Raw genomic sequence first — 54,055 nt, 5'->3', positions numbered from 1 at the left:
CGCTGCTGGGCCTTGCCACGGCTCCATGGTCGCTGCTCCCCGGTTTTACCGCCCAGCGCAGTCTGGCTGTGCTGATCCAGATGGTCAGCCTGCTGCTGTTGCTGCGCTGGCAAAGCACCTGGCCGCAACGCTGGCGCTGGACCATGGTCCTGACCGCCGGCCTCAGTGCCACCGGCATTGCCACCCTGACCTATCTGGATTTTAGCCTTGGTTCCCCGATAGCCCGCCTGCTGCATGGTGATGCCCATTACATCATCGAGGGCGGATCGCTGTCCCGTGGGGCGGCTTTGCACGGTTTTCTGGTCCTGCCCTCCAGCTATGCCGCCCTGTGCCTGTGGCGCAGCAAACGCGGATGGCTGCTGGCTGCAACCCTGCTCATCCTCAATATTGCCTTGCTGGCACGGAACGCGAACGATACCGCCTATTTTGCCCTGCTGATTGGTGGCATTTTATGGCTGCTGGTTGGTATCCTGCCGCAGATCCGCTGGGTGGTGCCAATTCTGGCTGCCACCCTGATCCTGGCCATGCCGCTGCTGGTTGCCCCCTTGCAACAGGCGACCTATTGCACGCTGATCCACAAGGCCCCATCACTGGCCCATCGTTTGGGGATCTGGAATACCGTTGCCCCCCTGATTGCCGAACATCCACTATTCGGATGGGGACTTGATAATGCCCGCGCGGCTCCCGGTGGCAAAGTTTCACTGGAATTGCGGGCCTGTGACGCCAACGGCCAGCCGACGGGAAAGATTGAAGTCATCGGGGAAAGCATTCCTCTACACCCGCATAACGGTGCCCTTGACCTGTGGTTCTGTCTGGGAGCCGCCGGGGCCATCAGCGCAGCCGGAGCCGTTGCCCTGGCCCTGACCCATCGCCTGCGACAGCTCCGCGGCCAACGCTGGCCGAGCGCCATCACCGTTGCCGTCAGCGCCCAACTGGGATTGACCGCCCTGATCAGCTATGGCCTGTGGCAAGCGTGGTTCATCTCGGCCCTCAGCTTTAGCTGTATGAGCATTGCGGCAATTACCGAGCCCTCTCCGGTCGGGGAAACGCGGCGCTAATCCCTGCACAGGACACGACAGTTGGTGGGATCCGTGCGGGCTACCGCCCGCACCCGTTTGGGAGCGATGCCCCCAAACCCCCATTTTCTTTAGAAATCAAGTCAATGGGGTCCGGGGCCTCAAGGCCCCGGCGAGGTGTGGAGCAGCGCTCCACGTTACTGTCGTGTACTGTGATCTGACGCAGGCAGGCTGATCTAACCTTTTGTTCCGTCGCATTGTTTTTGCGAAAACCGGTTCCCACTTTTCGCACAATGCTCTAGACAGCCTCGGCGTTTTCCCACGAGACTTTTTTGCGATAAATGGTCGACGGGCTGATTTCCAGCAACGCCGCAGCCTTGGGGATATTCCCGCTGCACAACGAAATCGCCCGTTCGATGGTTTCCTTTTCCACCTGCCACAACGGGCGAATGGTGGTGTCATCGCTGACTATCCCACGGCCCCCATCGGTGGCAGGGGCGGCAACCGGAACGCCCCCGGCCAGCATGGCGCCAGCCTTTGGACTGAAGGTATTGAGCGGCGGCGGCAGCATCGCCAGCGTCAGTTCGTCACCATCATGCAACACCACCGCGTTGCGCAGGCAGTTTTCCAGTTGGCGCACGTTCCCCGGCCACGGATAGGCCGAGATCACCACTTCGGCATCCTTGGCGAAGTGGGAGAAGCTCTTTTCTTCTTCCTTGACCATCCGCCCCAACAGGGTGCGGGCGATTTCCAGTGCATCCCCTGGCCGCTCGCGCAGCGGCGGCAACTGGATCGGGATCACATGCAGGCGATAATACAGGTCTTCGCGGAAGCGACCTTCCTCGACCTCGACCAGTGGATCACGGTTGGTAGCGCACACCACCCGGATATCAACCTTTTCCGGCCCGTCGCCACCGACCTTCTGCACCGTTCCGGTCTGCAGGAAGCGCAGCAGCTTGCTTTGCAGGTTGATGTCCATTTCACAGATTTCGTCAAGGAACAGCGTCCCGCCATGCGCCCGCGAGGCTGCACCGTCACGGGTGCCGGTGGCACCGGTAAAAGCGCCTTTGACATGGCCGAACAGCTCGCTTTCCATCAGGTCCTGCGGAATGGCGGCACAGTTGACCGCCACGAACGGCCCCTTGGCGCGCGGGCTGGCCCGGTGGATGGCTTCGGCGCACAATTCCTTGCCGGTGCCGCTTTCGCCGGTGATGAACACCGTTGCCTTCGACGGAGCAGCGGCTTCGATGGTGCGATAAACCCCGCGCATGATCGGCGAGCCACCGGTAAAGCCAAAGAAGCCGACCGCCCCGGTGGTCACCCCCAGCTCCTGCGTCAGTTGCTGAACCTGACGACTGAGACGCTGGTTTTCCAGAATGTTGCGCACGGTAACCAGCAGCCGTTCGGCGGTGAACGGCTTGACCAGAAAGTCATTGGCCCCGGCCTGCATGGCCTCGACCGCCATGTTCACCGACCCGTGCGAGGTGACAATGATCACGCTGGACGGGATGCCATCGGCCCGCAGGCGGCGCAGGACATCCAGCCCGTTCATGTCCGGCAGGCGGACATCCAGCACCACCAGATCGGGAAGAAACGATGCCACCACCGACAAGGCTTCGGCACCAGCCGACGCCACGCGCAGGTCAAATCCATCCAGATCCATGGCATAGCGTTCTGCCTGAATCGGGTCATCTTCGACGATCAACACGCGTGCTGTTGTCATGGGACCATACTCGATAAAGCTGCAACGCTCTTAAGGTTTAAGGGACAATCTCATATGGGGCAAGCCCCTGACGAGGGGAAATACGCGGAAAACGCGTTTTACCCCGCGATGAATTCAGCCTGACGATACCCTTGCGCAAACAACAGCGCGGTCTGGTCACCATGATCAACGCGGAACCGGGCGGCTTCGCGCACCAGCGGCTTGGCGTGATAGGCCACGCCCAGTCCTGCCGCCTGCAGCATCGCCAGATCGTTGGCCCCGTCGCCCACCGCCAGCGTACGGGTCAGTGGCAGACGCAATTTTCCCGCTTCCTCGACCAGCGTCTTCACCTTGGCTTCCCGACCAAGAATCGGCTCTCCGACCGTGCCGACCAGCACGCCGTTTTCCACATGCAGGGTGTTGGCCCGGTGATCATGAAAGCCCAGCCAGGCCGCCACCCGCCCGGTAAAGGCGGTAAAGCCCCCCGACACCAGCAGGCAGGTCGCCCCGTTGGCGCGCATGGTCTGCACCAACGCCTTGGCCCCCGGCATATAGACGATGTCGGCAAAGGTCTCGTCCAGCGCACTGGCCGCCAGACCTTTCAGCATTCCGACCCGCTCGCGCAGGGCGCTTTCAAAATCCAGCTCGCCGCGCATCGCCCGCTCGGTGATCGCCGCAATCCTGTCCTTCAGCCCGGCATGGGCGGCAAGGTCGTCCAGTGTCTCGCTGGTGACCATCGTCGAGTCCATGTCGGCCACCATCAACATCTTGCGCCGGTCGCCGGTGTTGGGCTGAACAAACACGTCCACGGGCTGGTCGGCCAGCACCTGCCGCACCACGGCCTCGGCCACATCGGCCAGACAGCCCTCAAAGGCGATATCACAGGCGATACCGTCGGCCAGCCAGTCGGTGGGCGACAGGCTGGCATGAGCGTCCTTCAGCGCCGACCGCACCACGGCCACCGTCCCGGCAGGCAAGCCCTGTTCGGCCGGAGCCACCAGCGTTAAAACCGTATCGTTCGACTGGACCATCGGAAGCACTCTCCGGACAGGGGCAACGGGAAGAAAACAGGCCTTTCCTATAGGCGTCCACAGGCTGGCCTGCAAGGCGAATTCGTCCGGTCCGGCACGGGAAAACCACCTGCGCGGAAGGCTCTGTACGGGGAAAGGCGGTTGGCGATAAACTGCATGATCCTGTTATCCTTCAGCGGAGCGCCCCGCCCCCATGTCCACGCCCCTGCCTCCCCCGATCATCGTCGTTGCCGGACCGACCGCCAGCGGCAAATCGGCCCTTGCCCTTGACGTGGCGCGCGAGTTTGGCGGGTGCGTGATCAATGCCGACAGCATGCAGATTTACAGCGAGCTGCACGTCCTGACCGCCCGCCCGTCGGCGCAGGACATGGCCCAGGCCCCTCACCGGCTGTATGGCATCCTCAGCGCGCACGATGTCTGCTCGGCAGAACGCTGGGCCAGACTGGCCGCTGCCGAGATTGCCGACTGCCGTGCCCATGGCCTGATCCCGGTGGTCACCGGCGGCACCGGCCTGTATCTGCGCGCCCTGATCGACGGCCTGTCGCCGATGCCCGCGATCCCCGACGATGTGCGCCTGCGCACCCGTGCCCTGCTGGCCGAGGTTGGCAACGAGCGTTTCCATGCCCTGCTGGCCGAACGGGACCCGGCGATTGCCTCCCATCTGAATGTCGGGGACAGCCAGCGGCTGGCGCGGGCCTTTGAAGTGTTCGAGGCGTCGGGGCAGTCGATCCTGTACTGGCAGGCCCGGCCAGCCAACCGGGTGGTTGAAGGCAGCTTTCTGACCATCGTCATCGAGCCACCGCGCCCGCTGCTGTACGAGGGCATCGAGCGGCGGTTTGACGTGATGATGAGCTGCGGTGCGCTGGCCGAAGTCCGTGGCCTGCTGGCCACCCGTCCGCCCGCCGATGCCCCCTTGATGAAAGCCCTCGGAGTCCCCGAACTGGCGGCGCATTTGCGGGGAGACATCAGCCTCGACGAAGCCGTTACAAAAGCGAAACAAATGACACGAAATTTCGCGAAGCGACAGGGCACATGGTTCAGAGGACAGATTATTTCAAATAAATTAGTAGATACGCAATATTCAGAAAGTTTGCGTCATGAAATCTTTGCACTTGTTCGTCAGTTTTTGTTGACCACGGCGCATTAACGCTCTAGGTTGCCACTCTTCCCACAGTGCACGGCACCCGCCTGCCCGCACTGGGAACCCACTTCCCCCGCCGTTCCGGCTGGCACCGGACGGCCCACTGTGTCGTTTTGATAAAAAAAGGTAAGGATCATGGCCCAGGAACCTATGTTGGGAGCAAAGATCGTCCTCAAGGCTCTGGTTGATCAGGGCGTGGACGTAATCTTCGGCTATCCTGGCGGTGCCGTCCTCCCCATCTACGACGAACTGTTCCAGCAGAACCACATCAAGCATGTGCTGGTTCGCCACGAACAGGCCGCCGTGCATGCGGCAGAAGGCTACGCCCGGTCAACTGGCAAGGTGGGCGTGGTTCTTGTAACCTCTGGCCCGGGTGCCACCAACGCCGTTACCGGCCTGACCGACGCGATGCTGGATTCCGTTCCGGTGGTCTGCCTGACCGGTCAGGTCCCGACCCATCTGATCGGCACCGACGGTTTCCAGGAAGCCGACACCACCGGCATCACCCGCCAGTGCACCAAGCACAACTATCTGGTCAAGTCGCCCAATGATCTGGCGCGCGTGATGCACGAGGCATTCTATGTCGCCTCGACCGGTCGTCCCGGCCCGGTGGTCATTGACCTGCCCAAGGACGTGCTGATGACCAAGGGCGAATACATGCCGCCCACCCGCATCAAGCACAAGTCCTACAAGCCGCAGGTCAAGGGCGACCTGAAGCGGATCGAAGAGGCCGTTGCCCTGCTGGCCAACGCCAAAAAGCCGATCATCTATGCCGGTGGTGGCGTGGTCAACTCCGGCCCGGCCGCCTGCCAGTTGCTGACCAACTTCGCCCGCATGAGCGGCTTCCCGGTGACCCTGACCCTGATGGGTCTGGGGGCCTATCCGGGCAACGACAAGCAGTTCCTCGGCATGCTGGGGATGCACGGCACCTATGAAGCCAACATGGCGATGCACGATTGCGACGTCATGCTGTGCATCGGCGCACGCTTTGATGACCGCGTGACCGGCCTGCTGTCGGCGTTCTCGCCGAATTCCAAAAAGATCCACATCGACATTGATCCGTCGTCGATCAACAAGAACGTGGCGGTCGACGTGGCGGTTGTCGGTGACGTCGCCCACGTCATCGAAGACATGACCAAGGTGTGGAAGTCGGCCCAGATCCGCCCCGATCAGGACGCACTGGCCGCCTGGTGGGCACAGATCACCGAATGGCGGGCCGTCGAGTGCCTGAAGTTCGTGCAGGACGGCGACGTGATCAAGCCGCAATACGCCATTCAGCGTCTGTACGAGCTGACCAAGGACCGCGAGACCTACATCACCACCGAAGTCGGCCAGCACCAGATGTGGGCTGCCCAGCACTACCGCTTTGACAAGCCGAACCACTGGATGACCTCGGGCGGTCTGGGAACCATGGGCTATGGCTTCCCGTCGGCGGTCGGCGTGCAGATGGCCCATCCCGATGCGCTGGTGGTCGATATTTCGGGCGAAGCCAGCTTCATGATGAACATGCAGGAGCTGGCCACCGCCGTGCAGTACCGCCTGCCGGTCAAGATCTTCATCCTCAACAACCGGTACATGGGGATGGTCCGCCAGTGGCAGGAACTGCTGCATGGCAGCCGCTATTCGGAAAGCTATTCCGAGGCGCTGCCGGACTTCGTCAAGCTGGCCGAAGCCTTTGGTGCCGTCGGGATGCGGGTCGAAAAAGCCGATCAGCTGGATGATGCCATCCGCGCCGCCATCGCCACCAACGGCCCGGTGCTGATGGACATCTGCGTGTCGCAGACCGAAAACTGCTATCCGATGATCCCGTCGGGCAAGCCGCATAACGAAATGCTGCTCGGCCCGGTGGCAGACGGCGAGCAGGCGATCGACGCCGAAGGCCAGATTCTGGTGTAAGCCGCCGCCCGCCGGCAGCCTTCACCTTACCGATAATCCCAGGCCCGCCCATGGTGGCGGGCCGCCATGGGGAGGCCCCCTTGCGGGGGACGCAGACACGATGACAACCGACATCAACACCCACACCATTTCGGTTCTGGTTGACAACGAATCGGGCGTTCTGGCCCGCGTGATCGGCCTGTTTTCCGGCCGTGGCTATAACATCGAAAGCCTGACCGTTGCCGAAGTCGACCCGGCTGAAAAGCTGTCGCGCATTACGCTGGTGACCTCGGGCACCCCGATGGTGATCGAACAGATCAAGGCCCAGCTGGGCCGTCTGGTGCCGGTGCGCCGCGTGCATGACCTGACCGTCGAAGGCCCGCATGTCAGCCGCGAGCTGGCACTGGTCAAGGTGGTCGGCACCGGCGAAAAGCGCGTCGAAGCCCTGCGGATTGCTGACATTTTCCGCGCCAATGTGGTCGATAGCAGCAACGAATCGTTCGTTTTTGAAATCGTCGGCAAGACCGACAAACTGAACGCCTTTATCAACCTGATGGAGCCGCTGGGGCTGGTTGATGTGGCGCGCACCGGGGCGGCGGCGATTGCCCGTGGCTCGGAGTCCATCTGAGGTTTATCCCTCTCCCACTTTCCGTGACCTGACCGAAATTCTCTGGTCAGAAACCCGGAATGGAGGCTAGTCTGCCCGCCATCTGGTCATCCCTCTGGCACGGCGGGCAGGCAAGCCCCTTCCCACCTGACTGAACATAAGGAACAAGTGAAATGCGCGTTTACTACGACCGCGACGCCGATGTGAACCTGATTAAAGGCAAGAAGGTCGCCGTGGTGGGCTATGGCTCGCAAGGCCACGCCCATGTGCTGAACCTGCGCGACTCTGGCGTTGCGGAAGTCTGCGTCGCCCTGCGCGCCGGCTCGTCCACCCGCAAGAAGGCCGAAGGCGAAGGCCTGCTGGTCAAGACCCCGGCCGAAGCCGCGGCCTGGGCCGACGTGGTGATGATCCTCACCCCCGACGAACTGCAGGCTGACCTGTACTACGCCGATCTGCACGACAACATGAAGCAGGGCGCCGCCCTGGCCTTCGCCCATGGCCTGAACGTGCACTTCAGCCTGATCGAGCCGCGCAAGGACCTGGACGTGTTCATGGTTGCCCCCAAGGGCCCGGGCCACACCGTCCGTTCCGAATACAAGCGTGGCGGCGGCGTGCCCTGCCTGGTGGCCGTGGCGCAGGATGCCTCGGGCAACGCCAAGGAAATCGCCCTGTCCTACGCCTCTGCCATTGGCGGCGGTCGTTCGGGCATCATCGAAACCAACTTCCGTGAAGAGTGCGAAACCGACCTGTTCGGCGAACAGGCCGTGCTGTGCGGTGGTCTGACCGAGCTGATCAAGGCCGGTTTCGAAACCCTGGTCGAAGCCGGTTATGCTCCGGAAATGGCCTACTTCGAATGCCTGCACGAAGTGAAGCTGATCGTCGACCTGATGTACGAAGGCGGCATGGCCAACATGCGCTATTCGATCTCCAACACCGCGGAATACGGCGACTATGTCACCGGCCCGCGTGTTGTGACCTCGGAAACCAAGGCCGAAATGAAGCGCGTTCTGGATGATATCCAGTCCGGCCGTTTCGTCCGCGACTGGATGCTGGAATGCAAGGCCGGTCAGCCGTCCTTCAAGGCCACCCGTCGTCGCAACGCCGAGCACCCGATCGAAGAAGTCGGTGCCCGTCTGCGCGCCATGATGCCGTGGATTGCCGCCAACAAGCTGGTGGACAAGGAAAAGAACTAACACAAACCGCGTGCCGGGGATGACAAAACTCTCTGGCGCGCTGATGTGTGCTGGTCTTGACCAAAGAAAAAGCCGTGAGCCTTCCCGCTCACGGCTTTTTCTTTGACTATCAAATTAATGGGGTCCGGGGCCTCCCGGCCCCGGCGAGGTATGGAGCAGCGCTCCATGACCCTGTTTTCTGTGTGTCGTGTCCTGCGGAGGCTTACAGTGCCTCGCCGTCGCGTTCACCGGTGCGGATGCGAACCGCGCCCTGTAAATCAAACACAAAGATCTTGCCGTCACCGATCTGGTCGGTGCGGGCGGTGGCGGTGATGGTTTCGACCACCTGATCAACGATGCTGTCATCAACAGCAATCTCGATCTTCACTTTCGGCAGGAAGCTGACCAGATACTCGGCCCCACGATAGATTTCCTTCTGGCCCTTTTGGCGGCCAAATCCCTTGACCTCGGACACCGTTAATCCCTGCACTCCCAGCGGGGTCAGGGCTTCACGCACGGCATCGAGTTTGAATGGCTTGATCACGGCGACGATATATTTCATCGGTGACGTCTCCTACCCCATGTTTGGTGTGCCTGAGCAGGGTCTGTCATCGCAGGACACCGACACCCGCCCGAAAGGCACTGTATCGCAACAGCATAACAGCTTTGTAATCTGCGCACTGTGAATAAAAGTGTGTCAAAAGCCTTATGGCTTGTCGGCCTGCGCGCAATCGCCCCGGCACTTTTGCAACTCGGGGAATGACATCGGCGGCAGGGCCACCTTGTCACGGGTCAGACCAGCGCGCAGCAAACGCTCCAGACTTTCCGGGCTGGCGGCAGGTGGCGTGCCATCGCTCAAGGCCGCCACCAGCGTTTGCAGGCCCTTTTGCAAGGTGGCCGGACGAACCTGCGACTGATTCGGGATCAGCTTGTAACTGGCGACCGCCTCGGCAAGCGGGGCAATGCCGACGGTGGCCGTTTCACTGGCCCGGTCCTGATAGCTGACGCGGGCACTGGTCACCCCGACCACCAGAAACTGCCCGTTTTGATAAGCAATCAGCGGCGACCCGGAACTGCCATGGACCACTTGACAATCATTCAGCAACATTGCCCCCTGATGCATCTCGCGGGTGATCCGGCAGGGGCTTTGCAGGCTGAGGGCATGGGCACGGTCTTCGCGGTAAGCCACCAGAAACAGCGGCGGTGCCGCTGCGGGCGTTTCCGTCTGGGCTTTTTTCAACGTCGCGGCCAGATCCAGTCCCAGGCCCAGCCAGCCAACATCATTGCCGATCGAGCGGTCCAGTTCGACCAACGCCCAGTCATTGGGCACCGACGCCCCATCAGGAGCCTTGTTTTCTTTGGTCAGAGGAGACAGATAGCGCACACCCTGCCCATGGGCGATAAAGCTGGATCGCTGATAGCCCGCAACGAAATGGATATCATTGGCGGGCCGCCACGTCTTGCGCTTGGCGTCCCACAGGCAGTGCCCGGCGGTCAGGATCACCCGTGCGCTGATCAGCGTTGCCGAGCAAAAAATCTGCCCGGCCGCCTGCAACCGGCCCACCGCCGAAAAGGGATAATAGGTGGCATCGACCACCAGCCGGGGCCGCATGTCCGCCGGTTTTCCAGCTGTTGCCTTTGCAGGATCAGCAGCATCACTGTTGCCCGCCGTCCCCAGCAAGGCAACCAGCATCAGAGCCAGAACGCCCCCGGCACGCCTGCCCCTCTGCCTGTATTGCCCCATCTCTATCCCCGCTGGCTTGGCACCAAAGTCCATGAGCCATCATTCTGCAGGCAGACCGTCCCCTGCACAACCCGCTGGCGATCGCCGTCGGGGATTGTCTTGTGGAAGGTTCGGCAATCCCCCGGTTTGGCAGGCGTTGCCACCACCACCGGCCTGTTGGCCGAACCGCCCCCGAACAGCGCCAGCACGCCAACCGCCACCACTCCGGCCAGGGCTCCCAACAGAATGGGAACACCCCGCGTGCGCAGGAACGAGACAGAAAAGACAGCAGATCGCATCATATCCTCAGGACGCCCTCAACCGCATGACCGCTTGCAAGCCAATCGGCGAGAAAATCTTGTATCCCGGATGCAGGGCCTCAAGCTTTTGTTGTAGATCGGGCGGCACGTGCTGTTCGTACTCGCAGCTCAGATCGCCGGTAAAGGGAGAGGCTGCGAAATAGCGGGCATAGTCTTCGACGAACAAGCGATTGATCAACGACGAATGATACATGTAGTAGACAATCTGACCGGCGGTCTGGCTGTCGGTTTGCTGCAACAGCCATGCATATAATTGGGGTGGTCGCATCCGCAAATGGATCCACGGAGGCAAGGAGTCGTTTTTGAACGAAAACACCTGCCCGCTTGAATCCGTGATCTCGGGCAAATGATGCCCCCGGAACGAGGACCAAATCGGAGCAAAAAAACTGAATAACCGCCCGTCGGGGGTCAAGGCCGCCGCCATTTTTTCGAGGGCCAGGCCGAATTTGTGGATGTGTTCAAAGGCAGCAACAGAGAACACCACATCGAACGCACCATACAGCGCGGGCGGCAAGTCTTCGATCGAACCGAGCACGACCGCATAGTCACCCAAGGCTGCCGGGTCCTGCACATCGCTCAACGCTCCCCAGGCTCTGGCCTTGCCCCCCGGAACACCGGCATTGAATACCTGATAGTATTCTTCCTGCTCGATACAGACCCACTGGCTGACACCATAGTAGTCCTTGACCAGCTCGCGCGGCAGGCTGCCGCCAACTTCCAGCACCCGCTTGCCGGACAAACCCACTTTGGCCTGTGCCTGTTCACAGGCATCCAACTGGTATGACAGATTGTATGCTGTCCCATAATATGACAAAGGCTTCGCAGACTGGTCCGGCATGATTCCCCCCTGTTTACGGCATCCTGCGCGTTATTGCGCGCGTGGAGCTTCCCCAACCCACGGCATCACCGGCACCGAAGAAATCGAATTCTTTGGCGAGCCGTCAACCAGCTTGTCAGAGTAGACCAGATAAACCAGCACGTTGCGCTTGTCGTCATAAAACCGCACAACCTGCATTTTCTTGAACAGGATCGACCGGCGTTCGCTGAACACCGTCTCGCCATCGCGCTTTTTCAGCCCTTTGGGCAGGCTGATCGGGCCGACCTGTCGGCAGGCGATCGAGGCATCAGAGGTATCCTCGGCCAGCCCCAGCGCCCCCGAAATGCCGCCGGTGCGCGAACTGGCCACATGGCAGGCCACACCGGGGATCAGCGGATCATCAAAACCATCAATAACGATCTTGTGGTTTGGCCCCAACAGCTTGAACACCGTATCGACCGAGCCGATTTCATCGGCCAGCGCCACGCTGGCGGGGGCCATGCCCACCGCCAGCAGCGCCCCGACCATCAACGTCCGCCAGCGCCGTCCGGCAAAGAGTCCGCTCATCAATTCCCTCCCAGCGTTTTACCGCAGCCCTGGAATGTCTTGCCGCCCATCAGAACCGTCACCGAAGCCTCGAAGGTTTCCCCGCTGGTTTCATCCTGACACGGGCGCTTGGACAACAACACAGTCAACATTTCATTATGCCCGCGCAGGTTCCACACCGCCTTGTCGCCGTCGGCCTCGGGGCGGCCCCACGGGAACATCGTCCGTCCCCCGGTGGCTTCGGAAGTGAACACCACCCCGCTGTCCTGCCCCATTTCAAGGAACCATTCCGGGCCATGACCAACGGCCCGGAAACTGACCCCGGCCAGACGGGCCAGTTCCCACGGCCCCGGCCCCTTGGCGCCGGTGCATTGACGATCCGGCGTTCCCGGCAGGGACAGCACCGCCTGATTGCCCTTGGTAATCAACCCGGCTTCGCCGATGTCCAGCTGTTTGGTGTACCGTACCGCATCCTCACCGTTGCCGGTCTGCGACAGCAGCACCGACCGACCGGGCAGGAACACCCGCACCTGAGCCGGTTCGAAGCGGGCGGTAAAGCGGGTGCCATCACCACAGGCATAGACCCAGGCCACCTCTTCGCCCTGCGGGCTGGCAACCGGAGTAGACGCCGTAGAGGTCGAGGTCGGCCTGGAGCCGGTCATCACACAGCCAGACAGGCCGACAGCCATCACGGCGGCGGACACCAGGGACATCACAACAGAAGAAAAGCGAATCGTCATCACAAGGGATCTCACCGACTCAGGGCTTGAATAGCCTCGTCGATGCCTTCCAGGGTCAGGGGGTACATGCGGTTTTCCATGATCTCGCGGACCATGGCGAGGGAATGGGTATAGGACCAGGTGCGCTTGTCAACCGGGTTCAGCCAAACGGCGTGCGGCCACACGGTGAGCATTCGTTCCAACCATAGTTTTCCTGGCTCCTCGTTCCAGTGCTCGACCGAGCCACCGGGGTAGGTCAGTTCATAGGGACTCATCGACGCATCGCCGACGAAGATCAATTTGTAGTCTGCCGGGTAGGTTCGCAAGACGTCTTGCATTCCAATGCGGTCAGAAAATCGCCGACCGTTATCCCGCCAGACCGACTCATACACACAATTGTGAAAATAGAAATATTCCAGATGCTTGAACTCGGACCGGCAAGCTGAAAACAGCTCTTCGCACATCTGGATGTGGTCATCCATCGACCCGCCGACATCCAGAAATAACAAAACCTTCACCGTGTTGTGCCGCTCGGGCCTCAGTTGCAGGTCCAGTAACCCGCCCTGTCGCGCCGTTTCCCGGATGGTGCCATCCAGATCCAGTTCGGTGTCCGCCCCTTGCCGGGCAAAGCGGCGCAGGCGACGCAAGGCCACCTTCAACGAGCGTGTCCCCAGCTCGACCTGATCATCCAGATCGCGGAACTCGCGCTTGTCCCACACCTTCACCGCCCGCCGGTGGCGGGACTGGTGCTGGCCGATACGGATGCCCTCGGGGTTATAGCCATAGGCCCCGAACGGCGAGGTGCCAGCGGTACCAATCCACTTGTTTCCACCCTGATGGCGGTCCTTTTGCTCTTCCAGACGCTTTTTCAGCGTCTCCATCAGGGCATCCCAGCCGCCCAGGCTGGCAATTTGCGCCTTTTCCTCATCGGTCAGGAACTTTTCGGCCAGTTTGCGCAGCCATTCTTCGGGGATATCGGCCTTTTCCGCCAGATCATCGGCTGCCAGACTGCTGACGCCCTCGAAAACCCGGGCAAACACCCGGTCGAACTTGTCGAGGTTGCGCTCGTCCTTCACCAGCGTTGCCCGCGCCAGATAATAGAAATCTTCGACGCGATAACTGGCACAGCCCGCCTGGACTGCCTCCAGCAACACCAGATATTCATTCAGGCTGACCGGCACCGACGCCGCCTTGAGCTGGTAAAACAGGGAGGTAAACATCTGGATATCCTCACCGGCAAAAGCCTGAGCCTCGGGGAACCCACGTCCCCACCTGACCACAGGCGGCATTTTCATGGTTAACGCGGAGCTGTGGGCCTTGAACGTGACTCCACGGTACACGACAAACAGAAAGCAGGATCATGGAGCGCTGCTCCACACCTCGCCGGGGCCTTTAGGCCCCGGACCCCATGAATTTGATTTTTAAAGAAAAATGGGGGATCGGGGGCATTGGCCCCCGAACGGGCTCGGGCGGTAGCCCGCACTGATCCCGCCAACTGTCGTGTCCTGTGCCCACTTTTGCGCTCGCCGCTCCAAGTTTCTGTTCTACCGCATTGTTTTTGCGAAAGCCGGTTCCCACTTTTCGCACAATGCTCTATCACCACCACCACACGCTTTGCACAACGGAGTTCCCATGTCCGAGTCCCCCTATGCCGAAGCCCAACGCCTGCTGAGCGGTGCCGGAACCTGGCATGAGTTTCGCGCCAGTCTGACCGAACGCGCGCTGGATTTGCAACTGGGCGCCGCCGATCTGGATGACCTGCGCATGCAATGGCTGACCCGGCAGGCCAGCCATCTGACCGACAACGAGCTGGTCCGTGAACTGAAATTCTGGTCCGACGGCGGCAGCTATGACCAGCATCTGGATGGTTATAAAGCAATCAATCCCGGCACCCTGCTGGATCAGGCCGAACAGCGCGGCTGGTTTGTCCGCCGCCTTGCCAGTGGGGCGGTGGTCAATGCCCCCGATGGCAAACCGTTGATGCTGAAAGGTCTGGACGTGATCAACCCCGCTCCCGACGGGCCATGAAGGCCATTCGTTCCAGCGTGTGAACATCCTGCTCGTTCTTCAGCAACGCCCCGTGCAGGGGTGGCAGCATCGTTTTGACATCCTTGGCCCGCAACGCCTGCGGGTCGAGGTCATCGGCCACCAGCAAGCGAATCCAGTCCAGCAGCTCGCTGGTGGACGGCTTTTTCTTCAGGCCGTTGACATCGCGCAGTTGATAGAACAGCGACAACGCCTCTTGAATCAGCGCCGCCTTGATCCCCGGATAATGCACCGCGATGATCTGTTCCATCGTTGCCACATCGGGGAAGCGGATATAGTGGAAAAAGCAGCGGCGCAAAAAGGCGTCCGGCAGTTCCTTTTCATTGTTCGAGGTGATGATCACCACCGGCCTCTCGACGGCGGCAATGGTCTGCCCGGTTTCATGGACATAAAATTCCATCCGGTCCAGCTCTTGCAGCAGGTCGTTGGGGAATTCGATATCCGCCTTGTCGATCTCGTCGATCAACAGCACCGCCCGCCCGCGCTCAAAGGCCTCCCACAGCTTGCCGGGGCGAATGTAATTGGCGATGTCGTTCACCTTCGGGTCGCCAAGCTGGGAATCGCGCAGGCGGGATACCGCATCGTATTCATACAGGCCATGCTGGGCCTTGGTGGTCGATTTGACGTGCCAGGAAATCAGCGGCACCCCCAACGACTGCGCCACTTCGCGCGCCAGCACCGTCTTGCCGGTCCCCGGCTCGCCCTTGATCAACAGCGGCCGCCGCAGGGTGATCGCCGCATTGACCGCCACCATCAGGTCTTCCGTGGCAACATAGGACTCGGTACTGGAAAATTTCATGTCCTGCGGGGCCATCGCCGCGCCTCCCTGTGGTAAAGACGGTTATCTCCGCTATAGGCCCGCCTGCGCCAACAATCAAGGCTGTCGCCACGTCAGCTTTGCTTGCCCTGAACGGAAAAGCAGGGAACACTGCACCGTCCCTGCCGTTATCTCCTGCCGTATCTGTGGATCTGCCATGCTGTCCTTGCGCCGCCTTGCCTCTGTCGCTGCCCTCGCCCTCTCCTGTGCCGTCGTTCAGCCGACAGCCAGCCGCGCTGCCGATGCACCTGCCCTGCCCTCGGTATGGCTGGCCGACCTGACCTGGCTGGAACTGCGCACCGCCATGCAACAGGGCGTCGATACCGTGCTGTTGCCGTTGGGCGGCATTGAGGCCCGCGGCTCGCATCTGGTGCTGGGGGCCAACAACCGCGTGCTGACCACCATTGCCACCGCGGCGGCCAAAAAGGACCAGTGGACCCTGATCGCGCCGGTGGTGCCTTTTGCACCGGAAATCAGCGACGACAGTCTGGGGACGCTGCGCTGGCCGGGGACCCTGCACATGTCACCGGACAGCATCGGCTCGCTGGTGGCCGAAGTCACCGCCAGCCTGAAGGTCCACGGCATCCATCATCTGATCCTGCTGACCAACCAGCCCGCCGCCGCCGATGCCCTGCGCGACACCGCCCGCGCCCTGAACAAGAGCTGGGCGGTCGAAGGGGTGGTGGTCGGTCTGGCCGACGTCAGCCCCGACAGCGATTTTGAGAAGGAGCTGTTGGCAAAATTCCGCCTGACGCCGGAGCAGAACGGCGACCACGGCGGCCTGATCGAAACCGCCGAGATGCTGGCCTGCTGTTCCGATGGCGTGCGCCAAAGCACCCTGCCCCGCACCCCCGGCGCGGTCGAAGCCTCGGGCGCCAGTGGCCGCCCCGATCTGGCAACCTCGGAGATTGGCCGCGCCAGTCTGGAGCACAAGATCACCAGCGTGCTGGCCACCATCGCCGAAGTCCGCAGCGTTGCTGCCGAAATCAAGGCAGATCAGGCGCAGGAAGACAGCGCGCCAGCGGCGCAGTAGTGCCGTGAGTGCCCTTGCAACCTACCTCCTCGCTGCCGGGGCTGAAATTGCTGGATGCTTTGCCTTCTGGGCGTGGCTGCGGCTGGGCAAGTCTCCGCTCTGGCTGTTGCCGGGGGTGATCAGTCTGGTGTTGTTTGCCTGGCTGCTGACCCGCGTCGAGGCCGACTTTGCCGGACGGGCCTATGCGGCCTATGGCGGCATCTACATCCTGTCATCGCTGGCATGGATGGCGCTGGTCGAAGGCGTCCGTCCCGACCGCTGGGACCTGATCGGTGGTGCGCTGTGCCTGAGCGGTGCCCTGATCATCCTGCTGGCTCCCCGTGGCGGAGCCTAACAGGAATAAAGGTGGCGGAGCCTAACAGGAATAAAGGTGGCGGAGCCTGACAGGAACAAAGGTGGCGGGAGCTGACAAAGGCAAAAAAAAGCCCCGGTTCCTGTGAAGGACCGGGGCTGAGGATTCCGTTCAGGGAGGAACGGGAGAGACAAACGCACACACAAAACAGACGGCTGCCAGAGGCGGGGGACACCAGAAAAGGGAGCCACCGGACAGCGGCTCAACCTCCCTCCGGAAGCCGGAACAGATTACTTGCCGAAGTTTTCGAACACGGCCTTGTAACGGGCCTGGATCGGCTCGGCAGCGGACTTGGCAATCACGGTGCCCATTTCGCCCAGCTTGGTGGCTTCGGCAACGAAACCGTCCCAGCTGTCCTTGGCCAGCTTCTGCTGAAGCTGGGCGACTTCGGCGGCGGTCTTGCAACCCGAAATCGCCTTGGCGTTTTCCAGCGCGCCTTCCAGCGACTTGCTGGTGTAGCCGAACACTTCCTTGGTCACTTCTTCGATGCCGGTGGCCAGCTTGGTGCCATACAGCACGGCGGCGTCAACGTTGGCTTTGTTGAAGGACAGGACATCATCATAATTCTTGAACATGGACGTGGCTCCTCTCTTGGGCTGCTGTCGGGGAGCGGCTATCAAGGTTTCTGCGGCGCCACTCCTATGCTGCGTTGCAACATAAGCTTAAGATAGCGCCTGTGCGGTACATGTCAATGCTCTTTTTTGTGCGCTGCACCATTTTCATTGGACTGCCATGAATCGTGGACATAAAAAAAACGCCGACGGACCTTTCGGTACCGTCGGCGTTTCCGCATCACACAGCAGGCAGCTTACCCGCGTGCGGCCAGCACAGCCTCGATTGCGGCCAGGGCTTCGGCAGCCTTGTCGCCATCCGGGCCACCGGCCTGAGCCATGTCCGGACGGCCACCGCCGCCCTTGCCGCCGACCACCGCCGAGCCAGCACGCACCAGCTCGACCGCCGACAGGCTGGCGGTCAGGTCGTCAGTGACAGCCACCACCAGACTGGCCTTGCCATCATCAACGGCAATCAGTGCCACCACGCCCGATCCGACCTGTTTCTTGATCTCGTCGGCCATGCCCTTCAGTTCCTTGGCCGGAACGCCGTCCAGCACCCGACCGGAGAAGGCCACGCCACCCACTGTCTTGCTGCCGCTGTCAGAGCCGGCAGCACCGGTTCCTGCCAGCGCCAGTTTCTTGCGGGTTTCGGCCAGTTCGCGTTCCAGACGGCGCTTTTCGTCCTGCAAGGCCAGCACACGGCCCGGCAGGTCGGCAGCGGTGGTCTTCAGCACATCGGCGGCCTGGATGAGCAGGGCATCGCGCTGCACGGTGTAGGACAGAGCTGCCCCGCCGGTCACCGCTTCGATACGACGCACGCCCGATCCAACCGCACTTTCGGCGATCACCTTGACAAAGCCGATATCGCCGGTCCGGCGGACGTGGGTGCCGCCGCACAGTTCGATCGAATGGCCGCCCATCGACACCACGCGCACTTCGTCGCCGTACTTTTCGCCGAACAGGGCCATCGCACCGGCCTTGATCGCCGACTCCGGGTCCATCAGGCGGGTGGAGACATCGGCGTTGGCGCGCACGGCGGCATTGACCACCGTTTCGACATCGGCGATTTCCTCGGCGGACAGGGCCTTGGGGTGCGAGATGTCAAAGCGCAGGCGTTCGGCATCGACCAGCGAGCCTTTCTGGGTGACGTGATCGCCCAGACGCTGACGCAGGGCGGCATGCAGCAGGTGAGTGGCCGAGTGGTTGGCCCGCACCGCCGAACGATAGGCCCCATCAACCTCAAGGAACACCGCCGACCCGACATGGATCGAGCCGCTTTCCACCGTCCCCAGATGGATCACCAGATCACCCAGCTTTTTCTGGGTATCGCTGATCACCACCCGGCCCTTGCCTTCGCCGACATGGATCACGCCATGGTCGCCGGTCTGACCACCCGACTCGCCATAGAACGGAGTCTGGTTGCAGATCACCGCCACCGTCTGACCGGCAGAGGCCTGATCGACCGCCTTGCCATCAACCACCAGCGCGGTCACCTGACCTTCGGCGGTTTCGGTGGCATAGCCGAGGAACTCGCTGGCCCCGACCTTTTCGTGCAGTTCAAACCACACGGTTTCGGTGGCGGCTTCGCCCGACCCGGCCCACGACTTGCGGGCTTCGGCACGGGCCTTTTCCATCGAGACGTTAAAGCCATCGACGTCAACCTTGTAGCCTTCACCGCGCAGGGCGTCCTGCGTCAGATCGAGCGGGAAGCCATAGGTGTCGTACAGCTTGAACGCCACCTCACCGGCCAGCGTGCCGCCGGTGGCCAGACGGCCCTTTTCGTCTTCCAGCAGCCGCAGGCCACGGACCAGCATCTGGTTGAACCGGGTTTCTTCCAGCTTCAGGGTCTCGGTGATCAGCGCCTGGGCGCGTTCCAGTTCCGGGAACGCCTGCCCCATGTTGCGCACCAGCGCCGCCACCAGCTTGTACAGCACCGGTTCCTGCGCGCCCATCATGTGGGCGTGGCGCATGGCGCGGCGCATGATACGGCGCAGCACATAGCCCCGGCCTTCGTTCGACGGCAGCACGCCGTCGGCGATCAGGAAGCACGACGAGCGCAGATGGTCGGCGATCACCCGATGGCTGACCTTGTGCACCCCGTCCGGATCGGTGCCCGCCGCTTCGGCGGTCGCCACGATCAGGTTGCGCATCAGGTCGATGTCATAGTTGTCGTGCTGGCCCTGCAGCACCGCCGCCAGACGTTCCAGCCCCATGCCGGTGTCGATCGACGGCTTGGGCAGGGCGATGCGGTTGTCCGGTGCCAGCTGTTCATACTGCATGAACACCAGGTTCCAGATTTCGATGAAGCGGTCACCGTCCTGATCCGGGCTGCCCGGCGGGCCACCGGGGATCTTGTCGCCGTGGTCAAAGAAGATTTCCGAGCACGGACCGCACGGGCCGGTATCGCCCATCGACCAGAAGTTGTCGCTGGTCGGGATGCGGATGATGCGATCATCGGACAGACCGGCAATCTTGCGCCACAGGCCAGCGGCGTCCTCGTCCGAGCTGTGGACGGTGACCAGCAGTTTTTCCTGCGGCAGGCCGAATTCGCGGGTGATCAGGTTCCACGCCAGCTCGATGGCATTTTCCTTGAAATAGTCGCCAAAGGAAAAGTTCCCCAGCATTTCAAAGAAAGTGTGGTGGCGGGCGGTATAGCCAACGTTATCAAGGTCGTTGTGCTTGCCACCGGCGCGCACGCACTTTTGCGACGTGGCGGCGCGGCTGTAGGGGCGCGTCTCCTGTCCGGTAAAGACGTTCTTGAACTGCACCATACCGGCGTTGGTGAACATCAGCGTCGGATCGTTGCGCGGCACCAGCGGGCTGGAGGAGATCACTTCGTGACCATTGCGGGCGAAGTAATTCAGGAAGGTGCTGCGAATATCGTTTGTCGTCTTCATGGCCAGGATCATTCCCAGGTCGCTTAACAGGCGCCATTCCCTGCCCCATACCTGACCCGGCAGCGGCGGGAAACGCTACGAAGCTGACTTTCTACCTGTCCTATGGGGTTGCTGTCCAGCAAGCAGCAGCATTTTTCCACGCAAAGACGCACATTACCGGCTTTTTTCCCCGGCAGGGCAGACGCATGCCGGGCGGGCCCGGCTTTTTTCCCCGGCAAGTAGGGGGGTTAGGAAATAATAGCACTGATGGCACATATCAAATTGCATGGCCGGATCGGCGCAAACGGCCACTGATCTGCGGGGCATGAACGCGGTATACTGTCCGCAAGGCCGGGATTGGCACACAGAAAACCGCATCGAATTATTGCCATATCTTGCCCGTGGTTGCCCGTTGCGGAAAAAATGAAGCCCCGGTCATTGCCGGGGCTTCGTGTTTGTGGGAAGTGGGAACCACCACCAGTGATCTTTCGGGACAGGCGGCGGCTCTCCGTCATCGTCCCACACATAACCACGGCAAGCCTCCTGCCGGTCTTCTGCTTTCAGCCTGTGGTGTTCTGCTGCGAAGAACTGGTTGAACTGTACCGGGTGATCCATCATCCACTGATCCCACACGGTCAAGACGGCGACCTGATCGACAGTCAGTCGGTCCCTGATCAGTTCCAGCGCCGTCCGAGCAGGCAACAGGAGGTCGCCGTCATAGTCATAGCCGTTTTCGCGCCCATCCCTGATTGGGTCGAACCAATCCATCAGGCCCAACAGCCACGTCACATCATCGACTTCAACCATTTCATGATCCCCCGTCCGCTTTGGACCTGCACCGACACATCATCAATCTTGTTCAACAAGGTACTGCGCTTGTGCATTGTTTCGATTTGCTGCCCCGCCACATCCACCACCACCATCCGGTTTGATGGGCCTTTCCGGCCTTGGTAGGGTTCAACGAACACAGCCTTCAAACGACCGCCGCGCACTGATAAATACACATCGCGTTTCCCCCGGCGGATCATATTCACAGCGGCTGCGCTGTAGGCTTCCAGGCTGCCCCAGCTATCGCCATGCTTTTTGTAGTGCCCCTTCATCTGCTGAGGGCTACGCCACTTCGCCTGAGCCAGCCTTTCGACCAGATCGGCCATATCTTTCCGAGGTAGCTTCTCCCGGTTTTCGACGGCCTCTTTCCACCGGTCAACATCGGATGTGGGGGCAAAGTACATCACGGTAATCGTCCGGCAGCGGTGATGGTAGGGCGGTGCGCCGGTCCCGGCGGGCAGGGCTGAGGTAGGCTTGTCTGCAAGTCCTCCGCCGTCACCGTGCATGGTCCAGCTTTCCTTGGCAGCCACCATGTTCCCCCGTTTGATGGCCCCCAGATAGGCGTCTGCCTGATCTTCCAGCCGTGTGACTGCGATAACCCGCCCGTGCATCGCCTTACACACGTCAGAGGTCTTGGCGTCCATGTGGGCGCGAACCTTGACGTATTCGACACCTGCCCGGCTGTACGCCTTGGTGCGTCCCAGTTCGCGGGTCTTGGTGGCGACGTGGTCGGCCAGCGTGTCCCAGTAGTGTGCCGATTTATCAGAGAGGGTTCCGAAATCGGCAGCGATCCGGCGAGCCAGATCATCACGGGTCATCCCCTTGTCAAAGTACTCGGACAGGATGCGGTCAAATGACTGGTGGGTATGGGCGTCCCAGTGCCGTCCAACCCAATACAGGTTTCCCTCCGTCAGGATCGACAGGGCGTCGCGGTCAGGCTTGCCGAAGGCGATATCAACCCCGGCCCCCTGCGCCACCTCCTGCTGGCCTGCGCGGTACAGCACATCAGACAGGTCTATCACGGTGGGGCGCATTGCAGACCGCAGGGCATCGGCACCGACATGGCGTTCTATGCCCTGCATAAGCGCATCGCGGGCGGCATTGTCAAATGCGCCCGCGTCCATCTCCCGTATCTGATCAAGGGCTTCTGTCAATGCCGCCCTGGTGGCCTCCCTGAAACTGCGGGTCAAGGCATCCTTCAGGGCTTGTATTGTTTCTTCAAGGAGGCTATCCGCCTTCAGTATCGCCGAGCGATAGTTCAGCTTGCAGATTGCCCGTCTTAGATCGTCGTGGCCCATAGCGCCGCACCTTGTATCCAACAATTGTTTCTTGCGTGACAAAGGCATGGTCACATGCCTCGCACCGTCGGTATCGGTAACTGGTTGCACCATCACGGCGGTAGACCGTGGTCCTGCCACCGCAGACAGGGCATGCCATGCTGTCGCTCAGGTCTGCCATCTCTCTAATCCCGTTATGCAATCCGACGCCTGCCGCACTGTCAGCCAGCGGGGATGATCGACATGTGCAGTCCGTCGGACAAACGCCAGCATGGCCGGATCGGCCAGCACGTCGCCGTCAGCTCCCCAGCCCTTGGCGCGACCAAGGGCCGACAGCTTGGCAAGCTGCGCCCTGGTCGCCGTGCTGGTGTTGGTACGGGGGACCATCCCGGACAGTGTGCGGGCGACGGTGCCAATCTGCGCATCGGTCATGGCCCGCAAGCTGTCTGAGCCATGGCGAGCCAGCAGCGCCCGCCATGCAGTGTCATCATCCAACCCGGTGATCTTGCGACGCAGGGCATGTATCTGTCGCATGGCTTTGGCCCGGTCCATGGTCATTGCCCCAACGATGCGCGCCAACCCTGCACATAGGCAGTCAGTTCACGGCCCAGTTCTTCCAGATCACGCGCGCTGTCCAGGCGTTCTTGCGGAGTGAACACACCGTCTTCAAGCCGAGCCGTCAGACTGTCCAGCCGCCGGGCCAGCGCCCGGAGTGCGGTGTACGGATTGGTCTGGTGATGGTCGGTATTGTCATCCGTAGGTTTGGCTTCAAAGCCGACCAGCTTCAGGGTCGGATTGAGCAGGTCGAGGCCAAACTGTTCGACGAGATGTAGCCACTGCCCGAGGGTCGGGGGTTGCCCCCGACCCGTCTCCTTCAACGCCTTCAGGCGAGCCTCTCCGATCCCGGCAACACTTTGCAGCATGTCCGGGGCAATCTGCCCGGCCCGCTTGCCGACCTTGGCGCGCAGGATCGGGCGCAGGATATCGGCGGCAGCGTCGCCCAGATCGGGGGTAAAATCCATTTTATCGGCCATGTTTTACGCCTCCGGGGTCGTGGTGTAGTGGGTCGCAGAGGCAACCGGGACTTTGGCAAGATCAAGGGGGATGGCATGGTAGGCACCGGCATCATCACGGCGGTAGACGCGGATATAGGACGCGCGGTCATAGACGCGGATGCTGTTGCGGATGGCAGCCATGGCATCCACCCACTTCGGGTGCTGAATATCCCAGCGCAGCAGGGACAGCACGTCTCCGACCTTGGCGGATCGATCTTCCCCCATACGGAAGACACTGCTGATCAGGGTCCGCAATTCATCACCGGCCCCGGTGGTAACGCTGTCGAGATACTCGCCGATCAAGGCGCGAGCAACCTCAAGGTCCGGGCCAAATTCGATCCGGTCAGCGTGGGCCATTTCGACCTTGTAAGACCCATCAAAGGTATACAGGGTCATATTGCCCTTTTTGCCGCCACGCTTCGCCTGATAGTTTTCGCGCAGAACATCGCGCAAGGTCAGCACTTCGGTGAACGCATGAGCCTTGTATTCGGCAAGGGTAAGGCTGAGTTTTTCCGCTTGTTCAGCCAGAGCCTGAACAAGCTGGTCTTCAAGAAGTTCCTGCGGACGAATGTTTTTCGTGGCAATTTTGTTGCCGTCACGGTCGATACGGTACATTTCCTCAGTCATTTTCATTACCTTTCCGATGGAAATATTTACAGGCAGCGGTATGGGCGGGAATTCGATCCTTGTGACGTGGGGAGCCACACTTCAAAGCCTTCAGAAGTTCAGCGGCTTTCAGGCATTTGCCGATGCCGACCACTGATGTTTTGCCAAAATGCTCGCACTCACCGCATGAGGCACCCACAGGGCCAGTGTTGGGGAAGTGGGCCATGAGCCCGTCGGGCATTTTGCTGGGCAGGGTCTTGCCATTGACGGTCATGTCACAGTCATGCAATCGCATCATCCGTCTCCCTCACATCCCGACCCGCAGGCCAGGCACGCGCGGCGGCAGTGGATCAGACAGGCCCGCCGGGATTGGTGTGCGGCGTTCAAGGCAGATGGCCTGTTCGCGCATGGCGACCAGATGGGAGTAGAGCAGCCGGACGGATCGGGCTTCCAGCGTCATGCCGCAGGAACGACCGGGTTCAAGCAACGTCTGTAACCTCAGCAATTGCTCTGACAAGGAGAGGTTCATCACATGGCCCCTTCCTTCTTGGCGGCGGTCAGGACAGACAGGGTCACCGACTCCAGCTTGTTGGCGGCCATGATCCGCTTGATGCCATCGACCAGTTCCAGCGCCTCGCGCCACCATCCGCCGGTCAGGGCGTGAAAGGCTTTGGACAGGTCCGGCCCGAGGTCGCCAAAGGCCGGAACCAGCACGGTTGCCGCCAGTTCGCGCGGGTCCATCGGGCTGATGTCCAGACGCTTGCTGCCGATGCGCCCGGTAAGCTGTTTGGTCAGCACGGCAGTTGCCTGCGCTGACAACACCTTGTTGACCAGCGGAGTGCCCATCAGGATGGCGGCGGTGCCCAGTTCGTCGCAGAAATAGCGAACCCGTTCCAATTGCTGGATGCGCAGGTGGTTGGCCTCATCAACGATGATCAGCCGACCGGGCAGAATTTGGCGGCTGAAGGCCATCATGTCATAGCTGGTGCCCCCCGGCAGGGTGGCCCCAGAGGCTTCGAGGATGTCGCGGGTCAACTGCGCCTTGCTGATGCCTTCGAAACAGCAGACCCGGATGCCCGAGAATCGTTCTGCCAGCAGCTTGCTCAGGGCGGTCTTGCCGCTGCCCGGTTCGCCTACAATCTGGCCGATGCGACGGTCAGAAGATGCAATGACAGTCTCGGCCAGACGCAGGGCCTTCTTGACGTTTTTGGTTTCAATGATATCCAAGGGTTGCACTCCGTGTGTGTGGGGGCGTTTCAGGGAACAACTGGCGTGCGTCACCACGACAGCCCTGAAGCGTCCTCGGTTTCGATATCGGCAAACTGGCTGTATTCAACGGCAGCGGCCTTGACCGTTGCCCGTTCCGCCCGCTGGTCGGCCAGCGCACGGGATGCTGAGGCCATCGCTTCAGCTTCGGGGGACAGGGACACTGCCACATCCCCCGGTATCTGCGGGACGCCACCGGCCTGCGCGGCAACCGCCTGCACGTGCCGTCCCATCTCTGCCACCAGATCAAGGCGGCAGGTGTTCCGCCGCTTTTCGGCAATGGCACGGTGCAGCACCTTTGCCCGGCGGGCTTGTTCCTTGGCCCCGGCCCCATCCAGATAGTCATAGGTCTGTTCCGGCTGGGCAGCGCAGATCAAGCCTGTGTTATCAAGGATGTAGGCGACGTCCGGCGCATGTGGGGCGACGCGCACCCGCACGCTCTGGCCGGTCATCGTCAACAGGTCGTCGGCGTACCAGGTGATCCCGTTGCAGGAAACGCGGCCCTTGCGCACCACCCGGCGTTCCTCTTCGGCAAAAGCCATCAGCAGGGTATCGGCGTCAATCCGCACCGCCTGCCAGCCGTCGGCGATGGCTGCACGCAAGGCGGCATCAGGGCTTTTACCGTCAAGGAACCCGCCCTGCGGCTTGCAATGGTAGAACTCCAACGCAGTATCCAGCGCTTCATGAAACGCTTCGTACCCACCGCTGAACGCCTTGGGCGGACGGCCCACATGTTCCTTTTTCGCCTTGGTCCGATCGCCACCGATATAGCCCGGCATGGCCGGGAAAATGGTGTTGGTCAGGACACTGAACAGCCCCTCAATCGGCTTGGCCGGGGCGTTGTAGGGGCGGGCACGCTTGACCGCCGCGATAGCGCGGGTGCGCAGGTCACGGACCCCGCTCTCATGCTCCACCATCCGCACATCAATACGGCCATGACAGGCGGCGGACAGGTCGGCAAAGGTCTGCATCATGCTGTCCCACGTGTATTCGGACCCGTTGTCCAGATACAGGGTGCGCGGCAGGCCCCATGCCTCCACCATCGCGGCAAAGCTCATGCCGACATGCCAGCGCTTCACGCCTTCGCCACGCTCAAGGAAGATCAGCGATGCGTAAACGCGGTTGGTCGCAATGTCGTGCCACGCGATGATTTTGGGGTAGACGTCGGTTCCATCCGGGCGTTCAACAACAATATCAAGGTGATGCACGTCACCGATCACCAGATGCATCGGCGCATAGGCATCGCGGTTGCGTGCAACACGGGGCAGGTAGTGGTCAAAGAATGCCTTGGCATCCCGCTTCTGGATGGCAAGGATTTCGTAGTCCCGCCACGTTTCCACCATCCGGCGGTTGACCGCACAGGCGTCCGGGGTCGGTTGCGGCCAGCCCGCCTTGTGGGCCAGCGCCTGAAGCTGGGTGCTCGCCAGCAGGGAGATATTGCGCCAGCCCGCCGTGCCCTCGCTCCACAGCGAGCGGATATACAGTTCCAGCGCCGCGCTGATCGCGGCAAGGTCGGCAGGCCCCAGCCCGGCGGCACGGGCGGCATCGTCAAAGGCACGGCTGACCACCACCCGCTTGATCCCCCTGGTGCCCTTGGGGGCGTTGTTCAGTGCCCCGACGCCGCCGGTCTGATAGCGGTTGATCCAGTCGTACAGGGTACGCAGCCCGACACGCCTGGTCTTGCCGTCCGGGGTCAGCTTCAGGCCAGCCCCGGCCATCAGGGCGCGACGGCGGGCAGCAGAGCCTTCCGGGTGGCGCAGGGCGTCACTGATCAGCGACAGCCGCCACAGCGCCAGAGCAGAGGCAGGCAGGGCCGACACGTCGCCAGTAATCACCGCCCCGCCCGGCACGCTGGCCGGGGCCTGTGTCGCCCGCCAGCGTTCGTACAGGTCGGGCGGCAGGGTGGTGGCATCCACGCGATAGCTGATACCGCCCCGGCCACCCCGTCCGGCAACGGTGTCAATCGTCAGGGCATAGCCGCGATAGGTACCCGCCTGCAGGGCAAGACGGGCGGCGCGATCAGTGATGCCCGCAAGGCTGGCGAACTGGTCAGCCGTCAGCCACGCACTTCCGCAATCAGGGGCGGAAGTCGGAACCTTTTTTGGAGAAACCGGCACCGGCAGGGTAATGACATTATCACCGTGTGGAGAGGTTCCGACTTCATGGGCGCTGGTTCCGCAAACTTCACCGCAAGTCGGAACCTGTTTTTCGGGAAGTCGGAACCCTTGCGGAAGGGAAGTCGGAACCTCCGCCTGCTGATCCACGGCTTGCCGAACGGGCAGGGAAACCACGTCCCCGCCCTTGAAGTCGGAACCTTCTGTGCCTTCGCCTGTCAGGGCGATAACTTCCGCAATCTGAGGGTTCCGACTTCCGGCGGTCAGGCGATCAACCGACGCCTGATTGACCAGCCATGACCCTCCAGTTGCCGAGCGGCTTTTCTCGAACCGAACATCCAGAGAAACCCCTTTGTATGGCTTCCCTTCCGCTCCGGCCCGGCGCAGCACCTTTCGCGCCATCTCGGATGAAATCCCGAGAGTGGCGGCGAACTGATCGGCGGTGAGATAGACAGGGGCAGTCATCAGGAATGGACCTTCTGAAAGAACGGGATGGTCAGAGGGTGAGGAGCTTGGTCCGCAGCTGATGGGCCGCATTTTCCAGGCGCGTGTACTGGGCATAGTGTTTGTTCGCCTCGGTGTGGGCGGTATCCCACTCGAGCTGTTTCTTCGTTGCAGTTTCGAGCGCAGCCGGGGAGCCTTCAGAGCGGAATGCGGCCCATGCCTGCTGTAACGGTTGTGCAGCATCGCGACTGCGTTTGGATGCGCAGACATACGCATCGAACGCTGCGGTGGCCTTCCTCTCGAGGGTATTGATACGGACCTCTAGCAAATGCGTCGGTCTGAAGAAGGGGATGTTGCGCTGGATCAGCGCAATCAGTTCAGCCTTTGAAAGGTCTTGCAGGTCAATGTCGGACATCATCACCCCCGAAGAATGGCCTGTCCTTTTCCTTGTCGTAGGCACGGATAGCGACCAGGGCAATCCCGGCGATATGGCACAGCTTCTGCCGATACAGACCCCAATCAGGGGCATCACCGTCCGTAATAGCCCATAATTCATCCGAGACATCGCAAAGGGCTGCCATGAAATCGATTGAGAGGAGGGGGTTTTTCCGGTTCAGCAAGATGATCTCCAGGGCGGCTCCCAACACTTCAGTGAGGATGCCACCCATGCCCTCTGTAACCACGGAAGCGCAGGCGACCTGCTTTTCTTCGCCGTGTATTGTAATGTCGGCGGTAATGGTGACTTGTTGGGTCTGGTCACTCATCATTCGCACTCCTGACCGCATCCCCTTCCATGGCGTATTCCAGCATCGCTATCGCCATGTGTTCGGACAGATCCACCGCCTGATCCTTCAAGGCGGCAAGGGCGCTTTCACAGGTCAGGGTATCCGCAACCCCATAGAACAGTCGGCGATCCCCACTCGTCATTACGTGAGAGGCAAACCGCAGGGCTTCCGCCCGTGTTGGTTGAGGCTTGCTGCGGACAAAACCCCGCGCACAGTCTTGAGAGCTATTCATTCCGTGTTCCTTTCAAGCGGACAGGCTGCGGATGTAGCTGACGAGTTGCGGACTGGCAGCGGCGATTGCGGCAATCCGGTCATTGGAGAGGGTGGTTTCGAGGACCAGCCGGTTGATCAGGTTCACCGTCCGGGAGGAGTCACTTGCGACCGCCTTGCAGGCAGCCAGTTCATCCTTCAGGGCCATGTGCTGTTCCAGCAGGGCGGCATAGCGGGCCGGATCAATCCCGGTCGGGGCCGGAGTGATGGCGGCGGGGGGTGTCATTACTGCTGACACCCTGGCTTGCCCCTGATAGCTGCCGGTGCGGCGGATCGTGGGGAGGACTTCCGAAGTCACCCATTTGCGGAACCGATAAGGCAGGGAGCCGGGGGTCATCGCTGCATCACACCGCATCATGATGGTGTACAGACCGGCTTCTGAAATCATCCACGCACAGGGACCCGTCTTTTCCACCCCGGTGTCAAATGTGGGGTTACCCCTCTCAAGAGTGCTGAGGGGAATGCGCCGCTTCTCATCCGCATCCAGTTTTCGTACGTGCTGCTCGTATCCCCCCTTGTGTGAGGACAACTGGATGGCCTTGCACACATCGGCCAGCACAAACCACGGTTGGTCATCGTTCATCACATGACGGATGGGGTGGTTCTCAAAATTGAAGGGAGTGAGGGCGTTCATTTGTAACCTCGCTGTCTTGGGGTAAGGGGTGGCTCTGCAACGGTTACGCCTGCGGCAGTGGCCAAACGGGCACGAAGCGCCCTCGCTTTCGGGCCGTTCCGTTTGCCAAGAAGGGCGTATGTCGCGTTCATTCGGCACACACCGTTTAATCGGCACCAAAGGGAGAAACTTGAGCCTTCTTGAATTAGGCCTCCCCTCACAAGGCTGAAGAGTGCTTGGGATGGTGATGCGACTTTCATAGTTGGGTAGTTCCTGATAGTCTGCTTTATGAGGACATGATTGCCCTCATTTTGAGGACTGTCAAGGAATTTTCTTCATTTTGAGGACAGGAGGTTTCTGTGAAGCCATCTCCAACAATTGATGTTGAAGCCGTCTTAACCAGAATAAAGGATGCACTAAAAATACAGACTGATACTCAGCTAGGTGAGTATTTTGAGGTATCGAAAAAGACTATCTCTTCTTGGAAGTCTAGAAACTCGATGCCAATTGAATTCATGCTAATGGCATGCGTAGCTACTGGAAAAAAAATTGACTACTTCATATTTGGGGAGTCGATTGTTCGGGAGCCTACTGAATTTAAATTGTTCGATATTGACATTATGGCTGCGGTGGGAATTCATATCGCAACAGCATTGCTCAGTGAATATGCACCGGAAGAGTTAGCTTTTATGGAGGAAGAAAAACTAGATCAGATAGGAATGTCTACTGGTCTTCAGATTATGTTCTTGATGGGAGAATTTGATAGGGAAAAGAAACTACTTCTGGACTCAGGAAAAATAAATCGAGAAAATTATATTGAATATATTAAGAAAAATCACAGATATGACCTGCCATATTTTGCAAAGGCTCTGTCTAATAAAGAGAAGTTGTGACCGATAACATCAAAGGGCCGATGCATCGTCATCGGCCCTTTGTTTTTGCCGGATGGCATCCCTGACAATCATCAGGGAATTGCGGGTGCGGCGGACCGTTTCGGGGTCCGCCGACCGCAGGAGACGGGCCGCCAGCCGGAGCATGTCCACCTGCCCGGCGGGGACGCGGCACTGTACCTGCCGGTCCTGTGCTGTGCGCAGGCGCTTTCGATAGGCCCGGACACGCTCCGTGCTGGTGCCCATTTTCAGCGCACCGCCAGCAGGGGGCGGCCGCACAGCGGGGCGGCGGCGTTGGCGATGCCAACCGCATCCATCATGCGGGTATCTGCTGCCTGCACCTGATTCCACAGGCGGTTTGCCTGATCGCGGTCCAGACTGCGGGCAAGCGCCATGCCGCCGCCGGAGGTCAGGGTCAGCAGGCGGGTCAGGTCGTTGAGGGCAAGGGTGCGGTCATGGGCTGCCTGCCGGGCGGTTTCTGCCGCTTCGCTGTAAACGCCCAGGGCGTGATAGTCGATGGTCATGATCAGTCCTTTTTGCTCGAGCTATCGGGGGTAAACGCCGCGACGGCGGAGGCGACAGCCGCGCCACCGGTGGCGATGGCGGCAGCCTGATCGGGGGTCAGGCCGACCCCGGCAGCGGTTGCCAGACCGATCACGCCCAGCCAGGTGGAGCGTTCCTTCAGTCGGTCGAGGGCGAAGGCGAGGATGAGTTTCAGCATGGTGTGGACTCCGAACGATGATGGCGGGTGCCGTGTGACCCGGTGCGCGCCCCCACCCGCCAGCGGGGCGCGGCGGGAGGAGGGTTAGCGCAAGCCCGAGGTCAGTAGGGCTTGCAGACGCAACACCCGGCCAATCCAGCCGACGCCATAGCGGTCAAAATTTGCCGTGCCGGTGTAGCGCTTGATCCGCCAGGCGAGATAGCGGTTCAGTTTGTCCGGCCCGGCGGCGGTGACGGCGGCCAGCGTTTTGGGGCCGATGATGGTATCGGCCTTCAGACCCAGCGCGGTTTGCAGCAGGAACGCCGCCGCCCCGCTGCCCTGATTGACGGCGGTATCGAACACTGCCACCGCCCACGGCGCGGGCATCTGGTCGCACTTGCAGGCATCCCAGTAGTCGCGGCGATAGATTTCCGCCGCCTGATCGCGGGTCAATCCGGCGATGTCCACCCCCGGATAGGCCCGGCGACTGATGCCAAAATTGGTTTCGCCCCCACCATCGCGGGGATCGTTGACGTAGCCGCCTTCCTCGGACAGGACGAAGGCAAGGGCATGGTCGAATGCCGATCCCTGTTCCTGCCCGTTTTGCGGGGGCGTGGAGTCGCTGGTGGTGTCGGGGGTATCGGGGGCAGCGGAACCCTCGACATGCGACTCCACAGCCCCCGTAGCGGGCGTGGCGGGGGTTTGCTCGCCGGGGGTGGTCGGGGCTTTGGTGGTTTTGCTCATTGGTCAGCCTTTCTCAACCTTTCTTGACGTGAAGGGAGCGCAGGGATTGCAGGGCATCGGCCAACATCTGCGTTGCCTGCGGGCCGATGTGGGGGGTAAGGAAATCCAGCGGTTCGCCGTTCATCTCGGCGATGGCATCGCGCAGCCAGGGGCGACCGGTGCGGGCGGGCTGGAACACCGACTTCACCGGGTGGTCTGCGCCGCCCCAGAACAGACCTTTGGCGGTTTTCGGGCGGATGATCAGGGCCGGGCGGCCATCGTGGACGGCGCGGGCATAGGGCATGTTCGACCCCACCTCTGCGCCAAACGACCCCGAGGGCTGGACCACATGCGACTTGCGCAGGTCGCCGCGGTCGAACGGCACCCGGCCCTGACGGGTGGCAATCTCGCGGACCCGTTCGGCCAGCAGCAGCGAGACCCGTTGCAGGTTGATCCCGGCCATTACCAGCACTCCACCGTCAGGCTGCCGCCCCGTTGCCCGCCGATGGCACCGGGGGCCATGCCGTCAAGGGCCAGCGCCAGCGACCAGAAGGCATCGGCATGCCCGTCTGCCGTGTGGTCGGCGTCATATCGGATGGTGTTTGCCCCGGCGATCTTCTTGACGGCGTGCATTTGGGCCAGCAAGCCGGGATCAGGCGGCAACAACACCTGCCGCCGCTCCACCAGCCGGGCAAGGTTGGTGGCGATTTTCGCTTTGTACTGCTGGGTAATGGTCCGCCGCACGGCGATATCCGGCATTTCCGCCTGAAGCTGTTCGCCCAGCATCCAGCCGATGCCGGTGCCATCAATGTTCAGGCGTTCCAGTCCGGGATGCTTCGCGCAGGCATCCAGCACCAGCGCCCGCTGATCATCGAAGCGCACGCCCTTCCAGTCGGCCCAGTCCACCAACGGGAACAGGGGACCGCGTGCGCCCTCCACCTCGCCGACGATAGACAGCCACGTGCGGTCATTGGTGCGGCCAAGGTCAAGCCCGCCCCAGCGGCCCGGTGTATCGGCGTAAGCGTCGGCGGGAGTGGTGCAGGCTTGCAGATCGGCCCACGACAGCAGGGCGGTACCATCCTCGGCCCACTGCAATTCGTACATCATGGCCCAGGAATCTGCGTCAAACAGGCTGCGCAGGTCTTCAATGCCGCCGGGCAATGGCATGCCGTCGGCTATGGCGTCATGAATGCTGATCCGCAGGCGGGTGAACTGGTCGTACTTGCCTTCATGGTTGGTCGCCATGCGCCAGAACAGGGAGCCGGGAAGGAACGGTGTAGACAGCACTTCCAGCGTACCGCCCACGGCGGTAATGGATGGCACCAGCGCTTCCCACACCCGCTTCTGGTTCATCACCCATGCGAATTCGTCAAACACCACGTCGCCGGGGTCGCCCTGAATGGTCCGGAAATTGGGGGGAAGGGCGTAGATGCTGGTGCCCCCGATCCGTACATGGTCGGCTTTGTCGTCATCCAGCAGGATGCCCAACTTGCCGCAATGGTGGCGGACGTAGTTCAGGAACTTGCTGGCCTGCCGCTGACTGGCAGAAACCACCAACTGTTGCCGCCCGGCCATCGCCCGCAGCACCACTTTCAGGGCAACCACATAGCTGAACCCGATCTGTCGGGACTTCAGACAGAGAAGAAACCGTGAAGGATCAATCAGATACTTCAATTGGTACTTATACAGCCCGTAATCCGGGGACGTTGCCAGTGCCAGCAGGTCCGCACTGACAGCATGGCGGACGGTCGGCACCGGTCTGGGCTTGGGGGCGACCCGGCGCAGGCGATCCAGCGATTTGGTCAGCATGGCGATTTTCTGGGCGTCGGCCTGCGTCGGGTTGGCCTTGCGGGCCAGCCGGTTGATCTGCGCCTCCAGGTATCCGGGGGTCTGCTGCCGGGCGCGCAGGGCATCGCCCCAGTTTCCGGCCTTGATCCAGTTGCGCACGGTGCGCGGGGACACATCCAGCTTGTGACGGGACAGCAGGACGGCGGCAATCTCGCTGCTGTCCAGTCCGTCCAGATACATGGCGTGCGCCTCGGCGCGCACCCATTCCGGGCTGCCCTTGCGGCCCCGGCTCATGACCGGGTGCCCAGAAAGGATTTCAGCAGTTCGGCGGTGGCCTCCTGCGTGTCGCTGGCCTGATCGGCCCTGCCGTCGCCATCCACATCCGGCGGCGGCAGGATGGCGAACTGGCGGTGGTCAATGCCTGCTTCCTGCAACACCGGACGCAGTTGCCCGGCCACCGACCGGCGCACCGGCAGGCAGGTAAAGCGCTCGAAGGCAATCATCTGTGCCGACTGTTCACCTTGTCCGCCAATCCCCAGGGCTTTGGCAATCCCGACCAGCCGCGACGGCACGCCGTGGGCAATCGGGATATCGTCACGGGCAAATTCCAGCAGCTTCAGGAAATCGCCGTCCTTCTCCGGGCGCGGGATGTTGACATCAACCGAGACTTCCTTGTTGTCGAAGTTCAGCAACAAAGTCTTCCGGGAATTGTACAGACCCTTGTAATTGTCGCTGAAGAACTCCTGAGCCTGTTTCTTCTGGTTGTCGGTCAGAATTGCCCCGGCAACAGTCAGGATTGAATCGGGCAGGCCGTTGTTGTCAAAGAAGCGCTGATTGTATTCTGTCGCGGCATTTGCCAGTGCCATCATCGGACCAGAGGAAATCCATTGCGGCAGCGCGTAATGACCGCGCACCGGATCAGGGGCGCGCAGGTGCAATACCTCGTCGGCGGCCAGCAGGATGGTTTCCGGCGTCCCGCTGCCGCTGTCGATCACCTGCACATATGACCCATCGCGCCGCCGGGAGACCGACCACGCAGGCAACGTGCGCAGGGCGACCAGCCGTTGCCGGTAACGGATACGCTGGATAAAGGCATTACCGTAGGTGCGCAGGTCCACCCCCGCCGTCACCAGCAAATCAATCGCCCCGGCCTCGCACAGGTCATCAAAGCGCGGACTGTTGACGCCATAGCCAAACGCGGCTTCGGCCACGCGGTGGCAACAGGTCGCATGCACGGTTGATGACAGGTACATCCGGGCCAGTGCCAGCGGGTCAACCGGCCATGTGATGGCATCACCAATCCCGACCGCCGCCGGAGACAACAGCCGGGCAAATGGATTGGTACCGCCGTTGATACTCTTGATCACGATGGCGTCGTTCATGGTGTTTTGGTCGCCTCATCGGGGTGCATGAGGCTAACGGTAAATATAGATAAAATAATATCAACGGCATGTATTCCGAATATGGAATGCCCATTCCAATACTGGAATACAGTCAAGTGAAATTAATTTCGATGATTGCTATTACTATGGGGTCAACGACGCAATGAAGCATCGTTGTAGATGCGGTAATACACCAGATGCCCGAAATCAAAGACCTTGAAGTGCAGTTCATCTCTCTGGTAAGGCGCCCGGCAAACGGCAAAGAGATCGTGCTGAAGGCCGCAGGACCGTGCCGGGAACTGCGGATCATCAAGTCGGACGATGAACGGCAAATGGTCTACGGCATCGTGTATGCCCCCGACGATCCGGACGCGCATGAAGACTGGGCCTCTGCCGATACCATCCGTAAAGCGGCCTACAGCTTCATGCGCGCCGGGTCTGCCCCGAATGTGGACAAGGAACACAGTTTCAGCCCGCTGCCCGGTGCCTACGTCGCCGAAAGCTGGCTGATCCGCAAGAATGACCCGTTGTTCCCGGATGAAGCCGAAGGCGCGTGGGCGGTCGGTATCCGGGTCGAAAGCCCGGAAGACTGGGCGGCGGTCAAATCCGGCGAGGTTGCCGGGCTGTCGCTGGCCGGTATCGGGCGGATGGCTGACCCCGGACCCCCTCCCCAAAGCTGGCTGTCAAAGGCCCTGAGCAAACTGAAGAAGGACACCCACCCCACCATGACCGAAGACGATATCAAGGCCATTGCCAAAGCGGCAGCCGAAGCCGCTGTGGCAGCGCAGGCCGCGCAGGTGCCTGCCACCCCGGCGGCGGGGACGGACGGCGCTGCCCCGGCCACAGCTCCAGCTCCAGCCCCAGCCCCGGCCCCGGCTGCCCCCACCGAAGCCACGGCAACCGCTGACCTGAAGAAGCAGGTTGATGCCCTGACCGGGGATGTGCGGGAACTGACCAAGGCGCTGGCGCTGTCGGTCGCCAAGGGGGCAGGAAGCGGCGGGATTGCCGCGCCGCCGTCCAACGCTGGTGCGGGGGTGGCGTAATCATGTCGTGGGAACTGCTGTGCAAGTCGAATACCGAACTGGCGGCGCTTCAGACCCGGTTCGGCGCGACCGCCCCGCTGGTCGCCTTTGCCAAGGGGCTGGTCGGGCCGGAAGTCCTGACCGTCTCGGGGACGCTGACGCCGGAGGTGGCGAATGCGTGGATTGATCTGGTGGTCGAACATGACTTCCTGAAGTTGGTTACCGTCCATCGCATGGCGAGGCTGAAGAGCGAAGTGCCGGTGCTGGACATGGGGCGCCGATCCTTGCGCCGGGTGCCGCAGGGCAGTGAACCGGCGGCGGACGACAGTGCGGACGTCAACCAGTTCGGTTGCACGCTGGAAGCAGAGGATGCACAGCTTTTCCTTGATCTTTCGCGTGATTTCCTGCGGGACAACCAGAACAACCCGAACCTGCCGACGCTGGTTGAAGGCATGCTGTCGCGCCTGTACGGGGCCGAATTGCTGGATCTGGCCTTCAACGGGCTGGGCAGCACCGCGCCTGCCGGACCGGACCAGAAATTCCTGTCGCTCAACAAGGGGTGGCTCCTCCTGCTGAAGGAAGCCGCCCAGGCTGGAAAGGCTCCGGCCCTTGCCACCATTGACCCGGCAACGACCGGCTATGTGAAGGCGCTGGAAACGGTGTTTACCAGGCTGCCTGCCAAGTATCTGGCAACGGCGGTGGCGGTCATGTCTGACACCGATGCCCTGAAGTATGGGGTGCAGGTGGCTGGCACCCCGAACGGCAGCTACACCGCCGTCCCTGCCGGGGCATTCGTCGGCAAACCGATCGTGGCGGTGCCCTACATGCCGTCCGGTTCCATCATGGTGACCCCGCTGGAAAATCTGGTGCTGGGCATCAATCAGGAAATGGAGCGCACCCGCGAGTACCACGCCCGCAAGCGCTGTCTGCAATATACCTTTGATGGCTCCTTCGACTTTGAAATCCGGGTGAAGGAGGCTGCGGCCCTTGGGGTAGCAGCATGATCACCCCCGCCGACCTGAAGCGGGCGTACACCTTGCATCCGTCAGTGCCTGACGACATGCTGGCCGTCCACATTGCGGCGGCTGACCTGTCGGTGCGCACGGATGTGGGGGTGGATGGGGCCGGGGCGGTGATTGCCGCTGCCGCCCTGTCCGGTGCCGCCGCAGACATGGTGTGCGAACAATGGGATCAGGCGGTCTGCCAGCGCGCCTGTGCGCTGGTGCTGCCCCACCTGAACCTGATCAGCGGCAAGCAGGGGCGCTCTGCCGGGCTGCGATCCATGCAGCAGTCGGACGGACCGGACTATCTGACGCCGCAACAGGTGGCGGCTCTGGTCAGCACCCTGAACGACAGTGCCGCCCGGCTGGTGGCCGATATTCAATCCCGCTTGCCGGGCAACCGGTCCAGCGTTGCGGCCTCTGGCCTGTTCATGGCTGCAATCTAGAGCAAATCCCGAGCAGATGGAACATCTGCGACGACGTATTTGCTGAAATAACAAAATGTTAGAGCGTTTGACCCAATTCAGGGAAAACGGAAAACGCTCTGAGGGCAAACAGTATGAGCGACGACATCAACACCCGCCTCGGGCGGCTGGAAGCCACAACTGAACGGGTTGCCGACGCCCTTGAACGCCTGACCCGGCTGGAAGAGCAGCGGGCCAGTGATCGGGACAGCCTGCGCGATCTGCACAAGCGGCTGGCCGTGATCGAGCACACGGTACGCGAGGCCGCCCCGGTGTCCGCCGGTATCCGCAAAATCCTGTGGGCACTGGTGGCGGCTGTCGTGTCGGCGGCGGTGGCGGCCATTGCCGTCAAGGTGCAGGGATAGGGCGATGCATGACCCCGTCACCGCTGCGATCCAGATTGCGGCCCTGGCCCGTCTGGATACCGTCGCCCCGGCCTTGATCGAGGCGTACCACGGTCAGCAGGCCGTGGGGGTGTGGGCGGAGCGCCTGACCTACGGCAACGGCCTGACCTGTCGCCACCGGGTGCCCGGCTGGCGGGCACATCACGCCATCACCGGCACGGTGATCATCGAGATTCTACCGGCGGAGATGGTGGCCGAAACGACAGCCGCCATCGGGCAGTGGGAACGGTCGATCATCGGCAGCCGCCTGAAGGTTGCGGTGCCCGATGGGCCAACGGCCACCGCTCCGGCGGGGGTGCTGACCTTGCAGGCCCGCCATGATGCGATCAGTGACCGGGGGGTGATCGTGCTGCAATACGTCTTCGGGTTCGAGGGCGGGGTGTTCGTGCCCGATGCGATGGCAGAGATAGAGGTGGATGGCTTTGGCACTGTGCCGTTGCCGGTGCCAGGTGCGGAGGATGTGCCCCATGGATAACGGATTTGTGCTGGCGGAACTGGCCCGCGCCCTGCGGCTGGTGGTGCTGCGCGGGGTGGTTGGCGACCACAGTCCGCAGGCGGTGCGGGTCGAAATTGCCCCCGGTGTGCAGACAGACTGGCTGCCGTGGCTGCGGTGGGCCGGGTTTGCCGCCACCCACCGCGTCCCGTCAATCGGCGAAGCGGTGCTGCTGGTCGCCCCGGAAGGCAACCTGCAACAGGGCGTGGTGGTGGGCGGCCTGTCCACCGGCCTGAACCCGGTGGTGGGGGATAGCGTTGATGTGACCGTTGCCCGCTGGGCAGACGGCACCGAGGCCCGCTATGACGCCCGCAGCAAAACCCTGTCGGTCCATTCCGAAGGCGATCTGCACCTGTCAGCGGTCGGCAAGATCACGCTGGAGGCACAGGACATCACCCTGCGGACCGGCGAAGAGGGTCGCTATCTGCTCGATCATCACGGCATGGCAACCCTGCTGCGCCATGTCGCAGGGCAACAGTTTGAAACGGAAACATGGGTGTCCGGCTCGGTGGTGACCGGCCTGCCGGATCATGGCTACCACCCGCCGGAAGTCGAGGGCTGATCATGGCCGGGATGGATGCCAGTACCGGCCTGTTGCTGGGCGGTGTGGCACACATCCGGCAGTCAGTGACCGATATCCTGATGACCCCGTTGGGGTCGCTGCTGTGGCGGCCAGACTACGGGTCATTGATCCCCGGTGCGCTAGACCGCCCGATGACCCCGGACTTTGTCAGTTGGGTGGCCCACGAAGCGGCCATCCGCCTGCGCCGCTGGGAAGATCGCTGGACCCTGCGCCGGTCGGTGCCGCTGGTCAGTCGGCAAGGTCAGTTGGTGCTGACACTGGAAGGCACCCTGACCGACACCGGCCAGCTTTATGTGTTTGATGTACAGGTGAAAGCATGAGCATCGCCCGCGTGTTGCCGGGACCGACCCCGGACATTATCGCGCCGCTGTCTGTCGAGCAGGCTTATGCGGACGCACTGGCCCACCTGCTGGCTGACAACCCCGACCTGTTCGATGCGGGGCGGGAAAGCGACCCTCTCCACAAGCTGTTGATGGTCGGGGCATGGCATTACCAAATGGCTGTTGCCCGGATGAACGATGCCGTGCGGGCGGTGATGCCGCATCTGGCCCATGCGGCGGATCTGGATGCCATTGCCTTGCGTGCCGCCGTGGCCCGGCAGGTGCTGGACCCCGGCGATGCCACCGCTGTCCCGCCGCGCGCCCCGGTCTACGAAAGCGACAACCGTCTGTTGCAGCGCTATTACGGGGCATGGGACCGGCTGGGTCAGTCCGGCAGTGATGGCCTGTACCGGGCGTTGGCACTCGAAGTGCCGGGCGTGCGGGATGTGTGGATTGACAGCCCGGAGCCGTGCGAGATCGTTGTCACCGTGCTGGGGTGGGATGGCGTGCCGGATGCCGCCACCCTGGACGCGGTGCAGGCCATCACCACCGACCGCGACCGCCGCACCCATGGCGACCGGGTCAGCGTGCAGGCTGCAACCGTGGTTGATGTGCCGGTTACGGCCCGGCTGGTGTTGGCCCCCAATGCCGATGCCGCTACCGCCTGTGCGGCTGCCGGGCAACGCCTGAGCGCCTATACCGCGTGGGTTGAGATTCCCGGCCTGACCCCGCTGGGGCGGCGCTGGACTGCCGGGGCGCTGGTCGGGGCCTGCATCGTTGATGGCGTGCTGGATGCCACGGTCACGCCAGAGGCAGTAGCCTGCCCACCGGGGACGGCCCTGCGGGCGGTGTCGATCACCGCCCTGCCGGATGATGTCTGATGGAGGCCGCCGTCCCGTCACTGTTGCCCGCCACTGCCACAGCGGAAATGCAGGCGGTGGAACAGGCGATGGCCGCACCACTGGCGGGATTGCCGGTGGAAACCCTGACCGATCTGTGGAACCCGGATCGCTGCCCGGCGTGGTTCCTGCCGCATTTGGCGCAGGCGGTACGGGTGGTGCTGTGGCGCAGTGACTGGCCGGAGGCCACCAGACGCCGGATGATTGCCGATAGCTGGCAGATCAATGCCCTGCGCGGCAAGGTCAGCGGCATTGAACTGGCCCTGTCCGCCATCGGTTGGCCGGGGCAGGTGATCGAGTGGCACGAGCAGCAGCCAGAAGGACGGCGGGGCACGTTTGCCGTCCGGCTGGGGGCCGTTGTGGATGGGTTCGCGGCGGACCATCTGGCGGACCTGCATGCGGTGATCCGCCTGACCAAGCGCCACAGCCAGCATCTGGACGCCCTGACCCTGACCGATCAGGCGGAGAGTGCTGCCCTGCATGTCGGCATCACCGGTTGCATGGTGTACCGCCTGATCACCTCCCCCGCCCTGTTCCTGACCGCCCCGGCCACCCCGGCCCGCCCCGATCTGACGGTGGGGGTTGCCACCGTATCCCGTATTGTTTTGTGAGGATGTACCATGGCTGAACCCTATGGCTGGCGTATGACCCCTGATGGTCTGGCCCTGATTGCTGCCGCCCTGTCCAGCAACGCCCCGATCGGCATTGCGACCATCGTGCTGGGCGATGGCGGTGGCACCACCCCACCGGTCACCGCCACCGGCATTGTGCATGAGGTCTGGCGCGGGCCGGTATCGGCCCTGCGGCGGTCGCCCGACAACCGGCTGGTGGTCGAAATCCAGACCATCGTGCCGGTGTCTGCCGGGCCGTTTGTGATCCGCGAAGCGGCCATCCTCGCCAGTGATGGCACGGTCATCGCCCTGTGCCGCCGTCAGGACCTGTACAAGGGCGGCCCCAGCGAAACCCACGCCATTGATGTGCTGGCCCAGATCGTCGTTTCCGAAGCCGCCGTGGTGGAAATGGCGGTCGATACCGGTACCTATGCCACCCTGCGCACGGTGCAGGTCGCTGTTGATGAGGGCATCACGGCCCATGCAGCCAGCCGCAACCATCCGACGGGGACCGAGACTGCCCAAGGGATGGTCCGCTTTGCGACGAAGGCCGAAACCGTCGCCGGCACGCAGACCACTGCCGCCGTTACTCCGGCAGGCGTCAAGGCGGTGGTCGATGCTCTGGTTGATGGTGCCCCCGACGCGCTCAACACCCTGCGCGAACTGGCGCAGGCGGTGGCCAATGACCAGTCTTTCGCCAGCAGCATGCTTGCTGCGCTGGCCGCCAAGGCTCCGCTGGCGTCACCTGCCTTCACTGGTACCCCTACCGTCCCCACGGCGGCGGCTGGAACCGCCACAAGTCAGGCTGCTTCAACAGCTTTTGTCGGCAACGCCTTGGCGGCCTTTTCCGGCTTTGCCAAGACCACCACCGGGGCAAAGCTGGAGGCTTTTAATATGTATGGTGGGGACCTGAACGTCATCAATAGCACCCCCGGCGTGGTGATCACAGAGTGCAGCCCCACCTGCACCAACACGCCCGCCGGTATGGCAGGCACCGCTGGCATCCTGATCCAGTTTGCCGATGGTGGCGGCGATGATGTCCGATTGCAAATCGTCATCGATCAGACCGGTACCTCGCTGTACCAAAGGAGCAAATGGGGAGGGGGCATCCCCGGCATCTGGAGACCGTGGAGCATCCTGTGGTCATCGGCCAATGATGGCTCTGGGTCGGGTCTGGATGCCGACCTAATCGATGGCCTGCACGCCAGCGAGATCACCGGAGCCACCAAAAAATACCTCGTTCTGGACCAGTACAACGGCAACATCATTCGCAATAGTCTGGGTGTTTCGTCGATCATTGACCACGCTGTCGGGCAATACACGGTGAGCTTCGCCACCCCGTGGCCGTATACATACTATGTACCGGCAACGTGTAACGTCGGTAATACCGGCCCCGCGGACGCACCAGAGTGCGTCGTTATTGAGGATCGTCCCGATTATATGCTTTGGACGACCCTGCAAATCCGGATGGCGCACAGACCATCCGGAGAGGATTACTACGTGGATGGCCGTCCTGATACCATCATCTTTGCCGGGATGTAACGATGACCACATCTCAACGCATCGCCGCATGGCGGGGTACTCCGGTATCTGGACAGTATGCCATCGCCTTTGAAGCCAACCTTGACGAGCCGGTGTCGGTGCTGATTCCCGACCCGTCGTGGCTGGCGATGGCTCTGGCCGGAGGGATTCTGCCCCCCCTTGATGCCTATGCCGGAGGGCTGGAGGCGGTTGACGCTGCCGCTCCCCTCGGCCCGATGACCGAGGAGCAGGCAATGGAATACCTGCTGCAAAAGGACGTTCCCGCTCATGTCTGGGACGCCCCGGCAGGCAATCGCCGACGCTTTGCCATCACCCGTAAGGACATGTTGCCCAAAAGCCGCCAATGGCGTGGGGCCTGGAAACTGAAGGACCTGAGCGATGACTGATACCGATCTCATCCAGTTACAAGACAGCCCGTCTGCCGACGCCAGCACTGCCGAAACCCCGGCAACCGTCTCCGTTGAGATGAACGGCAGCGTCATCGACAGCGAGCACACCCAGGCTCTGGAGCGGACTTTCCGCGATGCCTGGGTGCTGGACGGTGACGCCGTGGTGATCGACATGGACAGCGCCCGCGATATCCATCGGGCGGCTCTGCGGCAGGCACGCCCTGCCTTGTTTCAGCCCCACGATGACACCCTGCGCCGACTGGCCCGCAAGGGCCTGCTCGACAGGCTGAGTGAAGACGAGCGGGCCGAAGCCCGCGCCGCCGAAGCCGCCTGTCAGGTTTTGCGCGACATCACCGCCGATCCCCGGATCGAGGCTGCAGCATCGCCCGATGAGCTGGCAGCCCTGACCATCGATATCCTGGCCGATTTAATTCAAGGAGCGTGAAGCATGGTTACCATTCCTCAGACCTTTAACCATGGCGTCCGGCGGGTTGATGACCCCAGCGGGGCACGCCCGGTGCGGGCCGTCAACGTGTCGGTGATCGGCCTGGTCGGGACGGCCCCCGATGCCGACGCCACCCTGTTCCCGTTGAATACTCCGGTTGCCATTGAGGCCGATGAAACCCTGTCGGCAGCGTTGGGGGAGACCGGCACCCTGCCGCTGGCAATGGATGCCATCTACAGTCTTGCCCTGTGCGCGGTGGTGGTTATCCGGGTGGCCGAAGGCACCACCGACGACGAGACCGAAAACAACATCATCGGCAAGGTGTTGCCCGACGGCACCCGCACCGGCCTGCAAGCCATGCTGTCGGCCCGCAGCATCACCGGTGGACTGGCCCCGCGTGCGCTGGGTGCGCCGGGGTTCAGCGACCGGCTGGCCGTTGGTCAGGCCCTGTTGACGCTGGCCGACCGGCTGGCGGGCTGGGTGTTCCTTGATGCCCCCGACACCACCAACGCCGCCGCCAAAACCCATGCCGCGTCGTTCGCCTCTGCCCGCGTGTACAACCCGGTGTTTGGCCGTCCGCTGGTGCGGGACCGCGCCGGGGCCAAGGTCTACAGCTACGGCTCGGCCTTTGCCTTGGGGGCGCTGATCAAGCGTCACTTTGAACAGAACATCGCCTGGTCCCCGTCGAACACGCCGCTGTCGATCCTGGGCCTGTCGCAGCACATTGACTATGTGCCCGGTCGCCCGTGCGAAGCCAACAGCCTGAACGAAGCCCACGTTGGCACCATCATCAACGATGAAGGGGTCTGGCGGCTGTGGGGCAACCATTCGTGCAGCGATGACGAAAACCGCCGCTTCATCACCACCCAGGTGATTGATGACTTCATTGGCGACAGCCTGTTGCGGGCCTACAAGACCCGCGTTGACCAGCCGATCACCCCGACCTTCTTTGATGACCTGATCGAAACCGGCAACCAGTTCCTGTCCGACATGATCCGTCAGGGGGTGATCCTGGGCGGGGAGTGCTGGGTTGACGGTGATCTGAACAGTTGGAGCAACCTGCGAAAAGGACAGGCAATCCTGCGCTACAAGTGGGTCGATCCGGTGCCTGCGGAAGACATCGTTGTTGTGTCGCAGATTGACCCGACCCTCTACACCGCCATCTTCAGCCAGTAAGGGGCCTGTACCATGAGTGAGACCATGTTCAACGCCTATCGCCACGACTGTGCGGGCTACACCGTCAGCATCGACGGCGGCATGCAGGTCGGTGTCGTGTCCAGCTTCAAGCATCCGCCCCTTGAGATGGCGGGTGAATGGGCTGCCGGGGCGGGAGTGTCGGCCAAGCAGTTCCGGCGGTTTTTCACGTTGGGGGAACTGAAGGCGGAAATGACCTTCAGCGACTTCAACCGCCGCATGGCTGCGGTGTATGGCCTGACCAACCGCAGCCTGATCATCCGGGCTGCGATGGTGGACCAGACCGACGCCACCACCAGCGTCAAGGTCACCCTGCGCGGATCGGTCAACAAGCTCGACCGCGGCGAGTGGAAGCAGGGGGAGAAGACCGAAGAGAAATATGAAATCGCCCTCAGCTATTACCGCCTTGAGGCCAACGGCGAGACGCTCGACGAAGTGGACCCGGAACGCGGTGTGCTGATCATCGGCGGGAACGACCTGCGCAAATCCATCAACAAGGCCCTTGGGCTGGCCTGATCCTGACGACCTGATCCTGACGAAAGGACATGAACCATGACTGATACCCAGACTATCCCCGGCGTTGACTGGCTGAGCGACGGCAACGCCCGCATCACCCTGCGCCACGCCCTGACCGTTGAAGGCAAGGCCACCAGCACCCTGATCATGCGCTGCCCCAGCCTGTTGGACATCGAGGCGATGGACGCCCTGAGCGGGTCCGACATGGCGCGCGAAAAGGCCACGGTGTCCGGCTGGTGCGGCATCACCACCGACGAACTGAGCGGCATCAAGTGGCCGGACTACAAGCGCCTGCAACAGGTTTATGTCGCCTACTGTGCTGGTACGGCGGGAAATTTTACCGTGACTGCCGCCGCCTGATCCTGTGGCTGGCCCGGCATTACCATCAGTCCATCGTCGAGCTTGAACGGATGCCGCTGGCCCGCCTGCTGGCCTGGTACCGCGAGGCCGTCCACATCCTGCGGGAGGAACACAGATCATGAAACTGGCCGTTGCCGTCGAGATCGGTGCCGCTGTCACCAGCGCTTTCCGGGCCGGGATGACCACCGCCCAGACCTCGGCGGCGCGGCTGGACCAAACGGTCAGCGACCTACAGGCGCGGGCGGCGACGGTCGAGGGATGGCGCAAGGCAAAGGCCGCCGTCAGTGATACCAAAGCCGCCTATGATGCGGCACGCGCCAAGGCGGCAGCATTGACGGCGCAGGTTGCCGCCAGCGCCGCCCCCTTGCAGGCAGCCACAGCAGCCAGCACACAGGCCAAAGCCGCCGTCATCGACAGCAAAACCGCCTATGAAGCGGCCCGCGTCAAGGCCGAGGCACTGGAAAAGCAGCTTGCCGCCACCACTCGCCCGACCAAAAAGCTTGCCGCCGCCAGTGAAGAGGCACGGGCGGCGATGGCGCAGGCGAAGGCCACCTATGAAGCGGCCCGCGTCAAGGCCGATCAGCTTGGCAAGGAATTGACGGCGGCAGCGGCCAATACCAAACAGTTGACCGCCGCCAGCGAGGCGGCAAAGGCGGCGGTTGGCCGCACGGCGGCAGGCTATCGCGCCAATCTTGAGCACTTGCGGTCGATGTCCGACGCCGCCAAAGCGGCAAAGATCGACCTGAAGGCGGTGGGGGAAGAGGCAACCAGGACCGCCGACCAACTGGCTCGCGCCACCGCTGCCCGGTCTGCCCTGCACTCCGCCACCGAACGCCGGACGGCCCGCCGCGAAAGCCTGTCGGCCATGGGGGGCGAGATCGTATCCGCCGGGGCATCGGCCATGTCGTTTGCCGCACCGATCATGCAGGCGGCGGACTATCAGGAGCGGGTGGTGCGGTTTGGCAATACCGCCCAGATGGCTGCCGACGACCTGACCAAGGTGCGCGACCGGATTGAAGAGGTCAGCCGCCAGACCGGGCAATCGCAGAACAATCTGTTGGAGGGGCTGGAAATTCTGGTTGGGCGGGGTATGGACCCGACGGCGGCGCTGGAGTCTCTGGGGTCCATCGGCAAGGGTGCCACCGCCACCAAAGCCGCCATGGAAGACATGGCCGGGGTGGCCTTCGCCCTGCAAACCTCGCTGGGCATCAAGCCCACCGGGTTGGCCCAGTCCCTCGACAGTCTGGCGCAGTCGGGCAAGTCCGGCGGCTTTGAACTGGACAAGATGGCGAAATTCCTGCCGTCGCTGAGCGCGCAAGCCCAGTTGCTGGGCATGCAGGGGGCCGGGGCGGTGGCGTCGCTGGGGGCATCGCTGCAAATCGCCTTCAAGGGCACTGGTGATGCAGACGCGGCAGCCAACAACATGAAAAACTTCCTGTCAAAAATCACCAGCGAAGATGCGGTCAAGAACTTTGCGGACATGGGCATCAATCTGGAACAGGAATTGACGGCGGCAATGGCATCGGGGGAAGACCCGATCCTGTTCATGATCCAGCGCATCAATGACCTGACCGGCGGCGATGCCTTCAAGCTGTCAAAGCTGTTCGGCGATCAGCAGGTGAAGGAGTTCATCTTGCCGATGATGCAGAACTTTGAAGAGTTCAAGAAGATCAAGGATGATGCCCTGAGTTCATCCGGGGTGATTGATAAGGATTTTGAAAAGGTCAGTGGACTTTTCAACTACCAACTGTCCCGGATGCAGAATGCTGTTACCGGCTTTAGTCAAAGATCTGGCGGCAGTATGCTGGACACCCTCGGTCATATCGCCGGAGGTGTTGCATCGGTTATCAACACGGTTGCTGATCTGTCGGCCCAGTTCCCCGGCCTGACTTCTGTGGTGATGTACGGTGCGGCGGCTCTGGTCACGTACAAGGTCGGCTCGCTGGCAGTACGGCTGGCAATCAATGGCATCCGTGCACCGTTGGACGATGCCGCCGTGATGTTTGCCCGTGTGCGTGCCGCAACCGCTTCCGGTGCCGTCAGCAGCAACCGCTTTGCCGGGGCGCTGGCCGGGGTGCGGCGGGCCGGGTCCGGGGGGCTGGGGGGTATGCTGGGACAGGTGACCCGCCTGCGCTCTGCCATGCTGGCGGTGCCGACCCGGTCATTTGCCGCCGGCCTGCGCACGCTGGGCGCGGCGGGAGCACTGGGGGCGGCGGGTGTCTCTGGCGTTGGTCGTGCCTCCATGGGGATGGGGCGGGGGCTGATGTTCGTGGCCGGTGCCCCGGTGCGGGCGGTCATCATGGGCCTGCGGATGGTCGGTGTTGCCAGCCTGACCAACCCGATTACCGCACTTCCGGCCATTCTCGGGTTTGTGGCGTCGGCGGTTATCGAAAACTGGGACGCAATCAGCGCATACCTGATGCCAAAGATTGCCGAGGCCAAAAAATACATCCAGTGGGCCGCCAATCTGGTTGGCATTGACATGGGGAGCGACGACACCGCCACGGCTGACGCCGGGGCAACCGGGGAAAAGCCAAAGGTTGATACGGGTGTCCTCCGGCAGGGGCTGGACGGTGCAATGGCGGACATGGCCGTTGATGGTGATGCCGGTGCGGATATCGATGTGCCAGCGGGCGGCGATATGGCGGCGGATGGGCCTGCCTATGCCGGTGGCGGTGGTGGTGGTGCGACCATCACCAATCACAACCGCTATGACATCACCATCACTGCCGGGCCGGGCGTAGACCCCGAAGTCATCGCGCAGATGGTGATGGACAGGATCAGCCGGGCGCAGGGGGGACGTGCCTCCCCCAGCGCGGGCGGTGCTTTGTACGATGGAGTGTGAGCATGTCAGCGACAATGCAGATGCGTCTGGGGCCGGATGTGGTCTTTGACCTGCCGACCCTGCAATATGACGCCTTCAAGGAAAGCATGGAGGCCCGCATTGCCACCATTGACACGCTGGGCGGAGTGCCAACCCAGCAGCACTATGGCTGGCAGCGCACCATTGACCTGTCGGGGGTGCGCTTCCCGCTGGATCAGGGGGGCGTCACGCCTCTGGATGGATTGCGGGCGATGATCCGCAGTGGTGCTGCCGTGCTGATGACCGACAGCGCCGGGCACGTTTGGGGCGAATGGGTGGTCAAGTCATTGTCGGTAGACAGCAGCCAGTTCGTGGCAGGCAATGCGCCTGCCCGGCAGGCGTGGTCCCTGTCTCTGGTCTGTGATCGGGAGTAAGGCAGATGCGGACATATGCTGTGGATCAGGACGGTATCCGGCTGGATCGGGTGGTGCTGGATGCCTATGGCACGCTGGCCGGTGCCTATGAGGCGGTGATTGAGGCAAATCCCGGACTGGCCGGGCGGATACAGGCGCTGATGGCGGGGGATGTGGTCAACCTGCCCAGCCTGCCGAACCCGGTGCAGGGAGCGGCGCTGCCTCAGCGCCTGTTTGACTGATGCGCAAGCCGTCGTATCAGGTGCATGTCAGCGGCAACGATGTGTCGGCGGTGCTGGCGGACGGTCTGGTGTCCATCACCGTGACCGACGAACGGGGCATGGTGTCCGATGAAGTCTCTATTGTGTTTACCGACGTGCGCACCCGCTACGCCTTGCCTCGCAGGGGGCAACTGGTGCAGGTGGCGCTGGGGTATGACGGGGCCAATGTCGAGTGTGGTACCTATCAGATTACCAAGGTGTCAGTCACCGGCAAGCCGCGCCAGATCACCATCACTGCCCGCGCCGCACCGGTTGGCAGCAAGCTGGTCGAGCGCCGCAGCACCTCATGGGATGATGGCCTGACGATGGCCGATATCGGCACAGCGATTGCCATCCGGCACGGCTTGACCCCGGCAATGCACCCGGAGATGGCTGCCATCGTGCCGGGCTACATCAACCAGCATGAAGAAAGCGACATGAACCTGCTGACCCGGCTGTCAGCACTGCATGGAGCAACCGCCAAGGCGCAGGATCAACGGTTGATCATCGCCCCCAAAGGCCGGGAAACCACCATCTCCGGGGCCGCTCAGGTTCCGGCAACGCTGACCCCGGCGGATTGCGATGACTGGACTCTGGACATTGAAGACCGTGATCAGGTGGTCGCCGCCCGCTCATCATGGCTCGATCCGGCCACCGGCAAGAAAACCGAAGTGACGGTCGGCGACCAGGCTCCAGGCGCACGGGCAGACGTGGTGCCCGGCACCAAGGCAACAGAGGCCGAAGCCTTGTCTGCCGCCCGTGCCCGCCTCGAAGCATCCGCACGCAACCACCTGCGGGCCAGCCTGTCCGGCCCCGGTCAACCCGGCATCCGCGCAGAAGGAAAGGTTGTCTTGTCCGGGTTCCCCGACGCTGAAATGAACGGGACATGGAAGGTGGAGAAAGCAACCCACACCCTCAGCGGATCATTCAAAACCTCACTGGATTTGACACCGCCGAACCCGCTTTGATGCAATCTCGTATGTGCCACGTAAAACGGCCCGCCTCACCTATTGCGAAGCGGGCCGTTGCGGTTTTTAATGCGCCGGGTGCGAAAAATTTTGCGCCTGTCTAGATCGGGGTGTTCCTGACCGGCTCCGACACCTCGTCGAACGCCCTGTTCTGCTCGCTGCAGGCCACCACCGCCCAGCAGATTGGCGTGCATGACACCCTGCTGGTCGCCGCCAACACCACCGGCGGCGTCACCGGCAAGATGATCAGCCCGCAGTCAATCGCCGTTGCCTGCGCTGCCGTCGGTCTGGTCGGGCAGGAATCCAACCTGTTCCGCTTCACCGTCAAGCACAGCCTGTTCTTTGTGACCATCATCGGTGTGATCACCCTGATCCAGGCCTACCTGACCCCGTGGATGATCCCCTGATCTGTTAGACCAGCGTGCGTTGAAACGGACACAGGCACGCTGGTCTAACCTTTTTGTTCTGTCGCATTGTTTTTGCGAAAACCGGTTTCCACTTTTCGCACAATGCTCTAGCTGTGAGGGAAGACCATGATCTTCCCCTGCATCACAAGACCCCTGTAGCGTTTCCTTTCCGGCTGGTTCGTTCCCCTGGGCCGGAAAGTCGAGGCCCCCACCGTTGCACGGAACGGTGGGGGCTTTTTTTTATGCTCCGGACTGTGATCGGAGTGGAGCAGCACTCCATAATCCTGCACAACAGCAGGATAGCAAGGACGTGGAGCGCTGCTCCACACCTCGCTGGGGCCAGTCGGCCCCAGACCCCATTCCTTTGATCATAAAAGAAAAAATGGGGCTTGGGGCCTCAGGCCCCAAACGGGCCCGGGCGGTAGCCCGCTGTTGTTTCCCAACTGTCGTGGACTGTGGCGTCATGCTTAAAGCACGCTGGTCTAACGACCCGAAACACTTACCGCCGGATGGTGAAATCAATCGGCACCGTTACCTTCAACGTGCTGCCATGCATCGTTTCCGGCGGCGGCGGCGGCAGCGGCGAGGCCCGTTGCAGGAGGTCGAGGACTTCTTCGTTCAGCGACTCATAGGGGCTGGCGCTGACCAGTTGCGTGCTCAACACTTCACCCTGTGCATTGAGGATGAACGACACCACCACCCGCGCTTCCTGCCGACGGGCCTGCGCGGTGCGGGGATAGCGTTTCTTGCGTTCCAGAATCCCCTGAATGGTCGATTGCCACGAGGCGGCGGCCTGCTGGGCCATCGCGCTGGGGGCCGAGGGAGCGGTTACCGCCGGTGTCACCGGTGCCGGGGGCGCGGGCGGAGCATCGGGCGGCGTGTCCATCACCGGCTCGGTAACCGGTTGCGGTTGCGGCGGCGTTTTGACCTTCGGCGGTTCTTTCTTCGGCTCGGTCTTTTTCTTCACCGGCTTGGGCGGCGGCAAGGCCACTTCGGGCGCGGGCAGCGGCGGAGTCTCGATTTTGGGCAGCGGCAGCGGTTCCGGCTCCGGCTCGGGAATGGCTTCCGGCGGCGGCGGAGGGGGCGGCGGCGGCGCCACCAGCGGCGCCATGTCGATCATGATCGGTACCTCCGCAGCCGGTGGCGGTGGCGGCGGGGTCGCCTGCCACGGCAACAGCACGGCAGCGGCCACCGCACCATGCAGGGCCACTGCCGAAACGGCACCCACCAGCCAGCGGGCATGGCGCGGGCGATAGGTCGGCAGACCGGTACTGTCCAGCGTCAGCCGGGGCAGCGGAAAGCTGCCGACCGCCCCGGTCATCGGGTCCCCCCTGATACCGGAGCCGCCGCAGGGGCAGCCGGGTCTTGCGGCAGGGTTTCCAACCCGACCAGCGCCACTTTCAGATACCCGGCAGTGCGCAGGGAATCCATCACCTCCATCAGCGTGCCGTAATCAATGGTCTTGTCAGCCCGCAGGAAAATACGCTGATCGGTTTTCCCGTCGGTGGCCACCCGCAGGGCATCGGCAAGGGCTTCTTTACTGATCGGATCATCGCCCAGCGACAGGCTCTTGTCCGCCTGCACCGACAGATAGACCGGCTTGTCGGGCGGCGGCGTCGGGGTCGCCGAGCTGGCGGGCAGCTCCACCGGCACCTGCACGGTTGCCAGCGGCGCCGCCACCATGAAGATGATCAACAGCACCAGCATCACGTCAATGAACGGCGTGACGTTGATGTCGTGGGATTCCTGCAGCTCGTCGCCACCACTGTCGAGATGTGCAGCCATCGCTTTTACTCCGCTGCGGCCCGCAGGGGCAGAGCCTGCCGGTCGAGGTCACGACTGACCAGACGCAGCACTTCGGCAGACACGTCGGACAGCAACGCCCGATAGCCGCCCATGCTGCGGGAAAAGGCGTTGTAAATCAGCACCGCCGGAATGGCCGCCACCAGCCCCAGCGCCGTTGCCAGCAGGGCCTCGGCAATCCCCGGCGCCACCACCGCCAGATTGGTGGTCTGGGCCTGGGAAATGCCGATAAAGGAATTCATGATCCCCCACACGGTGCCGAACAGACCGATGAATGGCGAGGTCGAGCCGATGCTGGCCAGAATGCCGGTGCCCTTGATCAGCCGGTGGTTGGCGCGGGCTTCCAGCCGGTGCAGGCGCGAGGCCACCCGCTCCTTCAGCCCTTCGCCGGGCACCCCTGCCGACAGGCGGGCTTCGAGGATCGCCACATCAATCGGGCCGCTTTCGACCTTTTTCGCCCCGTGCACCGCCTGTCCGGCATCGGCCAGCGAGCGACAATCCTGCAACAGGTCGATCAGCCCGCGGATGCGGCCGCGTGCGCTGCGCAGCTCGAACACCTTGACCAGAAACACGGTCCAGGTGGCCAGCGACGCCAGAGCAAGCCCGATCATCACCGATTTGACCACCACGTCGGCAGCCATGAACATCGACCAGGGCGAAAGGTCATGGGGCAGGACAGGAGCCGGAGCCGACGACGGTGCAATCTCTTGAGCAAAAGCAGACAGAGGCAGGGTCGCAGCCAACAGCAATCCTGACGCCAAGGAGGTGTATGTCCAGCAACGGCGCATTGGTAAATTCCCCTAAACAGCGGCATGAGTGTGCGTGGCGCAGAAGATTTTTTTTAGCACGTTTCGACCCTGCTGCAATCAATAATGCTTCTTAATAGCAAGTTATTCACCGCAATGCAGCATCAGGATGGGCCGGCAAAATGCCTCCCCCTTCAGATAGACGCCAAGCCATGCAAAAAATTCAGAGGTTTTTTCCCGCCATCCTCCCCTACAAAGGACGGGTTCCCCCCCCCCCCCCCCACATCGTGCCGTCCCTGTGTCCAGACATCGCCCCGGAGCCTGCCTGCATGTCGCATCCTTCCCTGCCCCATCCCCTGACCCGAACGCGCTGGGGCCTGATCATTCTTGCATCGCTGGCCATTTTCGGCCCGCTGTCGATTGACCTGTACCTGCCTGCCCTGCCGCAGATTGGCCGTGATCTGGGCGTTGATGCCGGGATGATGCAATGGACCCTCAGCGGCTTTTTGCTGGGGTTTTGTATCGGCATGCTGATCTATGGCCCGGTGTCCGATGCCATCGGTCGCCGCCCGGTGATCCTGTTCGGGATTGCCCTGTTCATTGCCGCTTCGCTGGCCTGCGCCTTTGCCCGCTCGATTGAACTGCTGATTGCCCTGCGCTTTTTGCAGGCGTTCGGCGGCGGGGCGGCCGCCGTGCTGGGGCGAGCTATTGTGCGCGACGTCTATCCGCGCGACGCCGCCGCCCGCATCCTGTCTCTGGTGGCGCTGGTCACCGCCATCACCCCGATGATGGCGCCACTGGTCGGCGGGCAATTGCTGTATTTCTGGGACTGGACCGCCGTATTCTGGCTGCTGGCCGTCTATGGGGTGATCGCCTTTGCCATCACCTGGTTCGCCATTCCCGAACCACATCCGCCCGAACGCCGGTCCGGCCTGCGCCTGAGTGCCGCGATGGCCGTTTACGGTCGTCTGCTGACCGACCGCGCCGCATGGGGCTGTGTGCTGTGCGCTGGCGGCACCTTTGCCGCCATGTTCGCCTATATCGCCGGAACACCGTTTGTCTATATCGAGCACTTTCAGGTGTCGCCGCAGCTTTACGGCTTTTTATTCGGCATCAACATCCTGTCGCAAATGCTGTTCACCGTCGCCAACAGCCGTCTGGTCAGCCGCTGGCCGCTGACCACCCTGTCGTTGCGGGCGGCGCTGATTGCCTTTGCCAGCAGTATCCCCTTGCTGCTGGCCGGGGTGTTCGGTGTGGGGGGCCTGTGGGCGATTGTCCTGCCGTTGCTGCCGATCATTGGCGTTACGGCCATGCAGTCATCGAA

The 54,055-nt window shown here is 62.2% G+C and carries 65 protein-coding genes (2 of these 65 only partly in view); 30 read left to right on the top strand and 35 right to left on the bottom strand.

The features are described from left to right. A protein-coding gene (locus BW995_RS10615; RefSeq protein WP_076400317.1) for an O-antigen ligase family protein crosses the window boundary here: on the top strand, positions 1 to 1,058 show its 3' portion. It extends 238 nt beyond the left edge of the window; only the last 1,058 of its 1,296 coding nucleotides appear in the window; its start codon lies beyond the left edge, outside the window; its stop codon occupies positions 1,056 to 1,058. 256 nt (positions 1,059 to 1,314) lie between these two features. Here the strand turns inward: BW995_RS10615 and BW995_RS10610 are convergent, their stop codons facing one another. Together BW995_RS10610 and serB are read right to left on the bottom strand one after the other, a co-directional pair. Next, complete coding sequence (locus BW995_RS10610) at positions 1,315 to 2,739, bottom strand: sigma-54-dependent transcriptional regulator (protein ID WP_076400316.1); 1,425 nt, start codon at positions 2,737 to 2,739, stop codon at positions 1,315 to 1,317. A 98-nt stretch (positions 2,740 to 2,837) separates the two neighbouring features. Then, positions 2,838 to 3,749, bottom strand: coding sequence for a phosphoserine phosphatase SerB (gene serB, locus BW995_RS10605; protein ID WP_076400314.1), 912 nt, complete (start codon positions 3,747 to 3,749; stop codon positions 2,838 to 2,840). A 193-nt stretch (positions 3,750 to 3,942) separates the two neighbouring features. Here serB and miaA point away from each other — a divergent pair, with 193 nt between their 5' ends. The 4 genes from miaA (at position 3,943) to ilvC (ending at position 8,565) form a co-directional block, all read left to right on the top strand. Continuing rightward, entirely contained in the window at positions 3,943 to 4,896 is a 954-nt protein-coding gene (gene miaA / locus BW995_RS10600; protein WP_076400313.1) for a tRNA (adenosine(37)-N6)-dimethylallyltransferase MiaA, read from the top strand. Positions 4,897 to 5,025: 129 nt separating this feature from the next. Beyond that, complete coding sequence (locus tag BW995_RS10595; RefSeq protein ID WP_076400311.1) at positions 5,026 to 6,786, top strand: acetolactate synthase 3 large subunit; 1,761 nt, start codon at positions 5,026 to 5,028, stop codon at positions 6,784 to 6,786. 100 nt (positions 6,787 to 6,886) lie between these two features. Next, entirely contained in the window at positions 6,887 to 7,393 is a 507-nt protein-coding gene (gene ilvN, locus BW995_RS10590; protein ID WP_076400310.1) for an acetolactate synthase small subunit, read from the top strand. A 152-nt stretch (positions 7,394 to 7,545) separates the two neighbouring features. After that, the gene (gene ilvC, locus BW995_RS10585) at positions 7,546 to 8,565 is read left to right on the top strand and encodes a ketol-acid reductoisomerase (RefSeq protein WP_076400308.1); all 1,020 of its coding nucleotides are present in this window, start codon (positions 7,546 to 7,548) and stop codon (positions 8,563 to 8,565) included. Between the two features lie 202 nt (positions 8,566 to 8,767). On the opposite strand, the gene BW995_RS10580 is transcribed toward ilvC, so the two are convergent. The 7 genes from BW995_RS10580 to BW995_RS10550 form a co-directional block, all read right to left on the bottom strand. Further along, positions 8,768 to 9,106, bottom strand: a complete 339-nt coding sequence (locus BW995_RS10580) for a P-II family nitrogen regulator (protein ID WP_076400306.1) — start codon at positions 9,104 to 9,106, stop codon at positions 8,768 to 8,770. A gap of 144 nt (positions 9,107 to 9,250) precedes the next feature. Continuing rightward, positions 9,251 to 10,237 (bottom strand): trypsin-like serine peptidase, encoded by a 987-nt coding sequence (locus BW995_RS10575; RefSeq protein WP_076400304.1) that lies wholly within the window; start codon positions 10,235 to 10,237, stop codon positions 9,251 to 9,253. Positions 10,238 to 10,290: 53 nt separating this feature from the next. Continuing rightward, positions 10,291 to 10,569 carry a hypothetical protein gene (locus BW995_RS10570; RefSeq protein WP_076400302.1) on the bottom strand — a complete coding sequence of 93 codons (279 nt, stop codon included), beginning with the start codon at positions 10,567 to 10,569 and terminating at the stop codon, positions 10,291 to 10,293. 4 nt (positions 10,570 to 10,573) lie between these two features. Further along, positions 10,574 to 11,332 carry an SAM-dependent methyltransferase gene (locus BW995_RS10565; RefSeq protein WP_175617040.1) on the bottom strand — a complete coding sequence of 253 codons (759 nt, stop codon included), beginning with the start codon at positions 11,330 to 11,332 and terminating at the stop codon, positions 10,574 to 10,576. A 123-nt stretch (positions 11,333 to 11,455) separates the two neighbouring features. Beyond that, positions 11,456 to 11,932, bottom strand: coding sequence for a CreA family protein (locus tag BW995_RS10560; RefSeq protein ID WP_084194769.1), 477 nt, complete (start codon positions 11,930 to 11,932; stop codon positions 11,456 to 11,458). 38 nt (positions 11,933 to 11,970) lie between these two features. Beyond that, positions 11,971 to 12,690: an MliC family protein gene (locus BW995_RS10555; RefSeq protein WP_076400297.1), complete on the bottom strand. Its 720-nt coding sequence runs from the start codon at positions 12,688 to 12,690 to the stop codon at positions 11,971 to 11,973. 11 nt (positions 12,691 to 12,701) lie between these two features. Next, entirely contained in the window at positions 12,702 to 13,889 is a 1,188-nt protein-coding gene (locus BW995_RS10550; protein ID WP_076400295.1) for a vWA domain-containing protein, read from the bottom strand. 412 nt (positions 13,890 to 14,301) lie between these two features. Between BW995_RS10550 and BW995_RS10545 the strand changes: the two genes are divergently transcribed. Then, positions 14,302 to 14,697 (top strand): hypothetical protein, encoded by a 396-nt coding sequence (locus tag BW995_RS10545; RefSeq protein WP_076400293.1) that lies wholly within the window; start codon positions 14,302 to 14,304, stop codon positions 14,695 to 14,697. On the opposite strand, the gene BW995_RS10540 is transcribed toward BW995_RS10545, so the two are convergent. After that, a complete protein-coding gene (locus tag BW995_RS10540; protein WP_076400462.1) occupies positions 14,672 to 15,514 on the bottom strand; it encodes an AAA family ATPase in 843 nt (280 codons plus the stop codon). The two genes, BW995_RS10545 and BW995_RS10540, sit on opposite strands and share 26 nt — an antisense overlap. 175 nt (positions 15,515 to 15,689) lie before the next feature. Between BW995_RS10540 and BW995_RS10535 the strand changes: the two genes are divergently transcribed. Both BW995_RS10535 and BW995_RS10530 read left to right on the top strand, forming a co-directional pair. After that, positions 15,690 to 16,565, top strand: coding sequence for a creatininase family protein (locus BW995_RS10535; RefSeq protein WP_076400291.1), 876 nt, complete (start codon positions 15,690 to 15,692; stop codon positions 16,563 to 16,565). Positions 16,566 to 16,569: 4 nt separating this feature from the next. Beyond that, the gene (locus BW995_RS10530) at positions 16,570 to 16,899 is read left to right on the top strand and encodes a YnfA family protein (protein ID WP_076400289.1); all 330 of its coding nucleotides are present in this window, start codon (positions 16,570 to 16,572) and stop codon (positions 16,897 to 16,899) included. 248 nt (positions 16,900 to 17,147) lie between these two features. Here BW995_RS10530 and BW995_RS10525 read toward each other — a convergent pair whose 3' ends face one another. The 15 genes from BW995_RS10525 to BW995_RS10460 form a co-directional block, all read right to left on the bottom strand. Continuing rightward, the gene (locus BW995_RS10525) at positions 17,148 to 17,492 is read right to left on the bottom strand and encodes a phasin family protein (protein WP_076400286.1); all 345 of its coding nucleotides are present in this window, start codon (positions 17,490 to 17,492) and stop codon (positions 17,148 to 17,150) included. Between the two features lie 233 nt (positions 17,493 to 17,725). Further along, positions 17,726 to 20,368: an alanine--tRNA ligase gene (alaS, locus tag BW995_RS10520; protein ID WP_076400461.1), complete on the bottom strand. Its 2,643-nt coding sequence runs from the start codon at positions 20,366 to 20,368 to the stop codon at positions 17,726 to 17,728. A gap of 414 nt (positions 20,369 to 20,782) precedes the next feature. Then, positions 20,783 to 21,154: a hypothetical protein gene (locus BW995_RS10515; protein WP_076400284.1), complete on the bottom strand. Its 372-nt coding sequence runs from the start codon at positions 21,152 to 21,154 to the stop codon at positions 20,783 to 20,785. Next, entirely contained in the window at positions 21,133 to 22,473 is a 1,341-nt protein-coding gene (locus BW995_RS10510) for a structural protein (RefSeq protein WP_076400282.1), read from the bottom strand. Before BW995_RS10510 ends, BW995_RS10515 begins: the two co-directional genes overlap by 22 nt. Before the next feature lie 147 nt (positions 22,474 to 22,620). After that, a complete protein-coding gene (locus BW995_RS10505) occupies positions 22,621 to 22,986 on the bottom strand; it encodes a phage protein GemA/Gp16 family protein (protein WP_175617039.1) in 366 nt (121 codons plus the stop codon). A 20-nt stretch (positions 22,987 to 23,006) separates the two neighbouring features. Further along, positions 23,007 to 23,486, bottom strand: a complete 480-nt coding sequence (locus BW995_RS10500; protein ID WP_076400279.1) for a hypothetical protein — start codon at positions 23,484 to 23,486, stop codon at positions 23,007 to 23,009. A gap of 3 nt (positions 23,487 to 23,489) precedes the next feature. Beyond that, positions 23,490 to 24,134 carry a DUF3164 family protein gene (locus tag BW995_RS10495; protein WP_175617038.1) on the bottom strand — a complete coding sequence of 215 codons (645 nt, stop codon included), beginning with the start codon at positions 24,132 to 24,134 and terminating at the stop codon, positions 23,490 to 23,492. Further along, positions 24,127 to 24,387, bottom strand: a complete 261-nt coding sequence (locus tag BW995_RS20475) for a hypothetical protein (protein ID WP_139332855.1) — start codon at positions 24,385 to 24,387, stop codon at positions 24,127 to 24,129. The genes BW995_RS10495 and BW995_RS20475 overlap by 8 nt, the downstream gene beginning before the upstream one ends. Positions 24,388 to 24,420: 33 nt before the next feature. Beyond that, entirely contained in the window at positions 24,421 to 24,642 is a 222-nt protein-coding gene (locus BW995_RS10490; protein ID WP_076400275.1) for a hypothetical protein, read from the bottom strand. Beyond that, on the bottom strand, positions 24,642 to 25,340 hold the full coding sequence (locus BW995_RS10485) for an ATP-binding protein (RefSeq protein WP_076400272.1): 699 nt from the start codon (positions 25,338 to 25,340) through the stop codon (positions 24,642 to 24,644). The genes BW995_RS10490 and BW995_RS10485 overlap by 1 nt, the downstream gene beginning before the upstream one ends. A 50-nt stretch (positions 25,341 to 25,390) precedes the next feature. Continuing rightward, the gene (locus BW995_RS10480) at positions 25,391 to 27,958 is read right to left on the bottom strand and encodes a Mu transposase C-terminal domain-containing protein (protein ID WP_076400270.1); all 2,568 of its coding nucleotides are present in this window, start codon (positions 27,956 to 27,958) and stop codon (positions 25,391 to 25,393) included. A gap of 31 nt (positions 27,959 to 27,989) precedes the next feature. Further along, the gene (locus BW995_RS20780; protein WP_175617037.1) at positions 27,990 to 28,352 is read right to left on the bottom strand and encodes a hypothetical protein; all 363 of its coding nucleotides are present in this window, start codon (positions 28,350 to 28,352) and stop codon (positions 27,990 to 27,992) included. Then, positions 28,339 to 28,701, bottom strand: a complete 363-nt coding sequence (locus BW995_RS10470; RefSeq protein ID WP_076400266.1) for a hypothetical protein — start codon at positions 28,699 to 28,701, stop codon at positions 28,339 to 28,341. Before BW995_RS10470 ends, BW995_RS20780 begins: the two co-directional genes overlap by 14 nt. Then, positions 28,694 to 28,954, bottom strand: a complete 261-nt coding sequence (locus tag BW995_RS10465; protein ID WP_076400264.1) for a hypothetical protein — start codon at positions 28,952 to 28,954, stop codon at positions 28,694 to 28,696. Before BW995_RS10465 ends, BW995_RS10470 begins: the two co-directional genes overlap by 8 nt. A gap of 12 nt (positions 28,955 to 28,966) precedes the next feature. After that, a complete protein-coding gene (locus tag BW995_RS10460; RefSeq protein WP_245821410.1) occupies positions 28,967 to 29,575 on the bottom strand; it encodes a BRO-N domain-containing protein in 609 nt (202 codons plus the stop codon). 389 nt (positions 29,576 to 29,964) lie between these two features. On the opposite strand from BW995_RS10460, the gene BW995_RS10450 reads away from it, so the two are divergent. Next, positions 29,965 to 30,498: a helix-turn-helix domain-containing protein gene (locus BW995_RS10450; protein WP_076400259.1), complete on the top strand. Its 534-nt coding sequence runs from the start codon at positions 29,965 to 29,967 to the stop codon at positions 30,496 to 30,498. A gap of 9 nt (positions 30,499 to 30,507) precedes the next feature. On the opposite strand, the gene BW995_RS10445 is transcribed toward BW995_RS10450, so the two are convergent. From BW995_RS10445 to BW995_RS10415, 7 genes are all read right to left on the bottom strand, one after another. Next, the gene (locus BW995_RS10445; protein WP_076400257.1) at positions 30,508 to 30,741 is read right to left on the bottom strand and encodes a hypothetical protein; all 234 of its coding nucleotides are present in this window, start codon (positions 30,739 to 30,741) and stop codon (positions 30,508 to 30,510) included. A 2-nt stretch (positions 30,742 to 30,743) separates the two neighbouring features. Further along, a complete protein-coding gene (locus BW995_RS10440) occupies positions 30,744 to 31,019 on the bottom strand; it encodes a hypothetical protein (RefSeq protein ID WP_076400255.1) in 276 nt (91 codons plus the stop codon). A 2-nt stretch (positions 31,020 to 31,021) separates the two neighbouring features. After that, positions 31,022 to 31,216 (bottom strand): hypothetical protein, encoded by a 195-nt coding sequence (locus BW995_RS10435; protein WP_076400252.1) that lies wholly within the window; start codon positions 31,214 to 31,216, stop codon positions 31,022 to 31,024. Positions 31,217 to 31,300: 84 nt separating this feature from the next. Then, positions 31,301 to 31,939, bottom strand: coding sequence for a glycoside hydrolase family 108 protein (locus BW995_RS10430; RefSeq protein ID WP_084194746.1), 639 nt, complete (start codon positions 31,937 to 31,939; stop codon positions 31,301 to 31,303). Between the two features lie 13 nt (positions 31,940 to 31,952). Continuing rightward, positions 31,953 to 32,381 (bottom strand): phage virion morphogenesis protein, encoded by a 429-nt coding sequence (locus BW995_RS10425; protein ID WP_076400250.1) that lies wholly within the window; start codon positions 32,379 to 32,381, stop codon positions 31,953 to 31,955. Further along, a complete protein-coding gene (locus BW995_RS10420) occupies positions 32,381 to 34,000 on the bottom strand; it encodes a terminase large subunit domain-containing protein (protein ID WP_076400247.1) in 1,620 nt (539 codons plus the stop codon). Before BW995_RS10420 ends, BW995_RS10425 begins: the two co-directional genes overlap by 1 nt. Next, a complete protein-coding gene (locus BW995_RS10415) occupies positions 33,997 to 35,088 on the bottom strand; it encodes a phage portal protein (protein ID WP_076400245.1) in 1,092 nt (363 codons plus the stop codon). The genes BW995_RS10420 and BW995_RS10415 overlap by 4 nt, the downstream gene beginning before the upstream one ends. A gap of 197 nt (positions 35,089 to 35,285) precedes the next feature. Here BW995_RS10415 and BW995_RS10410 point away from each other — a divergent pair, with 197 nt between their 5' ends. The 20 genes from BW995_RS10410 (at position 35,286) to BW995_RS10315 (ending at position 50,182) form a co-directional block, all read left to right on the top strand. Then, positions 35,286 to 36,131 carry an XkdF-like putative serine protease domain-containing protein gene (locus BW995_RS10410; protein WP_076400242.1) on the top strand — a complete coding sequence of 282 codons (846 nt, stop codon included), beginning with the start codon at positions 35,286 to 35,288 and terminating at the stop codon, positions 36,129 to 36,131. Positions 36,132 to 36,133: 2 nt separating this feature from the next. Next, positions 36,134 to 37,114, top strand: a complete 981-nt coding sequence (locus BW995_RS10405) for a phage major capsid protein (protein ID WP_076400239.1) — start codon at positions 36,134 to 36,136, stop codon at positions 37,112 to 37,114. Continuing rightward, positions 37,111 to 37,557: a hypothetical protein gene (locus BW995_RS10400; protein ID WP_076400237.1), complete on the top strand. Its 447-nt coding sequence runs from the start codon at positions 37,111 to 37,113 to the stop codon at positions 37,555 to 37,557. Before BW995_RS10405 ends, BW995_RS10400 begins: the two co-directional genes overlap by 4 nt. Before the next feature lie 113 nt (positions 37,558 to 37,670). Beyond that, entirely contained in the window at positions 37,671 to 37,940 is a 270-nt protein-coding gene (locus BW995_RS10395) for a hypothetical protein (protein ID WP_076400235.1), read from the top strand. Between the two features lie 4 nt (positions 37,941 to 37,944). Next, positions 37,945 to 38,454: a hypothetical protein gene (locus tag BW995_RS10390; RefSeq protein ID WP_076400233.1), complete on the top strand. Its 510-nt coding sequence runs from the start codon at positions 37,945 to 37,947 to the stop codon at positions 38,452 to 38,454. Then, positions 38,447 to 39,034, top strand: coding sequence for a phage baseplate assembly protein V (locus BW995_RS10385; RefSeq protein WP_076400231.1), 588 nt, complete (start codon positions 38,447 to 38,449; stop codon positions 39,032 to 39,034). The genes BW995_RS10390 and BW995_RS10385 overlap by 8 nt, the downstream gene beginning before the upstream one ends. Before the next feature lie 2 nt (positions 39,035 to 39,036). After that, entirely contained in the window at positions 39,037 to 39,375 is a 339-nt protein-coding gene (locus BW995_RS10380; protein ID WP_076400230.1) for a GPW/gp25 family protein, read from the top strand. After that, positions 39,372 to 40,256 (top strand): baseplate J/gp47 family protein, encoded by an 885-nt coding sequence (locus tag BW995_RS10375; RefSeq protein ID WP_076400228.1) that lies wholly within the window; start codon positions 39,372 to 39,374, stop codon positions 40,254 to 40,256. Before BW995_RS10380 ends, BW995_RS10375 begins: the two co-directional genes overlap by 4 nt. After that, the gene (locus tag BW995_RS10370) at positions 40,256 to 40,885 is read left to right on the top strand and encodes a phage tail protein I (RefSeq protein WP_076400226.1); all 630 of its coding nucleotides are present in this window, start codon (positions 40,256 to 40,258) and stop codon (positions 40,883 to 40,885) included. Before BW995_RS10375 ends, BW995_RS10370 begins: the two co-directional genes overlap by 1 nt. 9 nt (positions 40,886 to 40,894) lie before the next feature. Further along, positions 40,895 to 42,427, top strand: coding sequence for a phage tail protein (locus BW995_RS10365; RefSeq protein ID WP_076400225.1), 1,533 nt, complete (start codon positions 40,895 to 40,897; stop codon positions 42,425 to 42,427). Between the two features lie 2 nt (positions 42,428 to 42,429). Continuing rightward, complete coding sequence (locus BW995_RS10360; protein WP_076400223.1) at positions 42,430 to 42,813, top strand: hypothetical protein; 384 nt, start codon at positions 42,430 to 42,432, stop codon at positions 42,811 to 42,813. After that, a complete protein-coding gene (locus tag BW995_RS10355; RefSeq protein ID WP_076400221.1) occupies positions 42,806 to 43,261 on the top strand; it encodes a hypothetical protein in 456 nt (151 codons plus the stop codon). Before BW995_RS10360 ends, BW995_RS10355 begins: the two co-directional genes overlap by 8 nt. Before the next feature lie 3 nt (positions 43,262 to 43,264). Further along, complete coding sequence (locus BW995_RS10350) at positions 43,265 to 44,437, top strand: phage tail sheath protein (RefSeq protein WP_084194744.1); 1,173 nt, start codon at positions 43,265 to 43,267, stop codon at positions 44,435 to 44,437. 12 nt (positions 44,438 to 44,449) lie between these two features. Beyond that, positions 44,450 to 44,971 (top strand): phage major tail tube protein, encoded by a 522-nt coding sequence (locus tag BW995_RS10345; protein ID WP_076400220.1) that lies wholly within the window; start codon positions 44,450 to 44,452, stop codon positions 44,969 to 44,971. Positions 44,972 to 45,007: 36 nt separating this feature from the next. After that, positions 45,008 to 45,331 (top strand): phage tail assembly protein, encoded by a 324-nt coding sequence (locus BW995_RS10340; RefSeq protein ID WP_076400218.1) that lies wholly within the window; start codon positions 45,008 to 45,010, stop codon positions 45,329 to 45,331. 118 nt (positions 45,332 to 45,449) lie between these two features. Continuing rightward, positions 45,450 to 48,176: a phage tail tape measure protein gene (locus BW995_RS10335; protein ID WP_076400216.1), complete on the top strand. Its 2,727-nt coding sequence runs from the start codon at positions 45,450 to 45,452 to the stop codon at positions 48,174 to 48,176. A 2-nt stretch (positions 48,177 to 48,178) separates the two neighbouring features. Beyond that, entirely contained in the window at positions 48,179 to 48,568 is a 390-nt protein-coding gene (locus BW995_RS10330; RefSeq protein WP_076400214.1) for a phage tail protein, read from the top strand. Positions 48,569 to 48,573: 5 nt separating this feature from the next. Next, positions 48,574 to 48,789, top strand: a complete 216-nt coding sequence (locus BW995_RS10325) for a tail protein X (protein WP_076400213.1) — start codon at positions 48,574 to 48,576, stop codon at positions 48,787 to 48,789. Next, the gene (locus BW995_RS10320; RefSeq protein WP_076400211.1) at positions 48,789 to 49,775 is read left to right on the top strand and encodes a phage late control D family protein; all 987 of its coding nucleotides are present in this window, start codon (positions 48,789 to 48,791) and stop codon (positions 49,773 to 49,775) included. Before BW995_RS10325 ends, BW995_RS10320 begins: the two co-directional genes overlap by 1 nt. A 110-nt stretch (positions 49,776 to 49,885) precedes the next feature. Continuing rightward, the gene (locus tag BW995_RS10315; RefSeq protein WP_456152098.1) at positions 49,886 to 50,182 is read left to right on the top strand and encodes an L-lactate permease; all 297 of its coding nucleotides are present in this window, start codon (positions 49,886 to 49,888) and stop codon (positions 50,180 to 50,182) included. Positions 50,183 to 50,681: 499 nt separating this feature from the next. Here BW995_RS10315 and BW995_RS21230 read toward each other — a convergent pair whose 3' ends face one another. Genes BW995_RS21230 through exbB form a run of 3 tightly spaced genes read right to left on the bottom strand, consistent with a single transcriptional unit; the run spans position 50,682 to position 52,728 of the window. Further along, complete coding sequence (locus BW995_RS21230) at positions 50,682 to 51,503, bottom strand: energy transducer TonB (protein WP_084194743.1); 822 nt, start codon at positions 51,501 to 51,503, stop codon at positions 50,682 to 50,684. Then, on the bottom strand, positions 51,500 to 51,967 hold the full coding sequence (gene exbD / locus BW995_RS10305) for a TonB system transport protein ExbD (protein WP_076400210.1): 468 nt from the start codon (positions 51,965 to 51,967) through the stop codon (positions 51,500 to 51,502). The genes BW995_RS21230 and exbD overlap by 4 nt, the downstream gene beginning before the upstream one ends. 5 nt (positions 51,968 to 51,972) lie before the next feature. Further along, entirely contained in the window at positions 51,973 to 52,728 is a 756-nt protein-coding gene (gene exbB / locus BW995_RS10300) for a tonB-system energizer ExbB (protein WP_245821389.1), read from the bottom strand. A 332-nt stretch (positions 52,729 to 53,060) separates the two neighbouring features. Here exbB and BW995_RS10295 point away from each other — a divergent pair, with 332 nt between their 5' ends. Beyond that, a protein-coding gene (locus tag BW995_RS10295; RefSeq protein ID WP_076400206.1) for a Bcr/CflA family multidrug efflux MFS transporter crosses the window boundary here: on the top strand, positions 53,061 to 54,055 show its 5' portion. 220 nt of this gene lie beyond the right edge of the window; only the first 995 of its 1,215 coding nucleotides appear in the window; the start codon lies at positions 53,061 to 53,063; the stop codon falls past the right edge of the window.

It is taken from the genome of Insolitispirillum peregrinum (genome assembly GCF_900156605.1).
Lineage (GTDB): Bacteria > Pseudomonadota > Alphaproteobacteria > Rhodospirillales > Rhodospirillaceae > Insolitispirillum > Insolitispirillum peregrinum.
This window is presented reverse-complemented; position numbering and strand designations above follow the sequence as displayed.

Excerpts from the sequence above, each read along its gene's own strand:
- BW995_RS10345 (WP_076400220.1), top strand. The coding sequence starts at position 44,450 with ATGAGTGAGACCATGTTCAACGCCTATCGCCACGACTGTGCGGGCTAC.
- BW995_RS10340 (WP_076400218.1), top strand. The coding sequence starts at position 45,008 with ATGACTGATACCCAGACTATCCCCGGCGTTGACTGGCTGAGCGACGGC.
- BW995_RS10465 (WP_076400264.1), bottom strand. The coding sequence starts at position 28,954 with ATGAATAGCTCTCAAGACTGTGCGCGGGGTTTTGTCCGCAGCAAGCCT.
- BW995_RS10515 (WP_076400284.1), bottom strand. The coding sequence starts at position 21,154 with ATGGTTGAAGTCGATGATGTGACGTGGCTGTTGGGCCTGATGGATTGG.
- BW995_RS10550 (WP_076400295.1), bottom strand. The coding sequence starts at position 13,889 with ATGTTTACCTCCCTGTTTTACCAGCTCAAGGCGGCGTCGGTGCCGGTC.
- BW995_RS10560 (WP_084194769.1), bottom strand. The coding sequence starts at position 11,932 with ATGGTCGGGGCGCTGCTGGCGGTGGGCATGGCCCCCGCCAGCGTGGCG.
- BW995_RS10580 (WP_076400306.1), bottom strand. The coding sequence starts at position 9,106 with ATGAAATATATCGTCGCCGTGATCAAGCCATTCAAACTCGATGCCGTG.
- BW995_RS10390 (WP_076400233.1), top strand. The coding sequence starts at position 37,945 with ATGCATGACCCCGTCACCGCTGCGATCCAGATTGCGGCCCTGGCCCGT.
- BW995_RS10470 (WP_076400266.1), bottom strand. The coding sequence starts at position 28,701 with ATGAGTGACCAGACCCAACAAGTCACCATTACCGCCGACATTACAATA.
- BW995_RS10495 (WP_175617038.1), bottom strand. The coding sequence starts at position 24,134 with ATGACTGAGGAAATGTACCGTATCGACCGTGACGGCAACAAAATTGCC.
- BW995_RS10575 (WP_076400304.1), bottom strand. The coding sequence starts at position 10,237 with ATGCTGGTTGCCTTGCTGGGGACGGCGGGCAACAGTGATGCTGCTGAT.
- BW995_RS10490 (WP_076400275.1), bottom strand. The coding sequence starts at position 24,642 with ATGAACCTCTCCTTGTCAGAGCAATTGCTGAGGTTACAGACGTTGCTT.
- BW995_RS10430 (WP_084194746.1), bottom strand. The coding sequence starts at position 31,939 with ATGAGCAAAACCACCAAAGCCCCGACCACCCCCGGCGAGCAAACCCCC.
- BW995_RS10480 (WP_076400270.1), bottom strand. The coding sequence starts at position 27,958 with ATGACTGCCCCTGTCTATCTCACCGCCGATCAGTTCGCCGCCACTCTC.
- miaA (WP_076400313.1), top strand. The coding sequence starts at position 3,943 with ATGTCCACGCCCCTGCCTCCCCCGATCATCGTCGTTGCCGGACCGACC.
- BW995_RS10570 (WP_076400302.1), bottom strand. The coding sequence starts at position 10,569 with ATGATGCGATCTGCTGTCTTTTCTGTCTCGTTCCTGCGCACGCGGGGT.
- BW995_RS10395 (WP_076400235.1), top strand. The coding sequence starts at position 37,671 with ATGAGCGACGACATCAACACCCGCCTCGGGCGGCTGGAAGCCACAACT.
- BW995_RS10505 (WP_175617039.1), bottom strand. The coding sequence starts at position 22,986 with ATGCGACAGATACATGCCCTGCGTCGCAAGATCACCGGGTTGGATGAT.
- BW995_RS10555 (WP_076400297.1), bottom strand. The coding sequence starts at position 12,690 with ATGACGATTCGCTTTTCTTCTGTTGTGATGTCCCTGGTGTCCGCCGCC.
- BW995_RS10540 (WP_076400462.1), bottom strand. The coding sequence starts at position 15,514 with ATGAAATTTTCCAGTACCGAGTCCTATGTTGCCACGGAAGACCTGATG.
- ilvC (WP_076400308.1), top strand. The coding sequence starts at position 7,546 with ATGCGCGTTTACTACGACCGCGACGCCGATGTGAACCTGATTAAAGGC.
- exbD (WP_076400210.1), bottom strand. The coding sequence starts at position 51,967 with ATGGCTGCACATCTCGACAGTGGTGGCGACGAGCTGCAGGAATCCCAC.
- BW995_RS10370 (WP_076400226.1), top strand. The coding sequence starts at position 40,256 with ATGGAGGCCGCCGTCCCGTCACTGTTGCCCGCCACTGCCACAGCGGAA.
- BW995_RS10385 (WP_076400231.1), top strand. The coding sequence starts at position 38,447 with ATGGATAACGGATTTGTGCTGGCGGAACTGGCCCGCGCCCTGCGGCTG.
- serB (WP_076400314.1), bottom strand. The coding sequence starts at position 3,749 with ATGGTCCAGTCGAACGATACGGTTTTAACGCTGGTGGCTCCGGCCGAA.
- BW995_RS10445 (WP_076400257.1), bottom strand. The coding sequence starts at position 30,741 with ATGGGCACCAGCACGGAGCGTGTCCGGGCCTATCGAAAGCGCCTGCGC.
- BW995_RS10420 (WP_076400247.1), bottom strand. The coding sequence starts at position 34,000 with ATGAGCCGGGGCCGCAAGGGCAGCCCGGAATGGGTGCGCGCCGAGGCG.
- BW995_RS10330 (WP_076400214.1), top strand. The coding sequence starts at position 48,179 with ATGTCAGCGACAATGCAGATGCGTCTGGGGCCGGATGTGGTCTTTGAC.
- BW995_RS10460 (WP_245821410.1), bottom strand. The coding sequence starts at position 29,575 with ATGAACGATGACCAACCGTGGTTTGTGCTGGCCGATGTGTGCAAGGCC.
- BW995_RS10415 (WP_076400245.1), bottom strand. The coding sequence starts at position 35,088 with ATGAACGACGCCATCGTGATCAAGAGTATCAACGGCGGTACCAATCCA.
- BW995_RS10355 (WP_076400221.1), top strand. The coding sequence starts at position 42,806 with ATGACTGATACCGATCTCATCCAGTTACAAGACAGCCCGTCTGCCGAC.
- ilvN (WP_076400310.1), top strand. The coding sequence starts at position 6,887 with ATGACAACCGACATCAACACCCACACCATTTCGGTTCTGGTTGACAAC.
- BW995_RS10525 (WP_076400286.1), bottom strand. The coding sequence starts at position 17,492 with ATGTTCAAGAATTATGATGATGTCCTGTCCTTCAACAAAGCCAACGTT.
- BW995_RS10595 (WP_076400311.1), top strand. The coding sequence starts at position 5,026 with ATGGCCCAGGAACCTATGTTGGGAGCAAAGATCGTCCTCAAGGCTCTG.
- BW995_RS10510 (WP_076400282.1), bottom strand. The coding sequence starts at position 22,473 with ATGGGCCACGACGATCTAAGACGGGCAATCTGCAAGCTGAACTATCGC.
- BW995_RS10320 (WP_076400211.1), top strand. The coding sequence starts at position 48,789 with ATGCGCAAGCCGTCGTATCAGGTGCATGTCAGCGGCAACGATGTGTCG.
- BW995_RS10400 (WP_076400237.1), top strand. The coding sequence starts at position 37,111 with ATGATCACCCCCGCCGACCTGAAGCGGGCGTACACCTTGCATCCGTCA.
- BW995_RS10545 (WP_076400293.1), top strand. The coding sequence starts at position 14,302 with ATGTCCGAGTCCCCCTATGCCGAAGCCCAACGCCTGCTGAGCGGTGCC.
- BW995_RS10360 (WP_076400223.1), top strand. The coding sequence starts at position 42,430 with ATGACCACATCTCAACGCATCGCCGCATGGCGGGGTACTCCGGTATCT.
- BW995_RS10610 (WP_076400316.1), bottom strand. The coding sequence starts at position 2,739 with ATGACAACAGCACGCGTGTTGATCGTCGAAGATGACCCGATTCAGGCA.
- BW995_RS20780 (WP_175617037.1), bottom strand. The coding sequence starts at position 28,352 with ATGTCCGACATTGACCTGCAAGACCTTTCAAAGGCTGAACTGATTGCG.
- BW995_RS10500 (WP_076400279.1), bottom strand. The coding sequence starts at position 23,486 with ATGGCCGATAAAATGGATTTTACCCCCGATCTGGGCGACGCTGCCGCC.
- BW995_RS10425 (WP_076400250.1), bottom strand. The coding sequence starts at position 32,381 with ATGGCCGGGATCAACCTGCAACGGGTCTCGCTGCTGCTGGCCGAACGG.
- BW995_RS10405 (WP_076400239.1), top strand. The coding sequence starts at position 36,134 with ATGTCGTGGGAACTGCTGTGCAAGTCGAATACCGAACTGGCGGCGCTT.
- alaS (WP_076400461.1), bottom strand. The coding sequence starts at position 20,368 with ATGAAGACGACAAACGATATTCGCAGCACCTTCCTGAATTACTTCGCC.
- BW995_RS10435 (WP_076400252.1), bottom strand. The coding sequence starts at position 31,216 with ATGCTGAAACTCATCCTCGCCTTCGCCCTCGACCGACTGAAGGAACGC.
- BW995_RS10410 (WP_076400242.1), top strand. The coding sequence starts at position 35,286 with ATGCCCGAAATCAAAGACCTTGAAGTGCAGTTCATCTCTCTGGTAAGG.
- BW995_RS10325 (WP_076400213.1), top strand. The coding sequence starts at position 48,574 with ATGCGGACATATGCTGTGGATCAGGACGGTATCCGGCTGGATCGGGTG.
- BW995_RS10535 (WP_076400291.1), top strand. The coding sequence starts at position 15,690 with ATGCTGTCCTTGCGCCGCCTTGCCTCTGTCGCTGCCCTCGCCCTCTCC.
- BW995_RS10375 (WP_076400228.1), top strand. The coding sequence starts at position 39,372 with ATGAGCATCGCCCGCGTGTTGCCGGGACCGACCCCGGACATTATCGCG.
- BW995_RS10335 (WP_076400216.1), top strand. The coding sequence starts at position 45,450 with ATGAAACTGGCCGTTGCCGTCGAGATCGGTGCCGCTGTCACCAGCGCT.
- BW995_RS20475 (WP_139332855.1), bottom strand. The coding sequence starts at position 24,387 with ATGACCGTCAATGGCAAGACCCTGCCCAGCAAAATGCCCGACGGGCTC.
- BW995_RS10350 (WP_084194744.1), top strand. The coding sequence starts at position 43,265 with ATGGTTACCATTCCTCAGACCTTTAACCATGGCGTCCGGCGGGTTGAT.
- BW995_RS10365 (WP_076400225.1), top strand. The coding sequence starts at position 40,895 with ATGGCTGAACCCTATGGCTGGCGTATGACCCCTGATGGTCTGGCCCTG.
- BW995_RS21230 (WP_084194743.1), bottom strand. The coding sequence starts at position 51,503 with ATGACCGGGGCGGTCGGCAGCTTTCCGCTGCCCCGGCTGACGCTGGAC.
- BW995_RS10380 (WP_076400230.1), top strand. The coding sequence starts at position 39,037 with ATGGCCGGGATGGATGCCAGTACCGGCCTGTTGCTGGGCGGTGTGGCA.
- BW995_RS10440 (WP_076400255.1), bottom strand. The coding sequence starts at position 31,019 with ATGACCATCGACTATCACGCCCTGGGCGTTTACAGCGAAGCGGCAGAA.